59 protein-coding genes and 3 pseudogenes (1 of these 62 cut by a window edge) are annotated in these 53,884 nt (G+C 67.7%); 36 read left to right on the top strand and 26 right to left on the bottom strand.

The genetic code is table 11. The features are described 5' to 3' along the window. Positions 1 to 117, top strand: a pseudogene (locus OR37_RS22105) (zf-TFIIB domain-containing protein); the annotation flags it as partial. Between the two features lie 8 nt (positions 118 to 125). Then, positions 126 to 1,046, top strand: a complete 921-nt coding sequence (gene htpX / locus OR37_RS10470) for a zinc metalloprotease HtpX (protein WP_004619386.1) — start codon at positions 126 to 128, stop codon at positions 1,044 to 1,046. 4 nt (positions 1,047 to 1,050) lie between these two features. On the opposite strand, the gene OR37_RS10475 is transcribed toward htpX, so the two are convergent. Next, on the bottom strand, positions 1,051 to 2,190 hold the full coding sequence (locus tag OR37_RS10475; RefSeq protein WP_004619388.1) for a serine hydrolase domain-containing protein: 1,140 nt from the start codon (positions 2,188 to 2,190) through the stop codon (positions 1,051 to 1,053). Positions 2,191 to 2,317: 127 nt separating this feature from the next. Here OR37_RS10475 and OR37_RS10480 point away from each other — a divergent pair, with 127 nt between their 5' ends. After that, positions 2,318 to 2,650, top strand: a complete 333-nt coding sequence (locus tag OR37_RS10480) for a hypothetical protein (RefSeq protein WP_235046568.1) — start codon at positions 2,318 to 2,320, stop codon at positions 2,648 to 2,650. On the opposite strand, the gene OR37_RS10485 is transcribed toward OR37_RS10480, so the two are convergent. From OR37_RS10485 to OR37_RS10500, 4 genes are all read right to left on the bottom strand, one after another. Next, on the bottom strand, positions 2,634 to 3,050 hold the full coding sequence (locus OR37_RS10485; RefSeq protein WP_004619392.1) for an acyl-CoA thioesterase: 417 nt from the start codon (positions 3,048 to 3,050) through the stop codon (positions 2,634 to 2,636). The genes OR37_RS10480 and OR37_RS10485 overlap by 17 nt on opposite strands. Next, on the bottom strand, positions 3,047 to 3,388 hold the full coding sequence (gene grxD / locus OR37_RS10490; RefSeq protein WP_004619394.1) for a Grx4 family monothiol glutaredoxin: 342 nt from the start codon (positions 3,386 to 3,388) through the stop codon (positions 3,047 to 3,049). The genes OR37_RS10485 and grxD overlap by 4 nt, the downstream gene beginning before the upstream one ends. A 74-nt stretch (positions 3,389 to 3,462) precedes the next feature. Further along, the gene (locus OR37_RS10495) at positions 3,463 to 4,353 is read right to left on the bottom strand and encodes a hypothetical protein (RefSeq protein ID WP_004619396.1); all 891 of its coding nucleotides are present in this window, start codon (positions 4,351 to 4,353) and stop codon (positions 3,463 to 3,465) included. Between the two features lie 10 nt (positions 4,354 to 4,363). Continuing rightward, a complete protein-coding gene (locus OR37_RS10500) occupies positions 4,364 to 4,600 on the bottom strand; it encodes a BolA/IbaG family iron-sulfur metabolism protein (RefSeq protein ID WP_004619397.1) in 237 nt (78 codons plus the stop codon). Between the two features lie 143 nt (positions 4,601 to 4,743). Between OR37_RS10500 and OR37_RS10505 the strand changes: the two genes are divergently transcribed. Further along, positions 4,744 to 5,676, top strand: coding sequence for a M20/M25/M40 family metallo-hydrolase (locus OR37_RS10505; RefSeq protein WP_004619399.1), 933 nt, complete (start codon positions 4,744 to 4,746; stop codon positions 5,674 to 5,676). A gap of 45 nt (positions 5,677 to 5,721) precedes the next feature. On the opposite strand, the gene purL is transcribed toward OR37_RS10505, so the two are convergent. After that, positions 5,722 to 7,929 carry a phosphoribosylformylglycinamidine synthase subunit PurL gene (gene purL, locus OR37_RS10510; protein WP_004619401.1) on the bottom strand — a complete coding sequence of 736 codons (2,208 nt, stop codon included), beginning with the start codon at positions 7,927 to 7,929 and terminating at the stop codon, positions 5,722 to 5,724. A gap of 114 nt (positions 7,930 to 8,043) precedes the next feature. Then, positions 8,044 to 8,253, bottom strand: a pseudogene (locus OR37_RS20745) (hypothetical protein); the annotation flags it as partial. A gap of 198 nt (positions 8,254 to 8,451) precedes the next feature. Between OR37_RS20745 and OR37_RS10520 the strand changes: the two are divergent. Further along, the gene (locus tag OR37_RS10520) at positions 8,452 to 9,063 is read left to right on the top strand and encodes a peptidylprolyl isomerase (RefSeq protein WP_004619405.1); all 612 of its coding nucleotides are present in this window, start codon (positions 8,452 to 8,454) and stop codon (positions 9,061 to 9,063) included. An 86-nt stretch (positions 9,064 to 9,149) separates the two neighbouring features. Then, positions 9,150 to 9,314 carry a hypothetical protein gene (locus OR37_RS21805; RefSeq protein WP_004619407.1) on the top strand — a complete coding sequence of 55 codons (165 nt, stop codon included), beginning with the start codon at positions 9,150 to 9,152 and terminating at the stop codon, positions 9,312 to 9,314. Between the two features lie 66 nt (positions 9,315 to 9,380). On the opposite strand, the gene OR37_RS10525 is transcribed toward OR37_RS21805, so the two are convergent. Beyond that, positions 9,381 to 11,300, bottom strand: a complete 1,920-nt coding sequence (locus OR37_RS10525) for a CocE/NonD family hydrolase (protein WP_004619409.1) — start codon at positions 11,298 to 11,300, stop codon at positions 9,381 to 9,383. A 191-nt stretch (positions 11,301 to 11,491) separates the two neighbouring features. On the opposite strand from OR37_RS10525, the gene OR37_RS10530 reads away from it, so the two are divergent. Beyond that, on the top strand, positions 11,492 to 11,755 hold the full coding sequence (locus OR37_RS10530; protein ID WP_004619411.1) for a type II toxin-antitoxin system VapB family antitoxin: 264 nt from the start codon (positions 11,492 to 11,494) through the stop codon (positions 11,753 to 11,755). Next, positions 11,755 to 12,150: a type II toxin-antitoxin system VapC family toxin gene (locus OR37_RS10535; protein WP_035017233.1), complete on the top strand. Its 396-nt coding sequence runs from the start codon at positions 11,755 to 11,757 to the stop codon at positions 12,148 to 12,150. Before OR37_RS10530 ends, OR37_RS10535 begins: the two co-directional genes overlap by 1 nt. A 107-nt stretch (positions 12,151 to 12,257) precedes the next feature. On the opposite strand, the gene purQ is transcribed toward OR37_RS10535, so the two are convergent. From purQ to OR37_RS10550, 3 genes are all read right to left on the bottom strand, one after another. After that, positions 12,258 to 12,920 carry a phosphoribosylformylglycinamidine synthase subunit PurQ gene (gene purQ / locus OR37_RS10540; protein ID WP_004619416.1) on the bottom strand — a complete coding sequence of 221 codons (663 nt, stop codon included), beginning with the start codon at positions 12,918 to 12,920 and terminating at the stop codon, positions 12,258 to 12,260. 65 nt (positions 12,921 to 12,985) lie between these two features. After that, a complete protein-coding gene (locus OR37_RS10545; protein WP_004619421.1) occupies positions 12,986 to 13,165 on the bottom strand; it encodes a rubredoxin in 180 nt (59 codons plus the stop codon). A gap of 9 nt (positions 13,166 to 13,174) precedes the next feature. Beyond that, positions 13,175 to 14,449 carry a cytochrome P450 gene (locus OR37_RS10550; RefSeq protein ID WP_004619423.1) on the bottom strand — a complete coding sequence of 425 codons (1,275 nt, stop codon included), beginning with the start codon at positions 14,447 to 14,449 and terminating at the stop codon, positions 13,175 to 13,177. Between the two features lie 85 nt (positions 14,450 to 14,534). Between OR37_RS10550 and OR37_RS10555 the strand changes: the two genes are divergently transcribed. Together OR37_RS10555 and OR37_RS10560 are read left to right on the top strand one after the other, a co-directional pair. Further along, positions 14,535 to 15,158, top strand: a complete 624-nt coding sequence (locus OR37_RS10555) for a TetR/AcrR family transcriptional regulator (protein ID WP_004619426.1) — start codon at positions 14,535 to 14,537, stop codon at positions 15,156 to 15,158. Positions 15,159 to 15,239: 81 nt separating this feature from the next. Beyond that, positions 15,240 to 15,842 (top strand): hypothetical protein, encoded by a 603-nt coding sequence (locus OR37_RS10560; RefSeq protein ID WP_004619428.1) that lies wholly within the window; start codon positions 15,240 to 15,242, stop codon positions 15,840 to 15,842. A gap of 10 nt (positions 15,843 to 15,852) precedes the next feature. Here OR37_RS10560 and purS read toward each other — a convergent pair whose 3' ends face one another. Both purS and purC read right to left on the bottom strand, forming a co-directional pair. After that, positions 15,853 to 16,092, bottom strand: coding sequence for a phosphoribosylformylglycinamidine synthase subunit PurS (gene purS, locus OR37_RS10565; RefSeq protein ID WP_004619430.1), 240 nt, complete (start codon positions 16,090 to 16,092; stop codon positions 15,853 to 15,855). A 156-nt stretch (positions 16,093 to 16,248) separates the two neighbouring features. Continuing rightward, positions 16,249 to 17,007 carry a phosphoribosylaminoimidazolesuccinocarboxamide synthase gene (purC, locus tag OR37_RS10570; RefSeq protein ID WP_004619432.1) on the bottom strand — a complete coding sequence of 253 codons (759 nt, stop codon included), beginning with the start codon at positions 17,005 to 17,007 and terminating at the stop codon, positions 16,249 to 16,251. A 281-nt stretch (positions 17,008 to 17,288) separates the two neighbouring features. Between purC and OR37_RS10575 the strand changes: the two genes are divergently transcribed. Beyond that, positions 17,289 to 17,606, top strand: coding sequence for a DUF1476 domain-containing protein (locus OR37_RS10575; RefSeq protein ID WP_035017247.1), 318 nt, complete (start codon positions 17,289 to 17,291; stop codon positions 17,604 to 17,606). A gap of 172 nt (positions 17,607 to 17,778) precedes the next feature. Here OR37_RS10575 and OR37_RS10580 read toward each other — a convergent pair whose 3' ends face one another. Beyond that, a complete protein-coding gene (locus OR37_RS10580; protein ID WP_004619436.1) occupies positions 17,779 to 19,773 on the bottom strand; it encodes a M13 family metallopeptidase in 1,995 nt (664 codons plus the stop codon). 140 nt (positions 19,774 to 19,913) lie between these two features. On the opposite strand from OR37_RS10580, the gene OR37_RS10585 reads away from it, so the two are divergent. Together OR37_RS10585 and OR37_RS10590 are read left to right on the top strand one after the other, a co-directional pair. Then, positions 19,914 to 20,177 carry a type II toxin-antitoxin system Phd/YefM family antitoxin gene (locus tag OR37_RS10585; RefSeq protein WP_004619438.1) on the top strand — a complete coding sequence of 88 codons (264 nt, stop codon included), beginning with the start codon at positions 19,914 to 19,916 and terminating at the stop codon, positions 20,175 to 20,177. Beyond that, entirely contained in the window at positions 20,174 to 20,560 is a 387-nt protein-coding gene (locus OR37_RS10590; RefSeq protein ID WP_004619440.1) for a type II toxin-antitoxin system VapC family toxin, read from the top strand. Before OR37_RS10585 ends, OR37_RS10590 begins: the two co-directional genes overlap by 4 nt. On the opposite strand, the gene OR37_RS10595 is transcribed toward OR37_RS10590, so the two are convergent. The 3 genes from OR37_RS10595 to OR37_RS10605 form a co-directional block, all read right to left on the bottom strand. Next, positions 20,544 to 21,041, bottom strand: coding sequence for a DNA-deoxyinosine glycosylase (locus tag OR37_RS10595; protein WP_004619442.1), 498 nt, complete (start codon positions 21,039 to 21,041; stop codon positions 20,544 to 20,546). The two genes, OR37_RS10590 and OR37_RS10595, sit on opposite strands and share 17 nt — an antisense overlap. Positions 21,042 to 21,054: 13 nt before the next feature. Continuing rightward, complete coding sequence (gene purB, locus OR37_RS10600; protein WP_004619444.1) at positions 21,055 to 22,365, bottom strand: adenylosuccinate lyase; 1,311 nt, start codon at positions 22,363 to 22,365, stop codon at positions 21,055 to 21,057. Positions 22,366 to 22,555: 190 nt separating this feature from the next. Further along, a complete protein-coding gene (locus OR37_RS10605) occupies positions 22,556 to 24,055 on the bottom strand; it encodes a spinster family MFS transporter (RefSeq protein ID WP_004619446.1) in 1,500 nt (499 codons plus the stop codon). Positions 24,056 to 24,199: 144 nt separating this feature from the next. Here OR37_RS10605 and OR37_RS10610 point away from each other — a divergent pair, with 144 nt between their 5' ends. Beyond that, positions 24,200 to 24,841: a glutathione S-transferase family protein gene (locus tag OR37_RS10610; RefSeq protein ID WP_004619448.1), complete on the top strand. Its 642-nt coding sequence runs from the start codon at positions 24,200 to 24,202 to the stop codon at positions 24,839 to 24,841. Here OR37_RS10610 and OR37_RS10615 read toward each other — a convergent pair. Next, positions 24,838 to 25,158, bottom strand: a complete 321-nt coding sequence (locus tag OR37_RS10615; RefSeq protein ID WP_004619450.1) for a heavy metal-binding domain-containing protein — start codon at positions 25,156 to 25,158, stop codon at positions 24,838 to 24,840. The two genes, OR37_RS10610 and OR37_RS10615, sit on opposite strands and share 4 nt — an antisense overlap. A 192-nt stretch (positions 25,159 to 25,350) precedes the next feature. On the opposite strand from OR37_RS10615, the gene OR37_RS10620 reads away from it, so the two are divergent. The 5 genes from OR37_RS10620 to OR37_RS10640 all read left to right on the top strand — a co-directional run bounded on the left by OR37_RS10620 (position 25,351) and on the right by OR37_RS10640 (position 29,220). Continuing rightward, entirely contained in the window at positions 25,351 to 25,812 is a 462-nt protein-coding gene (locus OR37_RS10620) for a DUF4112 domain-containing protein (RefSeq protein ID WP_004619452.1), read from the top strand. A 40-nt stretch (positions 25,813 to 25,852) separates the two neighbouring features. Then, positions 25,853 to 26,308 (top strand): DUF4112 domain-containing protein, encoded by a 456-nt coding sequence (locus tag OR37_RS10625; RefSeq protein WP_004619453.1) that lies wholly within the window; start codon positions 25,853 to 25,855, stop codon positions 26,306 to 26,308. Positions 26,309 to 26,410: 102 nt separating this feature from the next. Continuing rightward, positions 26,411 to 27,583 (top strand): putative lipid II flippase FtsW, encoded by a 1,173-nt coding sequence (ftsW, locus tag OR37_RS10630; RefSeq protein WP_004619455.1) that lies wholly within the window; start codon positions 26,411 to 26,413, stop codon positions 27,581 to 27,583. 1 nt (position 27,584) lies between these two features. Beyond that, entirely contained in the window at positions 27,585 to 28,673 is a 1,089-nt protein-coding gene (murG, locus tag OR37_RS10635) for an undecaprenyldiphospho-muramoylpentapeptide beta-N-acetylglucosaminyltransferase (RefSeq protein WP_004619457.1), read from the top strand. Positions 28,674 to 28,776: 103 nt separating this feature from the next. Beyond that, complete coding sequence (locus tag OR37_RS10640) at positions 28,777 to 29,220, top strand: pseudoazurin (protein WP_004619459.1); 444 nt, start codon at positions 28,777 to 28,779, stop codon at positions 29,218 to 29,220. Here the strand turns inward: OR37_RS10640 and OR37_RS10645 are convergent, their stop codons facing one another. Beyond that, on the bottom strand, positions 29,221 to 29,733 hold the full coding sequence (locus tag OR37_RS10645; protein WP_035017235.1) for a hypothetical protein: 513 nt from the start codon (positions 29,731 to 29,733) through the stop codon (positions 29,221 to 29,223). It lies immediately after the preceding gene. Between OR37_RS10645 and murC the strand changes: the two genes are divergently transcribed. The 16 genes and pseudogenes from murC to OR37_RS10720 all read left to right on the top strand — a co-directional run bounded on the left by murC (position 29,732) and on the right by OR37_RS10720 (position 46,742). Then, the gene (gene murC / locus OR37_RS10650; RefSeq protein WP_004619464.1) at positions 29,732 to 31,150 is read left to right on the top strand and encodes a UDP-N-acetylmuramate--L-alanine ligase; all 1,419 of its coding nucleotides are present in this window, start codon (positions 29,732 to 29,734) and stop codon (positions 31,148 to 31,150) included. The genes OR37_RS10645 and murC overlap by 2 nt on opposite strands. Continuing rightward, on the top strand, positions 31,147 to 32,052 hold the full coding sequence (gene murB, locus OR37_RS10655; RefSeq protein WP_004619466.1) for a UDP-N-acetylmuramate dehydrogenase: 906 nt from the start codon (positions 31,147 to 31,149) through the stop codon (positions 32,050 to 32,052). Before murC ends, murB begins: the two co-directional genes overlap by 4 nt. Before the next feature lie 116 nt (positions 32,053 to 32,168). Continuing rightward, entirely contained in the window at positions 32,169 to 33,575 is a 1,407-nt protein-coding gene (locus OR37_RS10660; protein ID WP_004619469.1) for a M20/M25/M40 family metallo-hydrolase, read from the top strand. Positions 33,576 to 33,675: 100 nt separating this feature from the next. Continuing rightward, positions 33,676 to 34,632, top strand: a complete 957-nt coding sequence (locus OR37_RS10665) for a D-alanine--D-alanine ligase (RefSeq protein WP_004619470.1) — start codon at positions 33,676 to 33,678, stop codon at positions 34,630 to 34,632. Beyond that, positions 34,601 to 35,509, top strand: coding sequence for a cell division protein FtsQ (ftsQ, locus tag OR37_RS10670; protein WP_004619472.1), 909 nt, complete (start codon positions 34,601 to 34,603; stop codon positions 35,507 to 35,509). Before OR37_RS10665 ends, ftsQ begins: the two co-directional genes overlap by 32 nt. 30 nt (positions 35,510 to 35,539) lie before the next feature. Further along, positions 35,540 to 36,865 (top strand): cell division protein FtsA, encoded by a 1,326-nt coding sequence (ftsA, locus tag OR37_RS10675; RefSeq protein ID WP_004619475.1) that lies wholly within the window; start codon positions 35,540 to 35,542, stop codon positions 36,863 to 36,865. Positions 36,866 to 37,138: 273 nt separating this feature from the next. Next, positions 37,139 to 37,221 (top strand): annotated as a pseudogene (locus OR37_RS21980) (hypothetical protein). A gap of 15 nt (positions 37,222 to 37,236) precedes the next feature. Next, the gene (gene ftsZ / locus OR37_RS10680; RefSeq protein WP_004619477.1) at positions 37,237 to 38,781 is read left to right on the top strand and encodes a cell division protein FtsZ; all 1,545 of its coding nucleotides are present in this window, start codon (positions 37,237 to 37,239) and stop codon (positions 38,779 to 38,781) included. Between the two features lie 170 nt (positions 38,782 to 38,951). Continuing rightward, positions 38,952 to 39,557 carry a hypothetical protein gene (locus tag OR37_RS10685; protein ID WP_004619480.1) on the top strand — a complete coding sequence of 202 codons (606 nt, stop codon included), beginning with the start codon at positions 38,952 to 38,954 and terminating at the stop codon, positions 39,555 to 39,557. Between the two features lie 82 nt (positions 39,558 to 39,639). Further along, positions 39,640 to 40,107 (top strand): Lrp/AsnC family transcriptional regulator, encoded by a 468-nt coding sequence (locus tag OR37_RS10690; protein WP_004619481.1) that lies wholly within the window; start codon positions 39,640 to 39,642, stop codon positions 40,105 to 40,107. 132 nt (positions 40,108 to 40,239) lie between these two features. Then, on the top strand, positions 40,240 to 41,430 hold the full coding sequence (locus OR37_RS10695; protein ID WP_004619484.1) for an amino acid aminotransferase: 1,191 nt from the start codon (positions 40,240 to 40,242) through the stop codon (positions 41,428 to 41,430). Next, the gene (gene hppD, locus OR37_RS10700; RefSeq protein ID WP_004619485.1) at positions 41,427 to 42,500 is read left to right on the top strand and encodes a 4-hydroxyphenylpyruvate dioxygenase; all 1,074 of its coding nucleotides are present in this window, start codon (positions 41,427 to 41,429) and stop codon (positions 42,498 to 42,500) included. The genes OR37_RS10695 and hppD overlap by 4 nt, the downstream gene beginning before the upstream one ends. 155 nt (positions 42,501 to 42,655) lie before the next feature. Further along, on the top strand, positions 42,656 to 43,936 hold the full coding sequence (hmgA, locus tag OR37_RS10705; protein ID WP_035017248.1) for a homogentisate 1,2-dioxygenase: 1,281 nt from the start codon (positions 42,656 to 42,658) through the stop codon (positions 43,934 to 43,936). Between the two features lie 24 nt (positions 43,937 to 43,960). Next, positions 43,961 to 44,968 carry a fumarylacetoacetate hydrolase family protein gene (locus tag OR37_RS10710; protein WP_004619489.1) on the top strand — a complete coding sequence of 336 codons (1,008 nt, stop codon included), beginning with the start codon at positions 43,961 to 43,963 and terminating at the stop codon, positions 44,966 to 44,968. Next, positions 44,965 to 45,342, top strand: coding sequence for a Rieske (2Fe-2S) protein (locus tag OR37_RS10715; RefSeq protein WP_004619491.1), 378 nt, complete (start codon positions 44,965 to 44,967; stop codon positions 45,340 to 45,342). The genes OR37_RS10710 and OR37_RS10715 overlap by 4 nt, the downstream gene beginning before the upstream one ends. A gap of 209 nt (positions 45,343 to 45,551) precedes the next feature. Continuing rightward, entirely contained in the window at positions 45,552 to 46,742 is a 1,191-nt protein-coding gene (locus OR37_RS10720; protein ID WP_165570597.1) for an MFS transporter, read from the top strand. 176 nt (positions 46,743 to 46,918) lie between these two features. Here the strand turns inward: OR37_RS10720 and OR37_RS10725 are convergent, their stop codons facing one another. From OR37_RS10725 to OR37_RS10735, 3 genes are read right to left on the bottom strand one after another with little or no spacing between them, the layout of a single operon-like run. Continuing rightward, positions 46,919 to 47,407, bottom strand: a complete 489-nt coding sequence (locus tag OR37_RS10725; RefSeq protein WP_004619495.1) for a RidA family protein — start codon at positions 47,405 to 47,407, stop codon at positions 46,919 to 46,921. A gap of 23 nt (positions 47,408 to 47,430) precedes the next feature. Then, positions 47,431 to 47,832, bottom strand: coding sequence for a c-type cytochrome (locus OR37_RS10730; protein ID WP_004619496.1), 402 nt, complete (start codon positions 47,830 to 47,832; stop codon positions 47,431 to 47,433). Between the two features lie 11 nt (positions 47,833 to 47,843). Continuing rightward, positions 47,844 to 49,445, bottom strand: a complete 1,602-nt coding sequence (locus OR37_RS10735; RefSeq protein WP_004619499.1) for a flavin monoamine oxidase family protein — start codon at positions 49,443 to 49,445, stop codon at positions 47,844 to 47,846. 268 nt (positions 49,446 to 49,713) lie between these two features. Between OR37_RS10735 and OR37_RS10740 the strand changes: the two genes are divergently transcribed. Beyond that, positions 49,714 to 50,268: a GNAT family N-acetyltransferase gene (locus OR37_RS10740; protein ID WP_004619500.1), complete on the top strand. Its 555-nt coding sequence runs from the start codon at positions 49,714 to 49,716 to the stop codon at positions 50,266 to 50,268. 34 nt (positions 50,269 to 50,302) lie between these two features. Here the strand turns inward: OR37_RS10740 and arsC are convergent, their stop codons facing one another. From arsC to OR37_RS10760, 4 genes are all read right to left on the bottom strand, one after another. Further along, entirely contained in the window at positions 50,303 to 50,716 is a 414-nt protein-coding gene (gene arsC, locus OR37_RS10745) for an arsenate reductase (glutaredoxin) (RefSeq protein WP_004619502.1), read from the bottom strand. Continuing rightward, positions 50,713 to 51,387: an aquaporin gene (locus OR37_RS10750; protein ID WP_004619504.1), complete on the bottom strand. Its 675-nt coding sequence runs from the start codon at positions 51,385 to 51,387 to the stop codon at positions 50,713 to 50,715. Before OR37_RS10750 ends, arsC begins: the two co-directional genes overlap by 4 nt. Position 51,388: 1 nt before the next feature. Continuing rightward, on the bottom strand, positions 51,389 to 51,745 hold the full coding sequence (locus OR37_RS10755) for an ArsR/SmtB family transcription factor (RefSeq protein WP_004619506.1): 357 nt from the start codon (positions 51,743 to 51,745) through the stop codon (positions 51,389 to 51,391). Between the two features lie 104 nt (positions 51,746 to 51,849). Continuing rightward, positions 51,850 to 53,884, bottom strand: the 3' portion of a protein-coding gene (locus OR37_RS10760; RefSeq protein ID WP_004619508.1) for a TonB-dependent receptor plug domain-containing protein. Its footprint extends 494 nt past the window's final position; the window shows 2,035 of its 2,529 coding nt (coding positions 495-2,529); its start codon lies off the right edge, out of view; it ends in the stop codon at positions 51,850 to 51,852.

Consider the following 53,884-nt stretch of genomic DNA (forward strand, 5'->3'; position numbering starts at 1 on the left):
CACCACCTCGACCACCACAAGCGCCATGACGATGACGACGATGATCGCTATCGCCGCTACGGACGCTACGGCCACCAAAAGAAGAAGCGCTTCGACCTTTTCGACATCTTCGACTGATCACGATCATGAATCACTTCAAGACCTATATGTTGCTGGCGGGCCTGACGGCGCTCTTCATGGGCGCGGGCTATCTGATCGGCGGACCGACCGGGATGCTGATCGCCCTGGCCATCGCCGTGGCGCTGAACGCCTTCTCGTACTGGAACGCCGACAAGATCGTGCTGCGGACCTATGGCGCGGTCGAGGTCGACGAGCGCCATCCCGAGCCGCTGGTCCGCGCCTACGCCGCCGACGTGGTCGAGATGGCCGCCAAGGCCGGTCTGCCGCGTCCGCGCGTGATGATCATTGACAGCGACCAGCCCAACGCCTTCGCCACCGGCCGGGACCCCGACCACGCGGCGGTCGCGGCGACCACGGGCCTGCTCTCCCTGCTGACCCGCGACGAGATCCGCGGCGTGATGGCCCACGAGCTGGCCCACGTGAAGAACCGCGACACCTTGACCATGACGGTGACGGCCACCATCGCCGGCGCGATCTCGGCCTTGGCCAATTTCGCCTTCTTCCTGGGCGGCTCGCGCGACGAGGAGCGGCCGGGCGGCGTGGTGGGCGCGATCGCCGTCGCCCTGCTGGCCCCGATCGCCGCCATGCTGGTGCAGATGGCCATCAGCCGCGCCCGCGAGTACGAGGCCGACCGCGTCGGCGCGGGGATCGGCGGCGACCCCGCCGCCCTGGCCCGCGCCCTCGAGAAGATCGAGGCCTATGCCCGGGGAGGCTATGTGAACTACGAGGCCGAGCGCAATCCGGCCACGGCGCACATGTTCATCATCAACCCGCTGAACGGGAAGGGCGCCGACAGCCTGTTCTCCACCCACCCGGCCACTCACAACCGCGTCGAGGCCCTGATGCGCCTGGGCGTGGGGCAGGGAACGACGGCGCGGCGACCGACGCCGGTCACGACGTCCGCCGGCGCGGGCCCCTGGGGCTGACAATCTAGGGCGAGATCGGCAGGATCGGGTTGTATTCCCAACCCCAGGGCTGGCCGGTCTCGCCCAGCGCCGCCTTGACGATCGCCGGGATGATCCGCTGGCCGACGCCGCTGTTTGTCAGCACGACGACGCAACGCTTGCTCCGCTCGACGCAGACCATTTGGTTGTCGGTGATGTCGTTATGGCCGCCCTTGTAGAAGACGCGGCCCTGCGGACCGTCATGGACGACCACCCCGATCCCAGCGCCCAGGCCGATCTTGGCGTTTTCCGGGTTCGCCTTCAGGCCGAATGTCGGGAACTGATGGGCGCTGGCGATCGGCAGGCTGACCTTGATCCATTCCGACGCGCTCTTGGCCGAGAGCCCCCAGCCGGAGACCATCGCCGCCGACAGCTTGCCAAGATCGGTGATCGTGGTGTCCAGCGAGCCCGCCGCCTTGACCGACGAACGGTCGTCGTGCGGTTCCCACTGACCGTCCTCCTTGATCCCGTCGGCTAGGTCGCCGGCGAAGTCCGCGCGCCAGACCAGGCTCGAGCGGCTCATGCCCAAGGGCTGGAAAATCCGGCGATCGATCTCTTCGCCGACCTTCAGGCCGAGACCCTCTTCCAGCACGAACTGCATCAGGTTGATGCCTTCGCCGGAGTAGGCGTAGGCGGTTCCCGGGTCGAACTTGATGTCGAGCTTTTCGTCGCGGTTCAGCCAGCGGAAGTTCGGAAAGCCGGCCGAATGGGTCATCAGCATGCGCGGGGTGATCTTCCGCCAGCGCGGGTCGCCCGCCAGATCCGCGTACCTCGGATAGTCGGGCAGGGGCTTGGGCAGATAGTCGGCGATCGGCGTGTCGAGGTTCAGCTTGCCATCGTCGACCAGCATCATCAGGTAGTAGGCGAAGGTCGCCTTGGTGATCGAGGCGGCATACATGATCGTGTGGGGCGTCAGCGGATCGCCCTTGGCGTCGCGCGCGCCCTTCGTGACGACGTGAACGAGCTGGCCGTTCTCGACGACGGCGACAGCGACCCCCGGGATCTTGCCCGCCAGCCTCAGCCGCTCGATCTCGGCGTCCAGTTGCCGATAGTCGGGCGACGCTATCGCGGGCGCGGCGATGGCGCTAACGACGGCCGCGGCGAGGAACACGGAACGAAGACACATAACAAACCCCCCAGAGGCTGGTCAGCGCGCCAGCGCTGGGCGATCTTCATCCGAACTTGAGCGGTTCGTACAGAGGTCGATGAGCGTCGGTGTCTCCCGCAGAGGTTTTGTGTTGTCTGGGGCGGCGATGTCCTTGGCCGGCTGCGCGGCCGCGCCTGTCCGCCTCGCCGGCGCGCCGGCCGAGCACTGGCCGGGGCTTGAACCCTTGCTGGCGGTCGACGCCGGGGCCAGCGGGCTGACGCTGCGTGTGAGGTCGAACGGCTGCGCGGCGAAGGCCGACTTCGTCTTCCGCGTCGATCGTCAGGCCGGCCAAGCGGTGGTCGCCTTCGCCCGACGGCGGCTGGAGACCTGCAAGGGGACGCCAAGCGCGGCGGATCTGGCTTTCAGCTACGAAGAGCTTGGGCTCACGCGCGCCGACCGGATCGTCATCGCCAATCCGGTGCTCAGGCCTTCGGCGTGAACCGTTCGACCATCCAGGGCAGCACCCGCGCGGGCCGCTTGGCGGCGATGTCGATCAGCACCCAGTCGGTGCGGCTCTGGGCGCACATCTCGCCGTCGGGGCCGTCGATCCGGGCGTAGCGCTCGAAGCGCGGGCCCTTCAGTTCGCCGACCCAGGTGTAGCCGGTGGCGGTCTCGCCCGGCAGCAGCTCGCGGCGGTAATCGACCTCGTGGCGGCGGCAGACCCAGGTCCAGGGCGCGCGCTGTTCGTCGCTGGTCCAGGCTTCCCAATGGGCGATGGCCAGGTCCTGGATCCAGGATAGATAGACGACGTTGTTGACGTGCCCGTTGGCGTCGATGTCCGACGCCTTGGGCTGGAAGGTCAGGGAGAAGGCGTCGCGTGGCGGCTCGAAGAGCTTCACGCGGCCAGGACGCCCTGTTCGATCAGGAACGTCTTCAGCTCGCCGGACTGGAACATCTCGCGGACGATGTCGCTGCCGCCGACGAATTCGCCCTTCACATAGAGCTGCGGAATGGTCGGCCAGTCGGTGAAGGTCTTGATCCCCTGGCGCAGCTCGTCGTCCTGCAGCACGTCGACGCCGATGAACTCGACGCCCAGGTGGTCGAGGATCTGGACGACGACCGACGAGAAGCCGCAGCGCGGCTGGTCCGGCACGCCCTTCATGAACACCACGACCGGATGTTCGGCCACGGTCTTGGCGATGAAGTCGAGGGCGGGGGAGGAGGCGACGTCGGTCATGGAAATACGGATCCCTGGCGGAAGCCTTCAGCTAGGCGCCAGAAACCCCGGGGTCAAGTGCGGCGCGGAGACGCTCAGTCGCGGCCGGCGGCCTTCTCGCGTTCCTGGGCGGAAAAGCGGGCCATCTCGATCTGGGCGCAGACGCCATTGGGCAGGTCGCGCTCGACCACGGCCGCCAGGCGTTCGACCTCGGCCGGCCGGTCGGCGGTGATCCGCACGGTGGCCAGCGACGGCTCGGTCAGGGCGTAGCCGAGGCAGATTTCCTCGCCGCTCCAGCCGGGCGTGCCGTGCAGGAACTCGTAGCCGCCGACATCGGCCAGCGGGTCGGTGCGGCGTCGCCACAGCGAGGGCTTGCGCGGGGCGCTCTCGCCGCCCTCGCGCAGGGCCTGTGGCCAGAAGTCCTCGCCGATGACGGCGTAGTCGGCCTGGGCGGCGCTGCGGATGCGGTGGCGTTCGGCCCAGCCGGACGACAGGTTGAACGGCGAGGAGATCGCCGTGACCATGCCGTTCCGCATCAGGCTGGGGTCGATGTCGCCTCGGCTGGCTATGCCCAGGCCTCTGACGGCGCGGCTCTGGTGCAGCGAGCGCAAGCCCGCCTCGAACGCGGGGGCGAGGCGCGGGGCTCGCGGGTCGTTGATCAGCACCAAGTCGAGATAGTCCAACCCTAGGCCTTCGAACGCCCCGCCGACCAGGCGCTCGATGGTCTGGTGGTCCATGGCGGTCCCGTCGTCGCGCACGCGCCAGGTCAAAAACAGCAGTCGGCGCTCGACCGAGGCGAAGGCCTCGCCCAGGCCGGCGAGCATCGCGGGCGACTCACCCTCGACCTGGAAACTGTTGATGCCGCATTCCAGCGCGGTGAAGACGAGGTCGCGCCAGTCGCTGGCGCGCGGGGATTCGCTATCGACCAGGCGCAGGGTCAGCGCCGAGACCGCCATGTCCGTGGTTCCGAAGGGACGATAGCGCACCCGTCGGCTCCTATTCGGCGGGGGCGGCGGTTTCGAGCGCCAGGGCGTGCAGCGTCCCCCCCAGCACGTCGGCCAGCGCCTTGTTGACTAGTTGATGCTGGCGCACGCGCGGCAGGCCCTTGAAGGCCGGCGAGACGATGCGCGCCTTCCAGTGGTCGTTGTCGCCGGCCAGATCGGTCAGCACGATCTCGGAGTCGGGAAAGGCCGCGGCGAGGCGGGCCTCGAGTTCGGCGTGTGACATGGGCACGGGGGACGCTCCGATCCTTCGACGGCCAATTTGGCCTGGATTTCTTAAGAACAGACATATGCACGCTGTGCGCGAGCGACGTTCGTCGCGCGACGCCTCGGATTTAATTGAAATGTCCGTCCAACGCACGGCATGTAGGCGCCATGACCCATAAATCTCGCGCCATCTTCCTGGCGGCCGCCCTCGTCGTGCTGGCGAGCGCCGCGTCCGCCTTCGCAGCGCCGGGCGACAAGGCTCTCGACGACGTCCGCGTCCTGTCGGCCGACGACATGCAAGGCCGGGCGCCCGGCACGCCGGGGTCGGAGAAGGCCCGGGCCTACATCCTGTCGCGCTTCGCCGAGATCGGCGTCGCGCCGATCGGCGCGAGCTTCGAGCAGCCGTTCGAGTTCGCCAAGCGCGACGGGACTAATATCAGGGGCGTCAACCTGGTGGCGCGGATCAAGGGGACCGTCGGCGGCAAGGCGATGGTCGTCTCGGCCCATTACGACCATCTGGGCGTCCGCAACGGCGAGATCTACAACGGCGCCGACGACAACGCCTCGGGCGTGGCGGGCCTGCTGGCCGTGGCCGAGGCGTTCAAGGCCCATCCGCCCAAGCACGACGTGATCCTGGCGGTGGTCGACGCCGAGGAAAGCGGCTTGCGCGGCGCGCGCGCCTTCGTCGCCGCGCCGCCGATCCCGCTGAGCGGCGTGGCGCTGGACGTAAATTTCGACATGCTGAGCAAGAATCCGAAGAACGAGCTCTATGTCGCCGGGGCGACGCCGTTCCCGTTCCTCAAGCCGGTGCTGGACGCGGTCGCCGCCAAGGCCCCGGTCTCGCTGAAGCAGGGGCACGACACCGACGCGGCCGGCAAGCAGAACAACTGGACCAACCAGTCCGACCACTATGCCTTCGGTGAGAAGGGCGTGCCCTGGGTCTATTTCGGGGTCGAGGACCACCCCGAATACCACAAGCCCACCGACGATTTCGCCACCGTGCCGAAGGACTTCTTCAAACGCTCCGTGGCGACGGTGGTCGAGGCCAGCCTGGCGTTCGATCGCGACCTGGACCAGATCGCCAAGGCGTCAGGTCGCTAGAGCCCGGCGAAGGGGCCCGGCGACGCCGCCGGGCCAGCGCCGGGATCAAGCCTTCGGCGCGTTCATGTAGCCCGGCAGCCAGGCTTCGTGGGCCGTGCGCAGGGCCGCCAGCGGGATGCTGAACAGGCCGGCGGAAGCGAAGGCCTCGCCGCCCGCCACGCCGGCCAGGCTGGCGTGAACGCCGGCGGCCTGGGCTGCTTCCAGCACCGCGTCGGGATCGGGCGTGGCGATCAGGTAGCGGGCCTGGTCCTCGCCGAACAGGTACGGGTGGGCGTGGTCCGCGCTGGTGGCGTTCAGGCTGACGCCGACCTGGCTGGCCAGGGCGATATCGGCCGCGGCGACAAGAAGACCGCCGTCCGACAGGTCATGGACGCCGGCGACGAGGCCCGAGCTGATCAGGCCGCGCACGAAATCGCCGTTCTTGCGCTCGAGCGCTAGGTCGACCGGCGGCGGGGCGCCGTCCTCGCGGCCGAGCATCTCGCGCAGATAGATCGAGGCGCCCAGCTCGCCGCGCGTCTCGCCGATCAGCACCAGCGCATCGCCCTCGGCCACGTTGCCGAAGCCCGTGCGCAGGTCGTAGTCCTCCAGCAAGCCCACGGCGCCGACGGTCGGGGTCGGCGGAATGGCGACGCCGTTGGTCTCGTTGTAGAGCGACACGTTCCCGGACACGACCGGGAAGTCCAGCGCGCGGCAGGCCTCGGCCATGCCGTCGGTGGCGCGGACGATCTGGCCCATGGTCTCGGGCTTTTCGGGGCTGCCGAAGTTCAGGTTGTCGGTGATGGCGATGGGCAGGGCGCCGGCGGCCGTCAGGTTGCGCCAGGCTTCCGCCACCGCCTGCTTGCCGCCCTCGTAGGGGTCGGCCTGGACGTAGCGCGGCGTGCAGTCGCTGGTGACGGCGATGGCCTTGCCCGTGCCGTGGATGCGGACGATGCCGGCGTCGCAGCCGGTGGCGCTGTCTTCCAGCGTGTCGGCCATCACGTGGCGGTCGTACTGCTCCCACAGCCAGCGCTTGGAGGCCATGTCAGGGCAGCCGACAACCTTCAGCACCGCCTGGGTCCAGTCGGTCGGGGCGGGGATGGTGGCCGGGTCGAGGCGCGGCTGCAGGGCCGGCTGGACCCAGGGGCGGTCATACAGCGGCGCGTCATCGAACAGCGGGGCCAGCGGCACGTCGCAGACCGTCTCGCCGTGGTGCTTGAGCACCAGGCGGCCGGTGTCGGTGGTGTGGCCGATGACGGCGGCATCCAGGCCCCACTTCTCGAAGATGGCGTGGCCGTCCTGCTCGCGGCCCGGCTTCAGGACCGCCAGCATCCGCTCCTGGCTTTCCGACAGCATCATCTCATAGGCGGTCATGCCCTCTTCGCGCTGCGGGACCATGTCCATGTTCAGCTCGATGCCGACGCCGCCCTTGCCGGCCATCTCGACCGACGAGGAGGTCAGGCCGGCCGCGCCCATGTCCTGGATGGCGGCGACCGCGCCGGTGGCCATCAGCTCAAGGGTCGCCTCGATCAGCAGCTTCTCGGCGAAGGGGTCGCCGACCTGGACAGTGGGACGCTTCTCTTCCGAGTCCTCGGTGAACTCGGTCGAGGACATGGTCGCGCCGTGGATGCCGTCGCGGCCGGTCTTGGAGCCGAAATAGACGACCGCCAGGCCCGGACCCGGAGCGGCCGAGTAGAAGATGCTGTCGGCCTTGGCCAGGCCCACGCACATGGCGTTGACCAGGATGTTGCCGTTGTAGCCCTTGTGGAAGTTGGTCTCGCCGGCGACCGTGGGCACGCCCACGCAGTTGCCATAGCCAGCGATGCCGGCGACCACGCCATCCACCAGGCGTTTGGTCTTGGGATGGTCCGGCTCGCCGAAGCGCAGGGCGTTCAGCAGGGCGATCGGCCTCGCGCCCATCGTGAAGACGTCCCGCATGATGCCGCCCACGCCCGTCGCCGCGCCCTGATAGGGCTCGATGTACGAGGGGTGGTTGTGGCTCTCCATCTTGAAGATGATGGCGTCCCCGTCGCCGATGTCGATGACGCCGGCGTTCTCGCCGGGACCGCAGATCACGCGCGGACCGCTGATCGGGAACTTCTTCAGCTGGTTCTTGGACGACTTGTACGAGCAGTGCTCGGACCACATGACCGAGAATACACCCAGCTCCACCAGGTTGGGCTCGCGGCCCAGGCGCTTGAGGACGACGTCATATTCGGCGGGTTTCAGGCCGAACTCGGCGGCCAATTCGGCCATGGGCTTTTGGGGCGTGCTCATGGGCGCGCCTTCTAACCCGGTCGGTCAGATTCCGCTACAGCCAGTCGGCGCCGGTCAGGACTTCTGGCTGGCGCGCGCCTGCTCCAGCGCTTTTGTGTACTCGACCTGGCCCTTGGCGATCCAGCGGTCGATGACGGCGCCGCCCTTGGTGACCGAGCCCACCCGCAGCGAAACGCCCAGCACCATGCCGCCAAACAGGGCCAGCAGGGCGATGACCACGCGCGACAGGGCGCTGGCCAGACCGCTCTGGCGCTTGCGGCGCCTGGCCCAGACGGGCACGCCGCTGACATAGGTCTCTGGAAACCGAATTTCGGCGTCGGCCATGACGTCGCAATTACGCGGCCTCGATGACCTCGACGGCCGCGCCCCCCACCTTTTGCTTTGCAAGCACGTTAGAGCCGTGAAAGCCGCCTTCCAGCGCACTCCCCTGGGCCGCGATACGTCTTGCCGTTTCTCCCCTGCGCGGCGAAAGCTTTTTGCGCGCGGCGGCGCCATGCTGGCTGAATGTTTCGGGAGGATTCGATGATCCAACGCCTTGATCGCCGCGCCCTGGTCGCCGGCCTGGCCGCCGTCCCGCTGGGCGCCGCCGGCCGAAAGCCGCGCGAGGTTCGCGTTCGGCTGGTCACCGAGAAGGGGACGATCGTCCTGGCGCTCTATCCCGACCAGGCCCCGATTACCGTCGCCAATTTCCTGGCCTATGCCGACCAGGGACTGATGAAGGGCGGGACCTTCTATCGGACGGTCTCGCCCAGGAACGACAACAACCCGGCCACCATCAGCGTCATCCAGGGCGGACTCGGCGACGCCGGCGCGCATCTGCCGCCGATCGCCCACGAGACGACAAAAGCCACGGGCCTGCGCCATGTCGACGGAACGATCTCGATGGCGCGCGACAAGCCGGGCTCGGCCACCTCGGAGTTCTTCATCTGCCTGGGCGACAATCCCGCCCTCGACTACGGCGGCGCGCGCAACAAGGACGGCCAGGGCTTCGCGGCCTTCGGGCGGGTGGTCGAGGGCATGGACGTGGTCCGCGCCATTCACGACGCGCCGACGATCAGCCAGGCCGACGATCCCTACATGAAGGGGCAGATCATCGAGAAACCCGTGAAAATCCTTGAGCTTAGCCGGAAATAAGGCGGCTTGGCCGGAGGAACGGCGCGAGTCCGGGGCCGTTTTATCCCCGTGCGTCTCGAGCGCGCTGTGCAAAAGGAGTAGGCCCGATGGCTGAGCAGAACCGTAATCCGCAACAGCAACCGCAAGACCAGCAGCGTCAAGCGCCCGGCCAGCAGCAACAGCAAGGCCAGCCCAAGCCGAACGAGCAAGGCCGCAACCCAGGCGGCCAGGCCAACCAGCAGGACGAAAACGTCAGGCGCGGCGACCGCTGACCGTCAGACATTCTCTCCGTAGTGGAAGGGCCGGCGATCACCCGCCGGCCCTTTTGTCGTTTGATCCTATTTCTCCACCACCGGCAGCTCGATGAAGCTGGCGTCGGCGCCGGCATGGAACACCCGCTGCGTCGCCTTCACATAGTCGCTCGGCTTGGCGAAGAAGATGTTCGGCACGAAGGTCTGCGGGTTGCGGTCGTACAGCGGGAACCAGCTGGACTGCACTTGCACCATGATCCGGTGGCCCGGCTGGAAGGTGTAGTTCGCGGTCGGCAGGATGAACTGGTACTTCAGCGGCGCGTTCGGCTTGATCGCCTTGGGATCGCTGAAGCTCTCGCGGTAGCGGCCGCGGAAGATGTCCATGCCCACGGCCAGCTGATAGCCGCCGAGCTCCGGCTGGCTGGGAACCTCGTCGGGATAGACGTCGATCAGCTTGACCACCCAGTCGCTGTCGGTCCCGCTGGTCGAGGCGACCAGATTGACCTTCGGCACGCCGGCGATCTTCAGCGGCTCCTTCAGCGGCTCGGTCATGTAGGTCACGACGTCGGGACGATCGACCACGCCGCGCTGGTCGCTGACCAGCCAGGTCGTCCAGCGGCCGCGATCGCTGAACTGCAGCGGGCGCGGGATGTACGGCACGGGCTTGGCCGGGTCGGAGACGTACTCGTCATAGGCCGCCGCGCCCTTGGCCGCCGCCGGCGGCGTGAAGCCGAGGCCGCCATTGGCTTCCAGATAGAGGTTCTTGGTCTTGCCCTGCGGCCAGGTCGCGTAGCGGTTCCACTTGTTCTGGCCCGGGTCGTAGATCAGCACCGGCGGGGTGTCGGCCTTGGGGCCGTCCTTCAGATACTGGTCGAAGAACGGGCGCAGCACGTCGCGGCGGAACTGGGTGGCGGTGTCGCCGTCCCACTTGAAGACCCCGAGGTTATAGGCGTCGTAATTGACCTGGCTGTGCCGCCAGGGGCCCAGCACGAGGTAATTCTTGTCGTTGTTGACGTCCTTGGGCTCGACGGCGGCGTAGCTGTGCACCGCGCCCCACATGTCCTCCTGATCCCACAGGCCCTGGATCCACATGGTCGGCACCTTCAGGGGCTGGGCGGCCATGGTCTTGTCGAGAGCCTGCTCGCTCCAGAACTTGTCGTAGGCCGGGTGCTCGCTGACCTTCTTCCAGAACGGCAGCTGATCGAGGCCGTGGTTCTTGGCGTAGTCGCCAGCCGAGCCTTCCTTCAGGAAGTTGCTGTAGTCGTCATAGCCCTGGCGCTGAACGCCCTCGCCGGGACCGTGCTGGCCCGTCTGGCCGGTGATGTAGTCGAAGTTCGGCTGACGGAACGCGCCGTGGTGGAACCAGTCGTCGCCCATCCAGCCGTCGACCATCGGGCTCATCGGCGCGGCGACCTTCAGGGCCGGGTGCGGGTTGACCAGGGCCATCACCACGGTGAAGCCCTCGTAAGAGCTGCCCAGCATCCCGACCTTGCCGTTGGTCTCCGGCACGTTCTTCACCAGCCAGTCGATGGTGTCGTAGGCGTCGGTGGAGTGGTCGACCTCGGACGAATTCAGCGGGCCCTTCAGCGGCCGCGTCATCACATAGTCGCCTTCCGAACCGTACTTGCCGCGGATGTCCTGGAACACGCGGATATAGCCGCCGTCGGCCACGAACACCTCGTCGCCCTGGGGCAGGGCGCCGATCATGCGCGGGCTGTCGGCGCGCGCGGCGCGCTTGGCGGCGTTATAGGGCGTGCGGGTCAGCAGGATCGGCAGGTTCTTGCCGCCCTTGGGGATGACTATGACGGTGTAGAGCTTGGTCCCATCGCGCATCGGGATCATCACGACGCGCTTTTCGTAGTCGTAATTGACCTGGGTCTGGACGAACTTGCTGGCGGTGACGTCCGGCGTCATGGGCGCGGTCTGGGCGTTGGCCAGCGTCGCGCCGAAGGCGGCGACGGCCACGGCGGTCAGCAGGCCCGCGCGCAGGGTGGAAACAAGACTCATGAAAGGCCCTCCTGGAAGGCGGGCACCTTAGGCCTGTGTTTTTCAGGCTGCTACACTGTAACAAGCCGGGTTCAGCCCACTTTTTCGTCCGTGGGCGGCGGACGCCGTCTCCATCATTCCGGATGTGTCCCGCAGCGCGGTGGCGACGGGGCGTGGCGTGTGATAATGTCTAGAAATCAGGAGTTTTCTAGATGGCCTTCAGTATCAAGGATCCTGAAACCGACCGGATCGTGCGAGACTTGGCCAAGCGCGCGGGGCTGGGCCTGACCGATGCCGTGCGCATGGCGGCCGAGAACGAATTGAAGCGTCGTGGCGCCTCGCCGACGGCCTCGCCGGAGGTCCAGGCGGCGGAATTTCTGGCCTGGATGAGGGCGCAAGACTATGGCCCCGACACGGGCCTCACGCGCGAAGAGATCGAGGCCGAGATGTATGACGAGTACGGCTTGCCGCGCTGATGGTCATTGATACGTCGGCGATGATCGCCATCCAATTCGCCGAACCAGAAAGCAGCGCCTTGACCGTAGCGATACTGGCTTCGGAAACACGTTTGATGTCCGCCGCCACCTATGTGGAGTATGTCGCGGTGCTGGCGCGCAGGTTTCCCCGCTTCGCCGCGGCCGATTGGGCGGAACGCGTGGTCGCGGGGCTCGGGATCAAGGTTGTCGATGTCACGGCCGCCCACGCCTTGCTCGCCGCCGACGCGCTGGAAACCTACGGCCGCGCGCGCCATCAGGCTGGCCTAAACTATGGCGACAGCTTCGCCTACGCCTTGGCCAAGGCCACGGGCGAACCGCTGCTGTTCAAGGGCGACGACTTCGCGAAGACCGACGTGGTCGCCGCAGCCTACTAGAGCGTGAGGCTGAAAGTGGGAACCGGTTTCAGCTTATCTCACGCTCTAAACATTTGATTTAGAGCCTTTTTGACGCCTGAAATCGATTCCGATTTCAGGCTAAAGGCTCAAGCGCTCTGGAAGATGCTGCGGAACAGCACCGCGCCGTCCTCGGAGCCCAGGTCCGGATCGAAGGCGCGGTCGGGGTGGGGCATCAGGCCCAGGACATTGCCGCCCTTGTTGACGATGCCGGCGATGGCGCGGGCCGAGCCGTTCGGATTTTCCTGATAGCGGAACACCACCTGGCCCTCGCCCTCCAGGCGGTCCAGCGTCTCCTCGTCGGCGAAGTAGTTGCCCTCGCCGTTGCCGACGGTCATCACCGCCTCGCGCTGCTCGCCATAGCCGGCGGTGAAGCGCGTCTGGCCGTTGACGATATCCAGGCCGACGGGCTTGCAGACGTACTTGAGGCCGGCGTTGCGCAGCAGGGCGCCGGGCAGCAGGCCGACCTCGGTCAGCACCTGGAAGCCGTTGCAGATGCCGACGACCGCCACGCCCTTGTCGGCGGCGGCGACGACCTCCTTCATGACCGGGCTCTGGGCCGCCATGGCGCCGCAGCGCAGGTAGTCGCCGTAGGAGAAGCCGCCGGGCAGGACGATCAGGTCCAGGTCGTCCGGCAAGGCCGTTTCCTGGTGCCAGACCATCTCGACGCGGGCGCCCGCGGAGCGCTCGATGGCGACCTTGCAGTCGCGGTCACAGTTCGAACCGGGGAATACGACGACGGCGGCTTTCATGGCGCGGGCCTGTAGCACCGTTCGCACGGAATGTCAGTCCCGCCCGCCTTGAAACTCGTTCCCGGCTACAGCTCGATCATGTCGAAGTCCGACTTCGGCGTGCCGCAGAGCGGGCAGACCCAGCCGGCCGGGATGTCGGCCCAGCGCGTTCCGGGCGCCAGGCCCTCGCCCGGGTCGCCCTGTTCCTCGTCATAGATGTAGCCGCAGGTGCGGCACTGCCAGACCTTGAAGGGTTCCGCGCTCATCGCCGCGCCTCAGTGCATCTTGAAGCGGATCGGCACCGACTTCGGGCCGCAGACGAAGTTGGCGGTCATGCGGGTGGGCGTTCCGTCCAGCTCGACGCTGTCCAGGCGGGCGAACAGCTCCTCCCACAGCACTCGCATCTCCATCCGCGCCAGGTGCTGGCCCAGGCAGATGTGCGCGCCATAGCCGAAGGCCACGTGCTTGTTGGGCGTCCGGTCGACCTTGAAGCTGAACGGGTCGTCGAACACCGCCTCGTCGCGATTGCCCGAGGGATAGGAGAGCATCATCCAGTCGCCCTTGGCGATCTTCTTGCCGGCCAGCTCGGCGTCGGCGGTGGCGGTGCGCATGAAGTGCTTCACCGGCGTGACCCAGCGGATCGACTCCTCGATCAGGCCGGGGATCAGCGACGGGTCGGCCTTGACCCGAGCGAACTGGTCGGGGTTCTCGGCCAGGGCCCACAACGCGCCGGCGGTGGTCGAGGAGGTGGTGTCGTGGCCCGCCGTGGCGGCGATGATGTAGTAGCTCATCGCCTCCAGGTGCCCCATCGGCTCGCCGTTGATCTTGCCGTTGGCGATCAGGCTGGCCAGGTCGTCGCGCGGCTTGGCGCGGCGGTCCTCGGTGATGGCGTTGAAGTACATCATGAAGTCCATGACCACGGACTGGATGCTGTCGACGCCCTCGCCGGCGTCGGTGATCGACTTGCCGGTGCGGTTCAGATCGGGATCGGCGTTGCCGAACAGCTCCTGGGTCAGTTTCAGCATCCGGGGCTCGTCGCTTTCGGGAACGCCCAGCACCTCCATGATCACGTGCAGCGGATAGAGAAAGGCGACGTCGCGGGCGAAGTCGCAGCGGTCGCCGTGCTCGGCCATGCGGTCGATGAAGCCGCGCGCGATCTCGCGGATGCGGGCCTCCAGCGCCTTCAGGTTCTGCGGCAGCAGCGAGCCCTGCGTGATCTTGCGGTAGGCGAAGTGGTCGGGGTTATCCATCTGCACCAGGGAGCGGACCAAGTGGGGCGACCCGCCCATCATCTCGCGCACCTTCTTGTCGGCCTCGATCGTCGTGATGACGGTGGCGCGGTCGCCGTTGTGGAACAGCTCGTTCTGGCGCTCGACCTCCAGGATGTCGGCGTGGCGCGTGACCACCCAGAACGGATCGAAGCCGTCCGGCTGGGCCACCTCCAGCGGCGCTTCGCGGCGCAGCTGGGCGAAGGCTTGGTCGACGCGGTCGCCATCGGCATAGGCGGTCGGGTCGACGATGGTGTTGGCGATTTCGGTCGAGATCGTCATGGCGCGTCCTGGCTCCTCCCGGGGATGGCTTCGCGGCCACCTCAATTATTTGCTTGTTGTCCAACAAATAACTAAGTTCGGCAAGATGACATCGTCCCTTAAGGTCCCCGAACGGCGCACCCAGTCTGATCGCCGCCAGCAATCCGAGGCCGAGCTGCTGCGCGCGGCCGCCGAACTGATCGCCGAGCAGGGGGTGGCCGCGGCCACGTTCGAGAATATCGGTTTGAGGGCGGGTTACAGCCGAGGGCTCGTCACGCAGCGCTTCGGTTCGAAGCAGGGCTTGATCGAGGCGCTGATCGCGAGGCTTCAGGCGCGGCTGGAAGCGCTGATGGACGACCGGCGGCTGGACCAGCTGGACGGCCTGGAGTCGGTGCTTGGCTTCATCGACACGTTCCTGACGAACCTGTCGCGCGACGGCGAGATGCGCGCCTATTTCGTGCTGCTGGCCGGCGCGGTCGCCGACGTGTCCGAGCTGCGCGCGCCCTTCGCCCAGGCCCACAAGGGCGCCGAGGAGCGGCTGGAGGCCATGGTCCTGCGCGGCCAAGCCGAAGGCGTCGTCCGCGCCGAGCTCAACGCCGACGCGGCCGCGCTGATGGTGGGGTCTTTGCTGCTGGGGCTATCCACCCAGTTGCTGATCGATCCCGGCATGGACCTCGAGCCGATCCGGGAGACCAGTTTGACGTTGTTGCGAACCAGCTTGGCGGCCTGAGCCCCAATCCTGTCCTGGATTTCATTTGAATAGCACTGGTCGCGGCTGTCAGGTCCACGCTCCGAAAAAGAGGGTGTGACCATGACTCGTCTGCTGCTGGCCTCCGTCCTGTGCCTGACCTTCGCGGTCGCCGAGCCGGCGTTTGCGCGGGACGCCGCGCCGGACAACGCGACCATGGCGGAGATCTTCAACGCCGACCAAGCCGTCCGCAAAGGCATTTCCCTGGGGCAAAAGCCCGACCGCGCTTTCGTCGAACGGATGAACGCCGATGACGCCGCGCGCCGCGTCCAAACGAGGGCCCTGTTGGAGTCGGGCGCGCTGAAGACCGGCGAGGACTTCCGCAAGGCGGCCTTCGTGTTCCAGCACGGGCAGCGGCCCGAAGATTTTCTCCTAGCCCACAGCCTGGCGGTGGCGGCCGCGGCGCGCGGATCGACCGAGGCGACCTGGATCGCCGCCGCCAGCCTGGATCGCTATCTGCAAATGACCGGCGGGTCTCAGATCTACGGTACCCAGACCATAGCCCGTAAGGGCGAGGCGCCCACGCTGGACCCTTATAATCGCGACCTTGTTCCGGACGTCCTGCGCACGGCCTTGGGCGTCCCCACCCTGGCGGAGCAGCAGGCAAAGCTGGAAGCGGTGCAAAAGGCCGTCAAGGCCGCGCAGCCGACCCCGCCAAAGCCCTGAGGCGGCAGGCTCAGGCCACGTCGATGCGGTAGCTTTCGATGACCGTATTGGCCAGCAGCTTCTCGCACATGGCCTTGACCTCGGCCTTGGCGGCTTCGGCGTCGGCGGCGTCGAGATCGAACTCGATGACTCGGCCCACGCGGGCGTCCTTCACCGACGGCCAACCCAGGCCGTGCAGGGCGTTCTCGACGGCCTTGCCCTGAACGTCGAGCACGCCGGGCTTCAGGAACACGTGGACGGTGGCTTTCACTCTAAATCTCCTCACCCGTGGAACGGGGGAGGGGGACCGCGAAGCGGTGGAGGGGGCGTCGGCCGGCCATCCATCGCATCGGGCTTCAGCGCCCCCTCCGTCGCGGCGCCGCGCGCCGCGCCACCTCCCCCGCGGGCGGGGGAGGAGAACCCAAGCTTAATGCATCCCGCCTTGGATGACGGTCGGCATTTCCTTCATGATCCCCAGGCGGCGGGCCACCTCGGTATAGCTCTCGATGACGTTGCCGAGGTCGCGGCGGAAGCGGTCCTTGTCCAGCTTCTCGTTGGTGGCGGCGTCCCACAGACGGCAGCTGTCGGGGCTGATCTCGTCGGCCAGGATGATGCGCGAGAAGTCGCCCTCGTAGACGCGGCCGAACTCGATCTTGAAATCGACCAGCGTGATGCCGACGCCGCTGAACAGGCCCGACAGATAGTCGTTCACCCGCAGGGCCATGGCCATCATGTCGTCGATCTCCTGGGTCGCGGCCCAGTTGAACGCGGTGATGTGCTCCTCGGAGACCATCGGGTCGCCGAGCTTGTCGTCCTTGTAGTAGAACTCGATGATCGAGCGGGGCAGGGGCTGGCCCTCGGTCAGACCCAGGCGCGTGGCGATCGAGCCGGCGGCGATGTTGCGCACCACGACTTCGAGCGGAACGATCTCGACTTCCTTGATGAGCTGCTCGCGCAGGTTCAGGCGGCGAATGAAGTGGTTCTGGACGCCGATCGAATTCAGGCGAGTCATGATGTACTCGCTGATCCGGTTGTTGATGACGCCCTTGCCTTCCAGCACGGCCTTCTTCTGGGCGTTGAAGGCGGTGGCGTCGTCCTTGAAGTACTGGATAAGCGTGCCGGGCTCGGGGCCCTCGTACAGAATCTTGGCCTTGCCTTCGTAGATTTTCTTGCGACGGGTCGTCATGGCTCTCGTCGAGGCCCTTCTGAAAACGCGCGCGTCGCCTTGGTCCGGAGGCTTCCGGAGAAACGAAAAGCGCGCGCGGCGGATAGCTGCGCGCGGCGTTCGACTCAAGGCCGCTCACTGAAAAAATCCCGTGGAACCTACCTGAATGAGCGGTTCGGCGCAAACACGCGACGGTGGTTTGGTCTATGCTATGGTGGGAAACGTGGCCTGCGGCTTATCCACCGATTGCGGCGGCGACCGGCACGGGATATGCAGCCGGCTTGGACGACTTTGGGGCCTTCATGACCACTTTCGACGAACGCGAGCAGGGTTTCGAACGTAAGTTCGCGCTGGACCAGGAACTGGAATTCAAGGCGACCGCGCGCCGCAACCGCCTGCTGGGCGAGTGGGCGGCCGGTCTGATGGGCCTCGCCACGGTCGAGGAATACGCGCGCGCGGTGGTCAAGTCCGACTTCGAACAGCCGGGCGACGAGGACGTTTTCCGCAAGGTCTTCGAGGACCTGAAGGGTTCGGGCGTTTCGGCGACCGAAGGCGAGGTCCGCATGAAGATGGCTGAGCTGCTGGCCCAGGCCCGCGAGCAGATCAAGGCTGGCGAGTAAGTCCAGTCGCGGCGCCGATTCGATTTATTCCAGACACGCCCTTCAAGCCCGGCGCGGAAAGCCCTCCGCGTCGGGCTTTGTCGTTCAGGGCGTCTGGCGCTGGCAGGGCGTCCGGCGCTGGAAAGCGCCCGCGCCATCCTGGATGGCGCGGGGCATTTTCATCGGCGGTCGCTTACCAGATGCGCGAGCGCTTCTCCGGCGGCAGGTAGAACTTGTCGCCCGGCTTGACGCCGAAGGCCGCGTACCAGGCGTCGACATTGCGCGTCGGGCCGATGACCCGGAAGTTGGACGGCGAGTGTGGGTCGGACGCCATCTGCTGCTTCAGCGAATCGTCGCGCGACTTGTCCTGCCAAGCCTGGGCGAAGGCCAGGAAGAAGCGCTGGTCGCCGGTCATGCCGTCGATCACGGGGGCGGGCTTGCCCTTCAGCGCCGCGTGATAGGCGTCGTAGGCGACTTGCAGGCCGGCCAGGTCGGCGATGTTCTCGCCCATGGTCAGTTGCCCGTTGATGTGCATCCCGGGCACGGCTTCGTAGGAGTCGTACTGCGCGCCCAGCACGCTGGACTGGGCCTCGAAGCGCTTGGCGTCCTCGGCCGTCCACCAGTCGCGCAGCTTGCCGGTGTCGTCGATCTTGCGGCCCTGGTCGTCGAAGCCGTGGCTGATCTCGTGGCCGATCACCGCGCCGATCGCGCCGTAGTTCACCGCCGGGTCGGCGGCCGGATCGAAGAACGGCGCTTGCAGGATCCCCGCCGGGAACACGATCTTGTTCTCCAGGCCGCCGTTATAGGCGTTCACCGTCTGCGGGGTCATGCCCCACTTGCCGTGGTCGACCGGCTTGCCCAGGTCGGACAGCTGATAGGCCCATTCGAAAGCGCCGCTGCGGCGGACGTTGCCATAGAGGTCGCCGGCGTCGATCTTGAGGCCCGAATAGTCGCGCCACTTGTCGGGATAGCCGACCATGACCCGCATCTTCGACAGCTTGGTCAGCGCCGCCTGCTTGGTGGCCGGGGCCATCCACGGCGCCTTTTCGATGCGGGCGGCCATGGCGACCTTCAGATTGCCGATCAGCTCGACCATCTGGGCCTTGGACGAGGGCGGGAAATACTTGGCGACATAGGCCTGGCCGACCAGTTCGCCCAGGCTGCCGTCCACCAGGGTGACGCCGCGTTTCCAACGGGGGCGCAGCTGGGTCTGGCCCGACAGCACCTTCACGAACTCGAAGCGACTGTCGACGAAGCGCTTGGAGAGGTAGGGGGACATTTCCTGCACGCCCTGCACGGTCTGCCAGGCCTTCAGGGTTTCCAGCGGCGTGGCGGCGAACAGCTTGGCGATGTCGCGCACGGCGGTCTTCTCGCCCAGCACCACCGACTTGAGACTCGGCGCGCCGGCGGCGGCCAGGTAATCCGACCACGGAATTTCCGGCGCGGAGGCCTGAAGCTCCGCGATCGTCATCGGGTTGTAGGTCTTCTCGACGTCGCGACGCTCGGCGACCGGCCAGCTGACCTTGGCGATGGCGGTCTCGAAGGCGATCACATCGGCCGCCGACTTGGCGGGATCCGGGGCGCCGGCCATCTTCAAGGCCCGCTCGGCGAAGGCGCGATAGGCCTCCAGCTGGGGCTTGAAGCCGTCGGTCAGGTAGTAGTCGCGGTCGGGCAGTCCCAGGCCCGATTGGCCAATATAGAGGACGTTCAGCTCGGGGGTCTTGGCGTCCGGATAGATGTCCAGCGAGAAGAGATCGGAGCCGAAACCGCCGTGGGCCGCGCCCAGGGCCTTGGCCATGTCGGCCTTGGTCGCGATGGCGGCGATCCTGGCCAGATCGGCCTTCAGCGGCGCGTCGTCGACCTGCTCGACCTTGGCCTCGTCGGTGAAGCTCTTGTAGAGCCCGCCGATCTGGGTGTTGGCCGGCGCGGTCTCGATCAGGGTCCGCAACTGGTCCTGCGAGCGGTTGAAGACGTCGTATCCGACGCCGGCCGAGGGCTGGTCGGCGGGGATGGTCGTCCGCTTCTCCCACGACCCGTTGGCGAACTTGTTGAAGTCGTCGCCGGGCTTCACGGCGGTGTCGCGAGCCGTCAGATCGACGCCCCAGGCCCCGTACATCGGCTTGTCGGCGGCCAGGGCCGCGCCGGAGATCGCGACCGCCGAAACGGCGGCCAGCAGGAAGATGCGCATGTGTGTCAGGATCCCAATGCCCCTAGGAAGGGCGGATGCTGCCCTATGCGCGGCCCGGATGCAGATAAAATTCGCGTAATGTTGGCTGCGCCGGGAAGGCGTGCTTAGCTAAGGCGTCCCGACAACCCTGGGAGACGGCCATGACCGTCGTCACCGTCCACTACGCCAAGACCAACCTCTCGCGCCTGCTGGCCGAGGTCGAGGCTGGCGGCGAGGTGATTATCGCCCGCGGCGACAAGCCGGTGGCGCGCCTGGTGGCCGAACCGCCCACGCACCCGGAAACGCCGCGACCCAAACGGGTGTTCGGATCGATGAAAGGGCGGATTGCCATGGACGACAGTTTCTTCGATCCCTTGCCCGAGGAAGAGCTGACCCTCTGGGAGGGCGGCCCGGACGATCAGTGAGGCTGTTGCTCGACACCCACGCGTTGCTTTGGTTCCTGGAGGGCTCGGACAAGCTGCGTCGCGCCGCCCGTCAGGTGATCGAGGATGAGGCCAACACCGTCTTCGTCAGCGCGGTCTCGGCGATGGAAGTCACGACCAAGGTGCGGCTTGGCAAGCTAGCCTCGGCCGAGGCCCTGGCGTTGAATTTCGAGGTCGAGATCCTGGTGAGGGGCTTCCTGCCTTTGCCGATAACCCTGGCGCATGCGGAACGGGCGGGCGGCATGCCGGGAGAACATCGGGACCCCTTCGACCGGCTGCTCATCGCCCAGGCTCTGGTCGAGGACCTGACACTGGTCTCCAACGAGGCGATCTTCGACGGCTTCGGCGTCAAGCGTCTCTGGTAGCCAGCGCCGCGCGCAGGGCGCTCCAGGCGATCGCCTTCTGCTCGAAGCTCTTGGCCGCGTGGGCCGGGCTGGAGGAGGGCAGGGCCAGGGTCGGGACGCGGTCGCCGATCAGCTTGCCGCCCAGCTTCGCCGCCGTCCCGCCATTGAAGGCCACAAGCCGCAGGGCGGGCAGGGCGTCGATCAGCGCGAGCAGATCATTGGCGGCCGGGTCGCGGATCGCCGCGTCCAGACTGCCGGGGCGCTCGGCCTCGGCGATGACGTCCCACAGGCCGACGCGGCGGGCCAGCAGGGCCGCGAGGCGGTCCTCGTAGGCCAACGCGACCAGGGCCGTGTCCAGCACGCCCTCCATCAGTCGCCAGAACGCGTTGCGCGGGTGGCCATAGTACTGGCGCGCGGCCAGCGAGGCCTCGCCCGGCAGGCTGCCCAGGATCAGGACGCGGGTGGCCGCGTCGACGACCGGGGGGAAGCCCGCCTTGCGCACGCCGGGCGCGGCCTTAACCCTGCTCGCCGAACACCCGGTTGAAAATCACGTCGACGTTCTTGGTGTGGTAGCCAAGGTCGAACAGACTCTCGAGCGCCTCGTCCGACAGGGCCTTGGACACCACCGGATCGGCCTTCAGGAAATCGAGGAACCGGCCTTCGCCGCGCCAGACCTTCATGGCGTTGCCTTGCACCGCCGCGTAGGCGTCCTCGCGCGAAACGCCTTCCTGGGTCAGGGCCAGCATGACCCGCTGCGAGAAGACGAGGCCGCCCAGCTTGTCCAGGTTCTTGGCCATGTTGTCGGGGTAGATGTTGAAGCGCTCGATGACGCCGGCCAGGCGGCGCAGGGCGAAGTCGAGGTGGATGGTGGCGTCGGGACCGATGCCGCGCTCGACCGACGAGTGGCTGATGTCGCGCTCGTGCCAGAGGGCGACGTTCTCCATGGCCGGGACCACGGCCGAGCGGACCAGGCGGGCCAGGCCCGTCAGGTTCTCGGTCAGGATCGGGTTGCGCTTGTGCGGCATGGCCGACGAACCCTTCTGACCCGGATCGAAAGGCTCCTCGGCTTCCAGGACCTCGGTGCGTTGCAGGTGACGGATCTCGGTGGCCAGGCGCTCGACCGACGAGGCCACGACGCCGAGGGCGGCGAAATAGGCCGCGTGGCGGTCGCGCGGGATGACCTGGGTCGAGACCGGCTCGACGGCCAGGCCCATCTTGTCGGCCACGTGCTGTTCGACGCGGGGATCGACATTAGCGAAGGTGCCGACAGCGCCCGAGATCGCGCAGGTGGCGATCTCGAACTTGGCCATCGCCAGGCGCTCCTTGGCGCGCTGGAACTCGGCGTAGTAGCCGGCCAGCTTCAAGCCGAAGGTGATCGGCTCGGCGTGGATGCCGTGGCTGCGGCCGACGCAGACGGTCATCTTGTGCTCCATCGCCCGGCGCTTCAGGGCGGCCAGAACGAGGTCGACATCCTCGAGCAGGAGGTCGGTGGCGCGCGACAGCTGCACGGCGAAGCAGGTGTCCAGCACGTCGCTGCTGGTCATGCCCTGGTGCAGGAAGCGGGCCTCGGGACCGACGATCTCCGATACGTGGGTCAGGAAGGCGATGACGTCGTGCTTGGTGACGCGCTCGATCTCGTCGATGCGGTCGCTGTCCCAGACCGCGTCGCGGCCCTTTTCCCAGATCGTCTCGGCGGCAAGCTTCGGGATGGTCCCGATCTCGGCCATGGCGTCGGCGGCGTGGGCCTCGATCTCGAACCAGATCTTGTACTTGGTCTGGCTGGACCAGATGGCGGCGGCTTCGGGGCGGGCGTAGCGGCTGATCATGGGCGCGCGTTTCGGCCCGCCCGCCCCGCGAGTCAAGGGAAGAGGCTTATTACTTGGTCGGCGAAGATCCTCCCCCGCGACGTGGGGGAGGTGGCTAGGAGGGCCGGAGGGGGCGAGCTGGGCCTATGCCGTGACGGCCCCTCAGCCGCGCCGCGGCAGCTCCCCCGCATCACGGAGGAGCATCTTAAACTCAAGCCCCCGCGCGTTCCTTCATGTGCTTCACCAACCCGATGGCGGCCAGGGCGTAGTGCAGCCCAGCCCAGGCGTAGAAGCACAGCGAGACGATGATGCCCTGCTGGGTCGCGCGGGCCATGGCGCCGGCGCAGGCCTTGGCCAGCTCGGGCGCGGACCCCTTGGGCGCGAGGCCGCCCGGGCAGGTCGTGGCGAAGCTCTGGGCGCCGGGGTCGTGGAAGGCGCTGGAGACCGACTGGATCACGCCGACAGGGCCCGGATGGTTCAGGTGGAACTGGGCCAGATGGTCGATCAGCCAGCCGGTGAAGACCGGTCCGCCGCCCAGGGCGATCAGGTTCAGCACGAAGAACAGCAGGGCCGTGGCCGTGGCCCGCCGACGCGGCTCGACCGAGTTCTGGACGACGCCGAAGGTCGGCGCCAGGTAGGTGTAGTGGAAGATGCCCGGGACCAGCAGGATCAGGGCCGTCATCTTCCAGTCGGTCTGCAGATAGGCGGCGATATAGATCGGCGTGGCGATCACCAGGCCGATCGCGGGCGTGAGGGCGTACCACCGGGGGCTCTTCTTTCCGGCCCAATCGGTCAGGAAGCCGCCCACCAGCGTGCCGACGCCGGCCGAGAAGCCGCCGATCAGGCCGGTGATCAGGCCCACCTGCGCCAGGCCCAGGTGGAAGGCGCGGACGAAGTAGGGCGGCACGAACGCGCCCGAGCCATAGGAGCCGAACGAGGCGATGGTCACGCCCAGCATCATGTGCAGCACGGGCCACTTGCCGAACAGCACCTTGGTCACGGCCCAGATCTCGGCGAACTCGGTGGCCAGCGAGAACGGCGGCTTGGCCGGCTCGACCACGACGTCCTCGGCCTCCAGGGGGCGCTCGACGATTTCGGAGTGGCCGCGCGGGGGCTCCTTGACCACCAGCTTGACGATCAGGGCCAGCAGCAGGCCGGGCAGGCCGACGATGACGAAGGCCACGCGCCAGCTGAACTCCTGGGCCAGCCAGCCGCCGGCCACCGCGCCGAACATGGTGCCCAGCGGGATGCCGAACGAGTAGATCGACAGGGCCGAGGCGCGCTTCTTGGGCTCGTAATAGTCGCTGATCAGCGAGTGGCTGGGCGGCGAGCAGCCGGCCTCGCCGACCCCGACGCCGAAGCGGAACAGGGCCAGCTGGGTGAAGCTGGTCGCGGCCCCGCATAGGGCCGTGAACCCTGACCAGACCACCAGCGACAGCGAGATGATCGTCACGCGGTTCTTGCGCTCGGCCAGGCGGGCGATCGGGATGCCCAGCACCGTGTAGAGCAGGGCGAAATAGAGCCCGCCCAGCAGGCCCAGCTGGGTGTCGGTCAGCTTCAGGTCGACCTTGATGGCTTGGCCGATGGTGGCGATGATCGTCCGGTCAATGAAGTTGAAGGTGTAGGCGGCGAGCAGAAGCCCCAGCACCGCGGCCTTGTAGCCATTCGAGTAAAGCGGCCGAACGCCGCCGGACGCACGCGCGTCGGCCATCCTGACTCTCTCCCTTCAAACATTTGTTCTATTTATTCTGGGGACTGTAGACGTAGCGGAAGCCAAAGCGCCAGAGGCTAATTTCCAGGCGGCGATCGGAACGCTAAAGCGTTGCTTCGAACGGTGTTTAGCGAGAGGCGCGTCATGCGGATCGTGATCGGCGACAAACAGTGGTCCAGCTGGTCGCTGCGGCCTTGGCTGGCGCTTCGGCGCACCGGCGCGGCGTTCGAGGAAATTCCCGTGGCGCTGCGTCAGGGCGAGGCGACGACCGCGGCGATCGGCCGGTATTCGCCCAGTAAGCTGGCCCCGGCCCTGATCGACGGCGATCTGGTGATCTGGGACTCCCTGGCCATCTGCGAGTATCTGGCCGAGACGTTCCCCGCCGCGAAACTATGGCCGGACGACGCGGCGCTTCGCGCGATCGGCCGCTCGGCGGCTTGCGAGATGCACTCGGGCTTCCAGTCCCTGCGCGGCGAATGTCCGATGGCGCTGGAGGTCGAGCCTCGGTCGGTCGACATCTCCGAAGCCACCCAGAAGGACGTGCGCAAGATCGTCGAGCGCTGGAGCCAATTGCTGGCGCGCTCGGGCGGGCCCTTCCTGCTGGGCGAATGGTCGATCGCCGACGCCTTCTACACGCCGGTGGCGACCCGTTTTCGCACCTACGGGATCAAGCTGTCCGACCATGGCGACGCCGGCCCGGCCGGAGCCTACGGCGAGCGCCTGCTGGAGACGCCCGAGTTCCTGGAGTGGGAGCGCGCCGCGAAGACTCGGTCAAACGAGCTTTAGGACAGCACCACGGCGGTGCCGGCGACCGAGACCATCATCATCTGGCCGTTGGGGCCGACGGTGTTGTAGTCGAGGTCGACGGCCAGGATGGCGTTGGCGCCAAGCTTCTCGGCTTCCTTGATCAGGTTCTTCATGGCGTCCTCGCGGGCGCGGGCCAGCACGCGCTCGTAGGACTTGGAGTGACCGCCGATGAAGTCGCGGATCGCGGCCAGCAGGTCCAGCACGACATTGGCGCCCAGGATCGACTGGGCATAGATCGCGCCCTTGTACTCGCGAACCGGCCGGCCCTCGATGAATGGCGTGGTCGTGATCAGCATCCCGGAATCCTGAGCCTTCGATAGGGTTAACTTAGGCGCAAACCACGCCGTTCGCGAGGGGCTCCCCCGACGCGGGACGCATTCGACGACGATGTTCTCCCAACGCGGGAATCTGGACGGGCGGGCCTTTCGGCATGGCGAGGCTTCGGGCAGATTGCCCGCCGTTTACCATATCCGACCCGGAGCCGGCCGGTGATCTTCGCCAAGTCGCATATCGACCTGCACAACATCCGCAACAACGTCGAGCGGGTGAAGAAGCTGTCGGACAACATCGTCGGCGTGGGTCCGCTCGGCATCGGCCTGGACGGGCTGCTGACCTGGATTCCGGGGGCGGGCGAGCTCTACAGCCTGGGCGCCGGCGGCCTGATCGTCTGGGACGCGGTGCGGGCGCGCGCCGCGCCGATGATCGTCGTCCAGATCATCGCCATCATCGTCATCGACACCGTCTCGGGCGCGCTGCCGGGCGCGGGCAAGATCGTCGACGTGCTGTTCACCGGCCACAAATGGTCGGCCGACATGCTGACGAAGCACATGGACGACACCATCTATTTCGAAGGGGCCCGCAAGGACATGCAGGGTTCTCAGGAATATCGCGAGCTCCTGTCGCGCATCCAGGCGGGCAAGGAGAAGCGGCGGGTCGTCTTTTTGGGTTAGGTCGCGACAACCTTCGGCGGAGCGAGGCGTTCAGATCAGCATGACCGACGACATCTCGCTGTCCGGCGACTATGCCAGCGATCGCCGCGCCAAGGCCCACCGGGCCTGGAAGTCGGCGGAGACGATCAAGCGCCTGTCGGATCGCCTGATCGGCATCGGCCCCTTCGGGCTCGGCGTCGACGGCGTTCTGGCCTGGGTGCCGGGCGCGGGTCTGGTCTATGGGATCGGGGCGGGCGCGCTGCTGGTCGCGCACGGCTTTCTGGCCGGCGCCTCGGCCGCGACCCTGGCGCGAATGACCGCCTATCTGGTCGTCGACAACCTGTCGGACACGATCCCGGTGGCCGGCTGGGCTTTCGACACCCTGTTCCCCGCCCACCTGATGGCGGCCAAGGCCCTCCAGAAGGACATCGAGGCCCGCCACGGCCTTCCCGAAGACGTGGCGGCCGAGCGGGCGCGCAAGAAGCGCGGTCTGTTCGGGCGGGGGAAGGGGCGTTAGCCACGCGGCTCGTCCCTGTCTGTCCGCGCTTTTCGTCGCGCGTCCACGAGCTTGGGCGGGTCTGGCAAGACTTGATTAACCCTGGGCCCCGAGTCTGAGGTCATGGCTTCCAACGCGACACATGCCTTCGCCCGCACGGACCGCACGCGTCTGGGCCTTTGGTGGTGGACGACCGATCGCTGGCTGCTGGGCGCGACGGCCCTGCTGGTGACGCTGGGCATGTTGCTGTCCTTCGCCTCCAGCCCCGCGGCGGCCCAGCGGATCGGCATCGACGACCAGTTCCACTTCGCCGTCCGCATGTGCCTGTTCGCTACCGGCGCGGCGATCATCCTGCTGTCGGTGTCGATGCTGTCGCCCAGGGGAATCCGGCGGGCGGCGTTCTTCATCTATCTGGCGGCGATCGCCGTCATGGTCGCCCTGCCGTTCATCGGCCACAATGCCAAGGGCGCGACGCGCTGGCTTCAGTTCGGCGGCTTCACCCTGCAGCCGTCCGAGTTCATGAAGCCGGCCCTGATCGTGCTGGTCTCGTGGATGTTCGCCGAGGGCCAGAAGGGCGAGGGCGTGCCGGGCGTGTCCATCGCCTTCCTGCTCTATTTCATCGCCGTGGGCCTTCTGCTGGTGCAGCCCGACGTCGGCCAGACCGTGCTGATCACCATCGCCTTCGGGGCGGCCTTCTGGATGGCCGGCGTGCCGATCTCGTGGATCATGGGCCTGGGCGGCGTGGCCCTGGCCGGCCTGGGGTCGACCTACTTCCTGTTCGACCACGTGCACGCCCGGGTGCAGAAGTTCCTCAGCCCCGACCAGGCCGACACCCACCAGGTGACCCGCGCCGCCGAGGCCATCCGCGCCGGCGGCCTGTTCGGCCGGGGGCCGGGCGAGGGCGTCATGAAGCGCCACGTGCCCGACCTGCACACCGACTTCATCTATTCTGTCGCCGCCGAGGAGTACGGCCTGGTCTTTTCCCTGGCCCTGATCGCGCTGTTCACCTTCGTGGTGGTGCGCGGGCTGTACAAGGCCATGAAGCTGAACGACCCCTTCGAGCAGGTCGCCGCCGCCGGTTTGTTCGTCCTGGTGGGCCAACAAGCGATCATCAATATCGCCGTGAACTTGAACATGATCCCGACCAAGGGCATGACGCTTCCGTTCATCAGTTACGGGGGCTCCTCGATGCTCGCGATGGGATTGACGCTGGGCATGGCCCTGGCCTTGGTGCGCAAGCGCCCCGGCGCCTATGGCGCGCCGGGCGAGTTCGGCCTCGGCGAAGCTTTCGCCTGACATGAGCAAGCTGGCCGTCGTCGCCGCCGGGGGAACCGGCGGACATCTGTTCCCCGCCCAGGCCCTGGCCGAGGCCCTGGCCGCGCGCGGCTGGCGCATCGTGCTGGCCACCGACGAGCGCGGCGCGCTCTATGCCGACAAGTTCCCGGCCGAGGAGCGCCTGGCCCTGTCGGCCGCCACCGCCAAGGCCGGCGATCCGATCGGCATGGTCCGGGCCGGCGTCGTGGTCATGCAGGGCGTGCTCCAGGCCCGCAAGGCGTTCAAGCGTCTGGACCCGGCCGTCGTGGTCGGCTTCGGCGGCTATCCGGCCCTGCCGGCCCTGTTGGCCGCCCTGGCCCAGAAGCGCCCCACGGTGATCCACGAGCAGAACGCGGTGCTGGGCCGCGTGAACCGCTTCCTGGCCCCCAAGGTCGACGAGGTCGCCTGCGCCTTCCCGACCTTGCAGATGGCCAAGCCGGCCGTGAAGGCCCGCGCCCATGTGGTCGGCAATCCGGTGCGCCCGCCGGTGCGCGCGCTCTATGATGTACCCTATCTGCCGCCGGAGGTGCAGCTGCGGGTGCTGGTCACGGGCGGCAGCCAAGGCGCGCGCCTGCTGTCTGAGCTGATCCCCGAGGCGATCGCCAAGCTGCCCGAGGAGATGCGCTCGCGCCTGAAGGTGTTCCAGCAGGCCCGCGCCGAGAGCATGGAAGGCGCGCGCAAGATCTACCGCAACGCCATGGTCGACTGCGAGGTCGCGCCGTTCTTCCGCGACATGGCCGGCTATCTGCGCCAGTCGCACCTGGTGATTGGCCGTTCTGGCGCCTCGACCTGCACCGAGCTGGCGGTGGCCGGCCGCCCCTCGATCCTGGTGCCGCTGAAGATCGCCGCCGACGACCACCAGCGCTTCAACGCCAAGCTCCTGGAAGAGGCGGGCGGCGCGGCCGTGTGCCTGGAGGACGAGCTGACCGTCGACGCGATGGCCGGCGCCCTGAACGCCCTGCTCAAGAACCCCGAACGCCTGGCTCGCATGGCCGCCGGCGCGCGCTCGGTCGCCAAGCCGAACGCGGCGGAAGAGCTGGCGGACCTAGTGGAGAGGACGGCGGGGGCCTGAGCCGACGCGCGAACTTGCGCTCGCGCAATGCCGAGGCCCTTTCGAGCGCCTACCCGCGCCCAGGGCGCTCGGCGTGGACCGCGCGCGAAACCAGGGTGATCGTATGTTCAAATCGGTTTTCATCGCCGGTCTCGTCGGCCTGACCATGATCGGCGGGGCCGCCTCGGCCACCGAGCTTCAGGTCAAGATGCGCAACCAAGGCGCGGAGGGGCCGATGGTGTTCGAGCCGTCGACGGCCAAGCTGAAGGTCGGCGACACCATCCGCTTCACGCCGGCCGATCCGGGCCACAATGTCGAGAGCATTCCAGGACTGGCGCCGGCGGGCGTCGCCCCGGTCAAGGGCGTTATCGGCAAGGAAGTGGTCGTCAAGGTCGCCAAGCCGGGCGTCTATGGCTTCAAGTGCTTCCCGCACTGGAGCATGGGCATGGTCTTCGTCGCCAAGGTCGGCGACGCCAAGCTGGACCCGGCCGTCGCCAACGCCACGCTGGCCTCGGCGCCGCCGCTGACCAAGCGCCGCCTGACCGCGGCCTTCAACGCGATCAAATAGTCAGGGCTCGGCGCCCGTCTCGATCAACGGGCGTCCGAGTGTTACCGCCTCGGCGAGGCTCCCGGCCACGGGGACCTTCGCGAACGGCGTCCAGCCGTCGCAGACGACCCTGGCCACCGCCGCATCCGCGCCGCCCGGCGCGATCGGCGCGGCGGGGCGCTGGTCGCCCGTCACCGGACCTTCGCGGCCGCCGGCGCGGATGCTGGAAAAGCCCGCGTGGGCGATCGTCCGCGCCTCGCAGTCGATGACCTCGTGGCGCCAGCCGCCCCAGAATTCCTCGGCGCCGGCCTTGAAGCCGCCCTCGGTGACCTGCAGCGCGCGCAGCCTGGCGACGCGGCCGGTCCACTGGACGCCGCCCATGTCGACGAAGGTCGCGAAACGGCCGACGTCGGCGAGGCGCAGGGTCAGCGGCGCGGCGGGAGAGGGCGCCTGGGCCAGCGCCGGGGTCGTCCACAAAGCGAAGGCGATGAGGGCGTTTCGCGCCGCGCGGAATTGGTCTAATCGGCTCATCATGATCCAGCGTAGACGCCCCGTCCCCTTCGAACTCGGCCCCGTGCACTTCATCGGCATCGGCGGCATTGGCATGTCCGGCATCGCCGAGATCATGATCCGCATCGGCTACACCGTTCAGGGCAGCGACGCCAAGGCCAGCGCCAATACCGAGCGGCTGGAAAAACTGGGCGCGCGGATCTTCATCGGTCACGACGCGGCCCATGTCGAGGGCGCCTCGGCCATCGTCTATTCGACGGCGGTGAAGGCCGATAATCCGGAAATGGTCGCCGGCCGCGACAAGCGCCTGCCGCTGGTCCGCCGCGCCGAGATGCTGGCCGAGCTGATGCGGCTGCAGTTCTCCGTGGCCGTGGGCGGCACGCACGGCAAGACCACCACGACCTCGATGGTCGCCACCCTGCTGGACGCGGGCGGCATGGATCCGACCGTGGTCAATGGCGGCATCATCAACGCCTACGGCACCAACGCCAAGGTCGGCGAGGGCGACTGGATCGTCGTCGAGGCCGACGAGAGCGATGGCTCGTTCCTGAAGCTGAAATCGACCGTGGCGATCGTCACCAATATCGACGCCGAGCACCTGGACCACTGGGGCGACTTCGAGGCGGTCAAGAAGGGCTTCCGCGACTTCATCGAGAACATCCCGTTCTACGGCTTCGCGGCCGTCTGCACCGACCATCCGGAAGTCCAGGCCCTGACCGCCCGGATCGAGAACCGCCGGCTCGTCACCTACGGGACCAACCCGCAGGCCGAGGTGCGGGTGCGCAACATCGAGATGGGCCCGGACGGCGCCAGCTTCGACATCGTGGTCTCGCCCCGCGACGGCGAGCCGGTCCGCTATGACGGCCTGAAGATGCCGATGGCCGGCCACCACAACGTGCTGAACGCCACCGCCGCCGTCGCCGTCGCCCGCGAGCTGGGCGTCGACGCCGAGGCGATCCGCAAGGGCCTGGCGGGCTTTGGCGGGGTCAAGCGCCGCTTCACCACCACCGGCGTGGCGAACGGCATCCGCGTGGTCGACGACTACGGCCACCACCCGGTCGAGATCGCCGCCGTGCTGAAGGCCGCCCGCGCGGTGACGCAGGGCAAGGTCATCGCCGTGGTCCAGCCGCACCGCTTCACGCGCCTGCGCGACCTGATGACCGAGTTCTCCAGCTGCTTCAACGACGCCGACACGGTGATCGTCGCCGACGTCTATACGGCCGGCGAGCAGCCGATCGAGGGCGTCAATCGCGACGCCCTGGTCGAGGGTCTCAAGAAGTTCGGCCACCGCCGGGCGCTGGCCCTGGAAAGCCCGACCGCCCTGCCGCGCCTGATCGCCGCCGAGGCCCAGAGCGGCGACCTCGTGGTGCTGCTGGGCGCCGGCGACATCACCACCTGGGCCTATGCGCTGCCGGGCCAGCTGGAAGCGCTGGCGAAGTGAGCTGGAAGACCCAACTCCCGACCGTCCGCGGCAAGCTGCTGATCGACGAGCCGCTGGCGCCGTTCACCTGGTTCCGGGTCGGGGGACCGGCCGACGTGGTGTTCCTGCCGGCCGACGAGCAGGACCTGGCGGACTTCTTGAAGGCGCTGGATCCGAGCGTGCCGGTCATGGCGATCGGCGTAGGCAGCAACCTGCTGGTCCGCGACGGCGGCGTCGACGGGGTGATCATCCGCCTGGGCAAGGGCTTCAACACGGTCGAGGCCCTGGGCGACAACCGTATCAAGGCCGGCAGCGCCGTTCCCGACGCCATCCTGGCCCGCAAGGCGGCCGAGGCGGGGGTCGCGGGGTTGGAATTCTATGCCGGCATCCCCGGCACGATCGGCGGCGCGGTGATCATGAACGCCGGCTGCTACGGCTCGGAGACCGTCAATGTGGTCAAGTCGGTGCGGGTGATGGATCGCGCCGGCGTGGTGCGCGAGCTGTCGGTCGAGGAGCTGCACTACACCTACCGTCACAGCGCCCTGCAGGACGGCGAGACCGTCATCGTACTGGACGCGATCTTCGAGGGGGCCGCCGACGAGCCCGAGGCGATCAAGGCCCGCATGGCCGAGATCACCGCGCGGCGCGAGACCACCCAGCCGATCCGCGAAAAGACCGGCGGCTCGACCTTCAAGAACCCGCCGGGCCACTCTTCGTGGAAGCTGGTCGACGAGGCCGGCTGGCGGGGCAAGCCCTATGGCGGGGCGATGTTCAGTCCTCTGCACAGCAACTTCCTGATCAACACCGGCGAAGCCACGGCCGCCGACCTGGAAGGCCTGGGCGAGGCGGTCCGCGCGGACGTTCTCGAGAAGAGCGGCGTCCAGCTGGACTGGGAGATCAAGCGGATCGGGCGGTCGGCTTAGAGTAGATCCTCCCCCGCAACGCGGGGGAGGATCTCGCCACACTTCACGCGGATGCTGACTCCCCCTGGCCAAGCGCGGTGCTATGACTCCCGCGCCATTGGGGAGAATCCTTGCTCATGTACCGTCGCTTACTGGCCGCCTCGGCCGTTTTCGCCCTCCTGTCGGGCGTCGCCCACGCCCAGGACGTCAAGACCGCCGAAACCCTGCGCGACAAGGCGCTGCTGGATCGCACGGCCTGGGACGTCGCCGAGGATCTGACCACCACGATCGGCCCGCGCATCGTCGGCTCGCCCGCCATGGCCCGCGCCAAGGACTGGGGCGCGGCCAAGCTGAAGGCGCTCGGTTTCACCAACGTCAAGGTCGAGCAGTACGCCAAGTCGTCGTGGACGCGCGGCGAGGAGAGCGCCGAGCTGACGGCGCCCTATCCGATGAAGCTGACGATCGTCGGCCTGGGCCGCACGCCGGCCACGCCGCCCGAGGGGATCGAGGCCGAGGTGGCGCTGTTTCACACCTACGCCGAGCTGGTCGCCGCGCCGGAAGGCTCGCTTAAGGGCAAGATCGCCGTCATCACCCAGCCGATGGTCAAGGCCCAGGACGGCTATGGCTACGGCGTGGCCGGGATCTCGCGCCGCGCCGGCCCGGTCGAGGCCGCCAAGCGCGGCGCCGTGGCCTTGCTGATCCGCTCGGTCTCGACCTCGGACTCGACCGTGCCGCACACCGGCGTCACCGCCTTCGGCGACGGCGTGACCACGATCCCCTCGGCCGCCCTGGGCGTGCCGGAGGCCGAGCAGCTGGAGCGCCTGGCCAAGAAGGGCCCGCTGCGCATCCGCCTGAAGCTGGCCTCGACCGTCAATCCCAACAACGTCGCCTGGAACATCTCGGGCGAGATCAAGGGCTCGGAGAAGCCGGACGAGGTGATCGTCATCGGCGGCCACCTGGACAGCTGGGACGTCGGCACCGGCGCCCTGGACGACGCCACCGGCGTGGCCATCACCACGGCCGCCGCCAAGCTGATCGGCGAGTTGCCCAAGCATCCCAAGCGCACGATCCGCGTGGTGATGTGGGGCTCGGAGGAGAGCGGCGGCGCCTCGGAAGCCTATCTGGCCGCGCACAAGGACGAGGTCCCCAAGATCGTCCTGGCCGGCGAGAGCGACGAGGGCGCGGACCGGATCTACGGCCTGAAGCTGCCGGCGGGAACGCAGAAGACTCCGTTCGCCACGACCGTCGCCAACGTGCTGGCCCCGCTGAAGATCTATGTCGCGCGCGACGCCGCCGAGAACGGCGGTTCGGACATCGAGGGGCTGGAGGAAGCGGGCGTGCCGTCGATCGAGCTGCGCCAGGACGTCACCCGCTATTTCGACTACCACCACACGATGGACGACACGCTGAACAAGGTCGATCCGGCCCAGCTGGCCCAGAACGTCGCCGCCTGGACCAGCCTGATCTACCTCGTCGCCGACAGCGACATCGACTTCCGGGCGCTGAGGCCGGCGGGCGCGGAAGCCGGCAAGCGTCGGTACTAAGGACGGCCGAGCGTCCCCCTTCGCGACGAGACGGAGGGGGCGCTTTCTCGTCTAGCCTGCTAGGAAGGGTTGAGCCCAACCCTCAACGCCCGAGACCCGCATGACCCTCCCGCTCGCCGGCCGCCACGTCGCCGTTCTGTCCGGGGGGCCGTCGGCGGAGCGCGAGGTCAGCCTCGTGACGGGCGACTTCTACGCCGGCGCCCTGGAGCGCCTGGGCGCCCGGGTGAGCCGCGTCGATCCGGGCCGGGACGTCGCCGAGGTGCTGGCGCGGCTGGAGCCCGACCTGGTGGTCAATGGCCTGCACGGCGTCTGGGGCGAGGACGGCCGGGTCCAGGGCGTGCTGGACACGCTGAAGCTGCCCTACACCCACTCCGGCGTCCTGGCCTCGGCCCTGGCGATGGACAAGGCCAAGGCCAAGGCCGTGTTGGCGGCGGCGGGCGTCACCGTGCCCGGCGGCGGCCTTTTCAATCGCCATCTCGCCGCGCGCGACCACGTGATGCAGCGACCTTATGTCGTCAAACCCAACGCCGAGGGCTCCTCGGTCGGGGTGTTCATCGTCCGCGAAGGGGCCAACCAGCCGCCGGCCGAACTGGCCTCGGACGCCTGGACCTTCGGGGAAGAGGTGTTGATCGAGCCTTACATTCCCGGCCTGGAACTGGCCGTCGCGGTCATGGGTGAGTCAAATGGTCCCAAGGCCCTGGCGGTCACCGAAATCCGTGCATCCACAGGTTTCTATGACTACGACGCCAAGTACGCCGAAGGGGGTTCGACGCATGTCATTCCGGCGAAAATCCCCGACGGCGTAAGGGATCGGGCCATGCGCATGGCCGAGGTCGCCCATGCCGCTCTTGGTTGCCGGGGTGTAACCCGATCCGACCTTCGTTATGACGACATTAACGACCTTCTGGTCCTTCTAGAGGTCAACACGCAGCCCGGCATGACCCCGACCTCGCTCGTCCCCGAGCAGGCCGCCCATATCGGGCTCTCCGTTGACCGTTTAGTTTTATGGATCGTGGAGGACGCTTATGCCCGCTGTAGTGCGGGGGGGACCGCCTAAGCCTAGGCGACCCCGGGCCGAAGCGCCCGCAAGTCCGAGCAAAGGCAAGCCGGCGCCCCGGGGGGCGCAGCCGGCCGCGAAGCTGCACGCCGCCAAGGGCGTGGGTCTGTCGCCCACGGTCGCCCTCGGCGTCGCGGGCGCGGCGCTGGGCCTCGGACTGGTGGTGATGCTGCTGACCGGCCACCGGGCCGAGCGCATCGGCGCGTCCATGGTCCATGGCGTCGACAACAGCTTCGCTGCGGCCGGCTTCAAGCTGAAGACCGTCCATATCCGCGGCGCCTCGGCGACCGCTCAGGCCGACATCCTGAAGGCCTCGGGCCTCTATCTGAACCAGCCGACCCTGGGCATGGATCTGGCCGACGTGCGCGACAAGGTGCAGGGCGTCGGCTGGGTGAAGGACGCCAAGGTGGTGCGGATGCTGCCCGACACGGTGATGATCTCGGTCGAGGAGCGTCCGGCCCTGGCGGTCTGGCAGAACCAGGGTCGAATGAAGGTGATCGACGGCGAAGGTCGCGTGATCAGCGAGGCCGATCCGGCCCGCTTCCCGCAGCTGCCGCTGGTGGTGGGGCAGGGCGCCGACCAGGCCGCCGGCCTGATCCTGCCGGCCGTGGCCTCGCGGCCTCGCCTGCGCGATCGGCTCGAGGCGCTGGTGCGCGTCGACGATCGCCGCTGGGACCTGCGACTGAAGGACGGCTCGCTGATCCAGCTTCCGGCCATTGACGAAGAATCCGCGCTGATTCAATTGGATCAGCTCGACCAACGACAGCGAATCCTCGACATGGGTTTCGCGCGGATCGATCTGCGCGACCCCGAAATGGTGGCTGTCAGACCTCGCGACGCCGGACTGCCTGGGCAGCCCGCGGCCGGCGGGGCGTAGACGAAGAGTGACGGTGAGGTGGCAATAGCGATGTCGCGATTGGAGGAACGGAAACAGGCCCGCGAGGGTCTGAAGGCCACGCTCGTGCGCCAGCCCGCCATCGCGGCCGTCGACCTTGGCGCGTCCAAGGTGACGTGCTTCATCATGAAGGCCGACGGCGTCCATCGCGACAACCGCACCCTGACGACGGCCGGCGTGGGCTATGTCCAGTCGCGCGGCGTGCGCGGCGGCGCGATCGTCAATCTGGACGAGGCCGCCCAGGCGATCGCCCAGGCCGTGGAGCGCGCCGAGACCGTCGCCGGCGTCAATGTCCAGGGCGTGAGCGTCTGCACGGCCGGCGGCCAGCTGGCCTCCAACCGCGTCCACACCCAGGTCTCGCTGGGCGCCCGTCCGATCAGCGACGGCGACCTGTCGCGCGCCATCGCCTCGGCCCTGGCCCAGGTCCGCATTCCCGGCCGCAAGCCGATCCACCTGCTGCCGATCGCTTGGTCGGTCGACGGCCAGCGCGGCATCCGCGATCCGCGCGCCATGTTCGGCCGCTCGCTGGGGCTGGAGCTGCTGGTCGTCTCGGTCAACGAGAACATCTTCCACACCCTGGCCCACTGCGTCGAACGCGCCCATCTCAGCTTCGAGGGCGTTGTCGCCGCGCCGTTCGCCTCGGCCCTGGCGGCCCTGGAGGAGGACGAGATGGACCTGGGCGCGGTCTGCATCGACATGGGCGGCGGCTCGACCTCCGTGGCCGTGTTCAACAACGGCGCGCTCTGCCACGTCGACAGCCTGGCCGTCGGCGGCGGTCACGTGACCCAGGACATCGCGCGGGGCCTGCAGACCTCGGTGGTGGGCGCCGAGCGCATCAAGACCCTGCACGGCAGCGCCATCGCCTCTGCCAACGAGGACCGCGAGATGATCGAGGCGCCGCCGCGCGGCGACGATCCGGGCGCCGGTCCGGTGATCGCGCCTCGCTCCCTGCTAAAGGGCATCATCCAGCCGCGCGTCGAAGAGACTCTGGAACTGCTGCGCGAGCGTCTGAAGGCCTCGGGCGCGCCGGTCGAGCCGGGCGCGGGCATCGTCCTGACGGGCGGCGCCAGCCAGCTGGCCGGCGTTCGCGAAGTGGCCGTCCGCGTGTTCGACCGTCCCGTGCGCCTGGGCCGTCCGCGCCGGGTGCCGCACCTGGCCGACGCCGCCTCGGGTCCCGCCTTCTGCGCCGCCGCCGGCACCCTGCACCGCACCGCCTTCGGCCCGCGAGAGGCGGTGTCCAGCAAGGCGCTGGCCGGCAACGTGTCGCGCAAGCGTCCGCTCGATCCGAACGCCAGTCCGATGGCCAAGGCGGCCGCCTGGCTGCGGGACAATCTTTAACGGCGCCAATGTCCCGGCGCTGGAATGTTCAAGCGTGAGTAACTCTACAGTTTAACCTTTGGGCCCGGTCGAGTATCTCGACCGGGCCTTTTGCTGTCTCGCGCAACGCTCGATCAGCGGAATTGTGCTCAGCGGCGTTCGGTCGCACGCGCCTGTGAATCCCCGCTGGAACCGTTGGTTCGCCGGGAGATTCTGTTGATAGACCACAATTTATCCCACGGTCGCGCTCGACCCGGCCACGACTCAGATTATGCAGTTAACTGCCGATTAACGATGGTGGTTGTTCTGTTAACACGATCGTCGAGGCATCACGGCGATTGGGTGTCGCCGAGGTTTATCTGACGATTTCGGCGTAAGGACGCGAGGGTCCCATGGCTATTTCACTTTCCGCGCCGCGTACCACCGAGCTGAAGCCGCGCATCGTGGTGTTCGGGGTTGGCGGCGCCGGCGGCAACGCCGTGAACAACATGATCGAGGCGGGTCTCGAAGGTGTTGAGTTCGTGGTCGCCAACACAGACGCGCAGCAGCTTCAGTTCGCCAAGACGGACCGTCGCATCCAGCTCGGCGTCCAGATCACCCAAGGCCTGGGCGCCGGCGCGCATCCGGAAGTGGGCATGAGCGCCGCCGAGGAGAGCTTCCCCGAGATCGGCGAGCACCTGGACGGCGCGCACATGGTGTTCATCACCGCCGGCATGGGCGGCGGCACCGGCACCGGCGCCGCGCCGATCATCGCCAAGTGCGCGCGCGAGCGCGGCATCCTGACCGTCGGCGTCGTGACCAAGCCATTCCACTTCGAAGGCCGTCACCGGATGCGCCTGGCCGACAGCGGCATCCAGGAGCTGCAGCGTTACGTCGACACCCTGATCGTCATCCCGAACCAGAACCTGTTCCGCGTCGCCAACGAACGCACGACCTTCGCCGAGGCCTTCGGCATGGCCGACCAGGTGCTGCACTCGGGCGTCCGCTCGATCACCGACCTGATGGTGCTGCCCGGCCTGATCAACCTCGACTTCGCCGACGTCCGCACGGTCATGACCGAGATGGGCAAGGCGATGATGGGCACCGGTGAGGGCACCGGCGAGGATCGCGCCCTGATGGCCGCTCAGAACGCCATCGCCAACCCGCTGCTGGACGAAGTCTCTCTGAAGGGCGCCAAGGCCGTGCTGGTCAACGTGACCGGCGGCATGGACATGACCCTGCTGGAAGTCGACGAGGCCGCCAACGCGATCTCGGACCAGGTCGATCCGGAAGCCAACATCATCTTCGGCGCGGCCTTCGATCCGTCGCTGGAAGGCGTGATCCGCGTGTCGGTGGTCGCCACCGGCATGGACGGTGCCTCGATCGCCCAGATCGAGCCCAAGCCCGTTTCGCGCAACACCTCGGCCGCGCCGCTGATCGCCGAGACGACCCGTCCGGCGCCGCAGCCGGAACCGGCTCGCCCGACCTCGCGCTACGAAGCCGCTCGCCCGGTCGAACGTCCGTCGGCCTACGCTCCCGCCCCGCAGCCCGAGCCGGCCCCGGCGCCCGAGCCCGAGATCGTCATGGCCGCGCCCCAGCCGCAGCCCGAGGCCGAGCTCTATTACGACGAGCCGCCCGTAGCTGAAGAACCGCGTATTTCCCAGCCGGCGTCCCGGCAGGTGACGCGGATCGTCGACCCCATGGTCGACGAAGCCGGCGACGAGCCGCTGTTCGGCGAGAACCACTATTACGAAGAGCGTCGTCCGCAGAAGCAAGGCGGCTGGCTCTCAATGTTCGGCGGCGGTCGCCAGCGTTACGACCAGCAGGCCTCGGCGCCGCAACCGCAGGCCCGCTCGACCCAGAGCGCTCGCCCGCAGCTCGCGCCGATCGAGACGCCGAAAACCGACGACGGCGAGGACCTGGAAATCCCCTCGTTCCTGCGCCGCCTGGCCAACTGAAAGGCGGACCCCGACGGGGGAAGCCGCAAGTGATCCGAAGCGCCCTGGAGGAAACTCCAGGGCGTTTTGCTTTGCGGGGAAGCTTGCGGCCCTAGCGACGTCCAGCCAAGTTGTGATGCGCGCGTTCCCGGGCGCCCTGAACTCGCCATGCCGCTAAAGAGAGATTTCGCGTGTTCGCCACCCTCGCCTTGGTCGCCGTTCTCGCCCAAGCCGCGCCGACCGCCGCCCCATCGTCTCCGGATCCCTGCGCCTATGACCGCGCGGCGATGCTGACCTTGACGCCGGACGCCTTCGATCAGGACGTTGAAGGCGGCTGGCGCGCACTGTCTTCCAGGCCTGGATGCCGGGCGGCGGCGGCCGACCTGCTCGAAACCTATCGGAAGGCGCACTGGGGGACGCTGACGCCAGCCGAGCTTCATTTGAACTACTGGCACGAGGGGCAAGAGCGGGCCTCGCTGGATCAGCGCGCTCGCGCCAAGCCGCTTCTGCTGGCCGGCGTCAATCCGAGCGCCCCCGACGCGTATGCGAATGCCTTCGCGGAATACGCGATTGGCTCGGTGGCGTTCCTGGACAACGACCGGGCCGCGCTCCAGGCCGCGCGGGATCGTCTGGCGGCCGTCCCGGCGCCGAAAGATTGGCCCCAGCTGGCGGCTGACTTTCGCAAGAAGTTCGGCGCCGAGATGAAGTGGCCGATGAACCTCAATGTCCTGGACCACATGCTCGCGTGCTTCGGTCGGAGCTACGACGAGGCCTATGAGGGCTGCAAAAAGAAATAGCCGCGTTCTGACTTAATGGCCGCGCGTTTGGGCCACCCATGCTAGATCCGCGACGGCCCCGGTCACGTCTGAAGCAACGCCAATGAAACTCACCCGCGCCGATCGGAAGATCCTCCAGATCCTGCAGGAGGACGGGAAGATCTCGAACGTCGATCTGGCCGAGCGGGTGGGGCTATCGCCCAGCCCGTGCCTGCGGCGCGTCAAGCAGCTGGAGGCCTCGGGCCTGATCAGCGGCTATGTCGCCTTGCTGGATCGGCGCAAGGCCAAGCTGGACGTCCTGGCCTATGTCGAGGTGCAGGTGAACCACGTCGAGGGCGCGGCCGAGGCCTTTCAGCAGGCGGTGATGCGTCAGCCCGAGGTGGTCAGCTGCCACGTGATGACGGGCAGCTTCGACTATCTGCTGAAGGTGGCCGTGCCCAATCTCGACGCCTATGCCGACTTCACGATGAAGCGGCTGTTGAAGATGCCGTCGGTCAAGGACATCCGTTCGTCCTTCGTGCTGGACACGATCAAGGATTCCACAGCCCTGCCGCTCGACTATCTGAGCTGATCACAATTGGCCAGGTTTGATCCATATCATTGGCACGATGTGACCAAAATGGCTTGATCATCGGTCATCATCGCAAAGTTCTGACCCTCGGGGCGCGATAAGCTGCTTTCCGCTCGCACTCGGAAAGTCGCCATGACCCATGCCTCCGTCTTCGCCGGCCTGACGCCCAAGGCGCCGGACTCGCTGCTGTCGCTGATCGGCGCCTATCGCCGCGACCCGCGCGCCGAGAAGATCGATCTGGGCGTGGGCGTGTTTCGCGACGACGCGGGCGCGACCCCGGTTCTGGATTGCGTGAAGGCCGCCGAACAGCTCCTGCTGAACAGCCAGTCGACCAAGGCCTATCTGGGTCCCGAGGGCGACTTCGGCTTTCTGGACCTGCTGAAGCCGATCATCTTCGGCGACCTGGTCAGCCACGAGGTCTTCGCCGTGCAGACGCCGGGCGGGACCGGCGCGGTGCGCCTGGCCTGCGAGCTGCTGCAGGCCGCCAAGCCCGACCTCCGCGTCTTCATCGGCGCGCCGACTTGGCCCAACCACACCCAGATCCTGGACCAGCTGGGCCTGGAGACCGTGACCTTCCGTCACTACGACCAGCGCGCCCAGCGCCTGTGCTTCGACGAGATGATGGCGACGCTCGAGACCGCCGGGGCGGGCGACGTCGTTCTGCTGCACGGCTGCTGTCACAACCCGTCGGGCGCCGACTACAGCCTCGAGCAATGGGCGGCGATCGCCGAGCTGGTCGGCCGCAAGGGCCTCGTGCCCCTGATCGACCTGGCCTATCAGGGCCTGGGGCTGGGCCTCGACGAGGACGCCGCCGGGGCGCGCCTTGTCCTGGCGGCGGCCCAGGACGGCCTGCTGGCCTATTCCTGCGACAAGAATTTCGGCCTTTATCGCGAACGGGTCGGCGCGCTCTACACCCTGACGCGCGACGCGGCGGCCCTGGACGTCGCCGCCAGCAATATCCGCGCCCTGGCGCGCACCAACTGGTCGATGCCGCCGGACCACGGCGCGGCCGTGGTTCGCGTCGTCCTGGAGTCCGAGGCCCTGACCGCGCTGTGGCGGTCCGAGCTGGAGGCCATGCGCGCGCGGGTCGCCGACTTGCGCCAGCGGCTGGCCGCCGCCGTTCCGCTGCTGGCCCCGCTGGGCGGGCAGCACGGGCTGTTTGGCCTGCTGCCGCTGTCGCCGGCCCAGGTCGCCCAGCTGCGCGAAGACCATGGGATCTACATGGCGGGCTCTGGCCGCATCAATCTGGCCGGCCTGACCGCTAGCAACATCGACACGTTCGCGCGGGCGCTGAACGCCTGCCTGCAGGGAGAACCGGCATGAGCCTCGTCACGGAACAGAACCCCTTGGGTCTCGACGGCTTCGAGTTCGTCGAGTTCACCAGCCCCGATCCGGCGGCCATGAAGGCCCTGATCGAGCAGATGGGCTTCGTCGCGGCCAGCAGGCACCCGACCAAGCCGGCGACCCGCTACAAGCAGGGCCGCATCAATCTGATCGTCAACGAGGATACGAGCGGCCAGGTCGCCGATTTCCGCGCCGCGCACGGCCCGTCGGCCAACGGCATGGCCTTCCGCGTCGAGAACGCCGAGACCGCCTTCGCCGAGGCCCTGAAGCGCGGCGCCAAGGCGGCGGACGCCTCCGGTTCGCTGCTGGGCCCGGACGCCAAGGTGCTGGAGGGCATCGGCGGGTCCTTGCTCTATCTGGTGGACCGCTATGGCGACGCCGGCGCGATCTATGACGGCTGGGAGCAGGTTTCCGGCGCGGCCCTTGAAGAGGCCAAGAACAATGTCGGTCTCGACCTTCTGGACCACCTGACCCACAACGTCCGCCGGGGCCAGATGCGCACCTGGTCGACCTTCTACAATCAGGTCTTCGGCTTCGAGGAGCAGAAGTACTTCGACATCAAGGGCCAGGCGACGGGCCTGTTCAGCCAGGCGATGATCGCGCCCGACAAGGCCATCCGCATCCCGCTGAACGAGAGCCAGGACGACAAGAGCCAGATCGAGGAGTTCATCCGCGAATACAAGGGCGAGGGCATCCAGCACCTGGCCCTGACGACGGACAATATCTACGACACCGTCGAGAAGCTGCGCGCCCGGGGCGTCAAGCTGCAGGACACCATCGAGACCTATTACGAGCTGGTCGACAAGCGCGTGCCCGGCCACGGCGAGGATCTGGAGCGCCTGCGTAAGAACCGCATCCTGATCGACGGCGCCGTCGGCGAGGAAGGCTTGCTGCTGCAGATCTTCACCGAGAACCTGTTTGGCCCGATCTTCTTCGAGATCATCCAGCGCAAGGGCAATCAGGGCTTCGGCAACGGCAACTTCCAGGCCCTGTTCGAGAGCATCGAGCTCGATCAGATCCGCCGCGGGGTGATCACGGTAGACGCCTAGATACGGGCCAATGGACGGGGCTCGCGCCCCGTCCCACAATCTCCGTCTCCCGGCGAAGGCCGGGGCCCAGATGAAGCCCACGAACCGCCCCGGATGAATCTGGGTCCCGGCGTTCGCCGGGAAAGTCGGGGTGGGGGAGGACGCACGTGACCAGCATCGACGCGCTCAAGTACCAAACCGGCTTCGGCTCGTATTTCGAGACCGAAGCCCATCCCGGCGCCCTGCCAGTGGGGCAGAACTCGCCGCAGAAGGTTCCGTTCGGCCTCTATGCCGAACAGCTGTCGGGCGCGGCCTTCACCGCGCCGCGTCACGAGAACCGTCGCAGCTGGCTCTACCGCCTGCGGCCCAGCCCCGAGCACGGCCCTTACGCGCCCTACGCCCAGGACAAGCTCGTCTCGGCGTTCGGCGGTCCGGTGACGCCCAACCGCCTGCGCTGGAGCCCGCTGGACATCCCGGCCGCCCCGACCGACTTCGTCGACGGCCTTGTCACCCTGGCCGGCAACGCCGACGCCGCCACGCTGAGCGGAATCGGCGTCCACGTCTATCTGGCCAACGCCTCGATGAAGAACCGCGTCTTCTACGACGCCGACGGCGAGCTGCTGATCGTCCCGCAGCAGGGCGTGCTGACCCTGGTGACCGAGTTCGGGGTTCTGACCGCCGGTCCCGGCCATATCGCGGTGATCCCGCGCGGCGTGCGGTTCCGGGTCGAGGTCGACGGCCCCTCGCGCGGCTATGTCTGCGAGAACCACGGCGCGCCCTTCCGCCTGCCGGAGCTCGGGCCGATCGGCGCCAACGGCCTGGCCAATCCCCGCGACTTCGAGACCCCCGTCGCCGCCTTCGAGGACGTCGATGAACCGACCTTGGTGATCCAGAAATTCCAAGGCGCTCTCTGGGCCGCCGAATGGGATCACAGCCCGCTGGACGTCGTGGCCTGGCACGGCAATCTCGCGCCGTACCGCTATGACCTATCGCGGTTCAACACGATCAACACCGTCAGCTACGACCATCCGGATCCGTCGATCTTCACGGTCCTGACCTCGCCTAGCGACACGCCGGGGACGGCCAACTGCGACTTCGTGATCTTCCCGCCGCGCTGGATGGTGGCCGAGCACACGTTCCGCCCGCCGTGGTTCCACCGCAACGTGATGAGCGAGTTCATGGGCCTGATCCACGGCGCCTATGACGCCAAGGCGGGCGGCTTCGTCCCCGGCGGCGCCAGCTTGCACAACTGCATGAGCGACCACGGCCCCGACGTCGCCAGCCACAAGAAGGCCACCGAGGCCGCGCTGGCGCCGCACAAGATCGACGGGACCATGGCCTTCATGTTCGAGAGCCGCTGGGTCATTCGGCCGACGAAGTTCGCGCTGGAGACTCCGGCGCTTCAGGACGACTATGACGCCTGCTGGACGGGCTTTCCCAAGGCGCGTCTCAGCTAACCAAGAACAGAAAAGGAAGCGCTGATGAAGCTCGCGTCTCTCAAGGGCGGCCGCGACGGCCGGCTGGTGGTGGTCTCCAACGACCTGGCCTGGTTCACCGACGCCGGGACCATCGCGCCGACGCTGCAGGCCGCGCTGGACGATTGGGAGCGTTGCGGACCGATGCTGGCGGGCCTCGCGGAGAGTCTCGAGCACGGCGCGGCGCCCAAGGCGCGCTTCCACGAGCACGACGCGCTCAGCCCGCTGCCGCGCGCGTTCCAGTGGGTCGACGGCTCGGCCTATGTCAATCACGTGCAACTGGTCCGCCAGGCGCGCGGCGCCGAGATGCCCGAAAGCTTCTGGACCGACCCGCTGATGTACCAGGGGGCGTCGGACGGCTTCCTGGCCCCGCGCGATCCGATTCCGCTGGCCGACGCCGGCTGGGGCTGCGACCTGGAGGGCGAGGTCGCGGTGATCACCGGCGACGTGCCGCTGGGCGCGAGCCGCGAGGAGGCCCTGGCCGCCATCCGCCTGGTCATGCTGTGCAACGACGTCAGCTTGCGCAACCTGATCCCGGCCGAACTGGCCAAGGGCTTCGGCTTCGTGCAGTCCAAGCCGGCCAGCGCCTTCTCGCCGGTGGCGGTGTCGCCGGACGCCCTGGGCGAGGCCTGGAAGGACGGCAAGCTGCACGGCGCCCTGCTGGTCGAGCTGGACGGTAAGGACTTCGGCCGCGCCGACGCCGGCGTCGACATGACCTTCGACTTCGGGACCTTGGTGGCCCACGCGGCCAAGACCCGTCCGCTTTGCGCCGGCACCATCGTCGGCTCGGGCACGGTCAGCAATCGCGGCGCCGACGGCGGTCCCGGCAAGCCGATCTCGGAAGGGGGCGTGGGCTATTCGTGCCTGGCCGAGCTGCGCACGGTCGAGACCATCCTGACCGGCGCGCCCAAGACGCCGTTCCTGCTGGGCGGCGACACCGTCCGCATCGAGATGAAGGACGCCAAGGGCCACTCGATCTTCGGGGCCATCGAACAGACGGTCGAGCGGATTTGACGGACGGCGGCGCCGCGTCGGTTGGGCGTGTCTGGTCGACGCCCGCCGGGGTGAACCTCGGCCCGCTGGACCTGATTCAGGACGGCGGCGCGCGGAACTACGTCCTCCAGATCGGCGACAAGCGGTTCCACGGCTTCGTGGTCCGGAAGGGCGAGGCGGTGTTCGGTTATGTCGACCGCTGCCCGCACGCCGGCCTGCCGCTGGCCCAGACCTTGGACCAGTACCTGACGCCGGACGGCGCCCTGATCGCCTGCTCTTGGCACGGCGCGGTGTTCACGGTGGAGGAGGGCGCCTGCGTCGGCGGTCCGTGCGTCGGGGCGCGGCTGACGCCTTGGGCGGTCGAGGCGCGCGAGGGGCGGGTGTTCACCGCCTGAGCCCTTTGCCAGATACCGAAGCACTAGGACCAGCAGCCCTTGATGTCGCCACTGGCGTCGGTTGCCGCTGTCACGCCAAGCTGTAGCTTAGACGCGATCACCGTACACGGACGCGAGCGATGACAGCAAGAATGGAAGCGGCGGCAACCGAACTCGGCGCTCCGGCGCCGGGAGCGGCGACGGTCCATCCATGGATCTTCCTCCCGCTGATGACGCCCTTCGGGGTTTCCAACGGCTATGCGACGGTGACGCTGGCCTTTCTTCTGGGACGCGCGGGCGTCAGCACGGTCCAAGTCACGGCGATCATGGCCGTGTGGTTTTGGGTTCAAACCTGGAAGGTCGCCTGGGCCCCGCTCATCGACACGGTGGGCGACCCCCGACGCTGGTACGGACTGGGCGCGCTGCTGGTGGGCCTGTCGATCATCGCCATGAGCCTTGTCCGGCCGACGCCGGGGGCCGCCACGCTGCTGACCGGCCTCGTTGCGCTGTCCAGCGCCGCCGCGACCCTGGTGGCCATGTCGAGCGACGTCTTCCTGACCCATTTCGCGCCGCCGACCATGCGCGGCCGCGCCAGCGGCTGGGCTCAGGCGGGGAATGTCGGTGGTTCGGGCGCGGGTGGCGGACTGGCTCTCCTGCTCGTCCAGCATGCCGGGCCGCCGCCCGTCGCCGCGCTGGCGCTCGCCGCGATCTGCGCGGCCTGCGCCCTCGTCGCCTGGCGCCTGCCGGCCTTGGCTATCGCGCGCGAAGCGCTGCACTATCTGCGCCGATTGCACGCCGTTGTGGTCGATGTCTGGACCGTCGCGCGCTCCCGCACGGGCTATCTCGCCTTGGTCACCATGTTGCTGCCGATCGCGTCGGGCGCCGCGCCCTGGCCGGCCATCGCCGGCGAATGGCGTGCCGACGCCGACCTCGTCGCGCTGAGTAATGGGGTGATCGGCGGTCTTTGCGCCGCCGTGGGGTCGCTGCTCGGCGGACGTATTTGCGATCGGCTCACGCCCAAAAGCGCCTATGCGACCTTCGGACTCGCCAGCGGCGTCGTGGCCGTGGTCATGGCCTTTTCCCCGCGCACACAGACCGCTTTCCTGGTTTTTACGCTTGCCTATAGCACGATGATCGGCGCGGGTTTCGCGGCCTACTCAGCCACCGTTCTCGAGGCGATCGGGAGGCGCTCGGCGGCGACCAACTTCAACCTTATGGGGGCGATCTCGAACGTGCCAATCGCGATGATGACCACCTTCGACGGGTGGATGCATGATCGCTTCGGAACCCGCGCCATGCTGTTCGGCGAGCTTTGGGTTCAGGTCCTGGCGGTTCTGTTCATCGCGGGTCTGTCGTTCGCGACCGCCTCGCGAGCGTCGTTCAAGCGCGGTATCGACTTGGCGGACACGACGTCGCCCTAGCGCTCACCGGCGTCACGCGCACAAAAGAACGGCCGCCCTCCAGGAGAAGAAGGCGGCCGAGTCATTGGGAGGAAACGCCCGAAAGGGCTGAATTCCATATAGCTGTTTGAATTTCGCTTGACAACGTTGTCACGAAAATAATTTCGCGAAACGGTGAAATCCGAAGCTGGGTCCGGCTATTTGACCTTCTTGGCGGCCTGGACCTCGATCTCGACCAACATGCCCGGCTGGACCAGTGAGGCGACCTGGCTGGTGATGCGCGCCGGCTTGTTGGGCTGTTCGGCCGTGCCGAAGAAGGTCTTGTAGGCCTCCATCATGCCGGCGAAGTCCATCTTGCCGTCCTTGGCCGGGTCGCCGACCAGGAGGACGCGCATCATCACGACGTCGGCCATGGTCGCGCCTTGGCTCTTCAGCGTGTCCTGGATGCGGGTCAGGACGCTCATCGTCTGGGTCTTGGTGTCGCCGCCGAACATGGCCGGACCCGTCGCGTCCTTGTTGACGACCGCCGGGGTGAGGCCGCTGACATAGATGGTCTCGTAGCCGGGCGGCACGGTGACGACGCTGGCGATCGGCGACTTGGGATCGCCGCCGCGGACGATCTCCTGAGAATGGGCGGCGCCCGCGAGCGCGCAGAGGCCGACGGCGAGGGCGGCGAGGCGTTTCATGATGGTCTCCCCTTTGGAATGGATCAGTGGGCTTGCAGGCCGCGGGCCTTGGCGGCCGCGTTGGCGGCGGCGCGGGCGGCAGCGACGTCGGCGGGCTTGATGGGCGAGGCCTTGTTGCCCCAGGCCGAGCGGACATAGGTCAGGATGGCCGCCAGGTCGGGATCGGTCAGGTCATCCTTGAACGACGGCATCCCGGCGCGACCGTTCAGCACCGTCGTCATGACGATCTTGGGATCGCCCTGCACGAAGGGCGAGCCGGCCAGGGCCGGGAAGGCGCCCTTGACGCCCTTGCCGGTCGGCTGGTGACAGGCCGAGCAGTTGTCCATGAACAGCTGTTCCCCGCTGGCGGCGAAGGCCAGGGCGGGGGCGGCGATCCCGACGGCGAGGGGAAGCGCCAGGGCGGCGAGACGACGAGCGGTGATCACGTATTTCCCCCTCAGGCCTGTTGAACGCGGGCGTGGATCTTGCCGATCTGCTGCCAGGCCGACTCGATGGCGCCGGCCTGCCAGCCGCCAAGGTAGCTGAGATGTTCGCCGGCCAGATAGAGGCGCCCGTCGGGTTGGCAAAGGATCGGATAGGCGTTCTTGCGGCCGGCCTCGCTCCATTCGGCCCAACCGCCCAGATTGTACTCAGCCAGGTGCCAGCTGAACGAAAAGGCGCTTTCGAAGTTGTCGGCGTATTCGGGGAAGATCTTCTGGCCCGCCGCCACGGCGAAGGCCGCGCGGTCGGCCGGGCTCTTGGCGCTGATCTTGGCCGCCTCGCCGCCGAAGGCGTAGTAGCCCAGCAGCACGCCCTTTTGCCCTTGCCAGCCGGTGGAGGGCAGGGAGATCGAGTTGATCCCCGGCAGGTCGGTATAGATGTGGCCGCCGTAGATGTGGTGCTTCTCTTCCCAGAAGCGGGTTTTCATCTGCAGGCCGATCTTGTTGACCGGCGCGTAGGAGACCCCCTCCATCGCCGCCTTGAACGGGGCCGAGGCGTCGAGGTCGATCTGCTTGAGCACGCTGAGCGGGATGGTGCAGAGGCAGTAGTCGGCCGTGACCTCGCCGGGCTTGCCGTCGGCGCCCTTGTACGAGACCGTCACACCGGTCGGCGACTGCTTGATCTTCTCGACGACGGCGCCGTAGCGGATCATCGGTCCGACCCGCTTTTCGAAGGCCTTGGCGATCTGGTCCATGCCGCCGACGGGCTGCAGCATGGTGCGCTGCTGCTCGAAGCCGGTGACCGAGCTCAGGACCCGCCAGGCGTTGCTGTCCAGCACGTCCTTGAAGGCGAACGGCGGCAGCTCCTTGCCGGGACCAGGATCGACGCCGGCGCCAGGGCTGATCGAAAAGCCGCGACCTTCCGTGCCCTTGTAGGCCAGGTCCTTGGTCAGGCGGCCCTCGTTGACCAGGTAGGCGATGAACTTCTCGCGATCCAGGCCGGTCAGCGGGGCGTCCAGCGCGCCCTGGCTAGCGGCCTTGGCGACCAGCTCGGCAGTGTAGCCGCGGATGTCGGCGGCGATCTCGCCCTTGCGCACCGGCTTGCCGGCCAGCGGACCCGAGCCCTTCTCGAAATAGACGTAGGAGGCGTCGTTGTCGTTGACGAAGCTTTCCAGCGGTACGCCGAAAGCCTTGGTGTAGTGCAAGGTCGAGCGGTGGTGGTACGGGATCCGCCAGGGGCCGACATTGATGTAAAGGCCGTCGTCGAACTCGCAGGTCTGTTCGTGGCCGATCAGGTCGGTGTGCTTGAAGCCCTTGCGCGCGGTCTGGCAGCGGCCGCCGGCGAAGGACCGCGCCTCCAGGATCTGCACCTGATAGCCGGCCTTGCTCAGCTCGTAGGCGGCGGTCATGCCAGCCAGGCCCGCGCCCAGGATGATGACCTTGGTCCCCTTGGCTCCGCCCGTCAGCTCCGGCGGCAGTTCGGTCGCCGAGGCCATCGAATAGCCCAGGGCCTCCATGCCCGACAGCACCAGCGACATGCCGCCCACCGCGGCCAGGCTTTCGAAGAACCGGCGGCGCGTGAGCACGCCTCCCGCCACGCCGGCATCCAATCCGCTCATGATACCCCCGACCCTTGCTTGCCCGCCGGACTCGTCGTCCAGCGCGGGTCCAGCGACTTGACTCCGCGCTGGACGGTGACATCTCGAAAGTCCGCACACGGCGATGCAATCCGTTTTCGGTCGAGGTCCGGGCCGACCGGCCGGACGCCTCGCCATTGGGCGCCCGGAGCGGCCGATGTGCGATCGATGGGCGCGGGCGGGTCATCGCGCTTTGTCGGACGGAATCCCTATTTCGCGCGGGCGCGCCGCCTCGCGATGGAGTGAAATGATGTCAAATCCGCCCGCCTCGAGCCCAGCGCCGCGCCTTCGCTTGGCGCGCCCCGAGGACATGCCGACGCTATCGGCCTTGATGGGCCGCGCCATCGCCGAGCTGCTGCCGGCCTTTCTGCCGCCCGAGGGCGTGCGGGCCTCGTTCGAGGTCATGGGGCTGGACACCCAGCTGATCGCCGACGGCACCTATTTCGTCGTCGAGGCGGGCGAGGCGATCGCCGGCTGCGGCGGCTGGAGCCGGCGCGCCACGCTGTTCGGCGGCGACCATTCGGCGGGGCGCGACGCGGCTCTGCTCGATCCCAAGGTTGACGCCGCGCGGGTGCGGGCGATGTACACCCACCCCGATCACACGCGAAAGGGCGTCGGGCGGTTGATCCTCGACGCCTGCGAGGCGGCCGCGCGGGCCGAGGGCTTCACCCGCGTGGAGATGGCCGCCACGATGGGCGGCGTTCCGCTGTACCGGGCGTGCGGCTACCACGAGATCGAGCCGTTCGAGGCCGAGACCTCCACCGGCTATCGCGTGCCGCTGATCCGGATGGGCAAGGGGTTGTAGGGCCGGCGCGACCAAGCGCCCGGGCGGGAGGTCGTCAGAGCTTGACGACCTCGCCATCCTCCTTGGTGAAGCGCTCGGGCCTCCGCTCCAGAAGGTCGAGCACGACTTCAGACGGCCTACAGAGCTTCACGCCCTTTGGCGTGACGACGATGGGGCGGTTCACGAGGATCGGATGCTCGACCATGGCGTCCAGGATGCGGTCCTCGCTGACATCGTCGGCCAGAAGGCCCAGCGCTTCGGCGGGCGTTCCCTTTTCGCGCATCAGCGCGCGGAAGGTCAGGCCGGCTTCGCGCGCCAGGTCTCGCAACTGGTCGTGGGTCCAACCGGCCCGCAGATACTCGACGATCTTGGGCTCATAGCCGGCCGCCTCGATCATGGCGACGGCGTTGCGCGACGTGCCGCAGGCCGGATTGTGGAACACGGTGATTGGAAAGTCGTCGTCGCTCATGAAGTCTTTTCCGCTTTGAGCAGCCAGCCCAGAACGCTCGCCGCGAGCAGCGCGCCGATGAGCTGGGCCGCGATGAACGCCGGCGCGCTGGACGGGGCTATGCCGGCGAAGGTGTTGGAAAAGCAGCGCGCGATCGTCACCGCGGGATTGGCGAACGCGGTCGAGGCGGTGAACCAATAGGCGGCGACGATGTAGAGGCCGACGGCCTTCGCCGTAGTCTCCGGCCGGAAACGCGCCGTTCCCAGGATCGTCACGATCAGACCGAAGGTCGCGACGACCTCCGACAAGGCGAGCGCGCCGCCGGCCCTTGAGTGGGTCGAGATCTGGAGGATCGGCGCGCCGAACATGGCGTGCGCGACCCAGACGCCGACAATGGCGCCGACGATCTGGGCGACGGGATAAGCCAGGGCCAGCCGCCAGGGGATCTCGCGTCGCAGCGCCGTGATCAGGGTCACGACCGGGTTGAAGTGGGCGCCGGAGATCGGTCCGAACACTCCGATCAGCACGACCAGGGCCGCGCCGGTCGCCAGCGCGTTGGCGAGCAGGGCGATAGCGGTGTTTCCACCCGCCAGACGCTCGCCCATGATTCCAGAGCCGATCACCACGGCCAGCAAAAGGGCCGCGCCCAGGCTTTCGGCCGTCAGGCGTCGGAGGGCGTCGAAGCCTCCCATGTCAGCAGGCCGAGCCGGGCGCGCAGGCCTTCGCGCGGGCGAGGATCGCGTCCAGGGGCGTGCAAATTTCCGGCGCGCCGCCGCAGCAGTCTTCCATCAGGAAGGCCAGCAATCGGCTCATCGCGCCATAGTCCGCCGAGTAGATGATCGACCGTCCTTCTCGTCGCGAAGCGATCAAGCCGGCGTGGGACAGAATGTTGAGATTGGCCGAGAGGCTGTTTGGCGGCACGGCGAGCCCGCGCGCGATCTCGCCCGCCGCGATCCCCTGCGGGCCGGCCTTCACCAGCAGACGAAAGACCGCCAGACGGCCCTCGTGACCAAGGGCGGAGAGCATGTTGACCGCGGGCTTTGATTCCATATTTCCAATATTATGGAAATGAAGGCCCCTGGCAACGTCGTCCTCGAAGCAAAAGGGGCGGACCTCTCGGCCCGCCCCTTCGCGTTTCAGTCCGTCGCTCCGCCTCAGAAGGCGAAGGTCAGGCGCCCGTAGTAGTAGCCGCCGTTGATGCCGTAGGGCGAGAACGAGGGATACTGGGTTACGCAGCCCGAGCCGGAGGCGACGCAGGCGGCCTGGAAGGCGGCCGAGAACTTGTCCGGATACTTGTTGAACAGGTTGTTGGCCCCGATCGCGGCGGTGACGCCCATCGGGAACTTGTAGGACAGCTCGGCGTCGGTGATCGCCGTGGCGCTGGCCACGGTGTTCAGCAGCGGGCCGGTGCCGGGGTCGGACAGGGCCTCGGCCTTGCCGTAGAAGGTCTCGGTCACGGTCAGCGACACCTTGTGGAAGGTGTAGAGGCCGTTCAGCCCGACCTTGTACTTCGGCGCGGCCTTTTCCAGCAGGTCGGCGGCGTTGCCGGCGAACAGGATCTGGCCGGTCGGGAAGGCGGCGCTGGTCGTGCCCAGGGCGGTCGGCGCGGCCTTCACCTTGGTGATCTTGGTCTGGTTGTAGTTGCCGCTCAGCGTCCAGTCGATGTGACCATAGTCGCCAAGGTCCGTCGGGTACGACATCACCACGTCGATGCCGCGAGTGCGGGTGTCCAGGCCGTTGGAGAAGATGTTGATGCCGGTGCTGGTCACGGTGCTGTCCAGCACGTTGCCGTTGGCGGCGATGGCGGCGTTGACGTTCGAGTTGACGATCACGCCGTTGCGCATCCCGTAGATCGAGCTGGAGCCGAAGATCCGGTTGGACAGCTTGATCTGGTAGGCGTCGACCGTCGCCGTCAGCTTGGGCAGCGGGTGGGCCACGAAGCCAATGCTGAAGTTCTTGGACTTTTCGGGCTTGAGCTTGTCGATGCCCAAGAGGCGCGCGGCGTTGGAGTTCGGCGCCAACTGCACGAAGGCGCTGGTCGGCGAGACGTTGGTGGCCGAGTAGAACGACTCCGCCAGGGTCGGGGCGCGGAAGCCGGTCGACACCGTGCCGCGCAGGGCGAACTTGTCGCTGAAGTCATAGCGGCTGGTCAGCTTGGCGACGGTGGTGTCGCCAAAGTCGCTGAAGTGCTCGAAGCGCAGGGCCGCGTCGATCTTCCATTCGGTGATCGGATTGGCCGCGAGGTCGGTATAGGCCGCCCAGCTGGTGCGAGCGTGGCCGCCGGCGTCGGTCTTGGAGAAGCCCGGATAGGACTGCGAGCCTTCCTTGTAGGTCGAAGCGGTGTCGCCGGCGCCGATCTTGTAGGTGTCGCGACGCTGTTCGACGCCGAAGGCGACGTCCAGCGGCGCGGCCAGGCCCACGTCGAAGCCGCGCCGCAGGTCCAGGTTGTTGGTCCATTGGGTGGTCATCCACCGCCCGGCGTGGAACGACGTCGGGGTGAAGCCCTTGGTCGTCAGCGTCGAGGTGTCGGCGTAGAGGCTGGCGTTGGCCGAGTTCTCGACGCGCACCTCGATGTCGTCCTTGCCGTAGGTGGCCGAGAGGTCCGCGTCCCAGCCCGCGACCTTGCCGGACAGGCCCCAGGTCATGGCGTAGTCGTCCTCGATGATCCGCTCGCGGGGGCTGAAGCCCAGCGGGAAGGGACGGTCGGCCGCGCCCTGCTTGCCCGAGATGCGGTTGAAACGACGATAGTTTTCGTAGGCCGAGGCGTCCTTGTGGCCATAGGTGCCGAACGAATAGAGCTCGAAGTCGCCCGGTAGGTCGACGCCGCCGTTATAGGCGAAGTTGCTGAGGCGGTATTCGGCGTCGCCCGAGATCAGGTTCAGGTTCGGATAGCCCGGGATCTGGCTCTCGATGGCGTTGTTGGTCGCCGAATAGCTGGGGCTGGCGGGGTTGGAAATCCGCTGGTCCGGCAGGCCGCGGTTCGAGAAGCCGTGGTACTTGGTCTCGACCGTGAGGTTCAGGTAGCTCTTTTCGGTCGGGGCCATGCCGATATTGACCGAGGCGCCGGCCGTCTTGCCGCCGCCATCGAAATATTCGCCGCCGGTGGCCGAGATGGTCCCGCCCGAGGCGTTCTTCTTCAGGATGATGTTGACGACGCCGGCGATGGCGTCGGTGCCGTATTGGGCGGCG

Origin of the sequence: Caulobacter vibrioides OR37 (genome assembly GCF_000372645.1) — a bacterium.
Taxonomy (GTDB): domain Bacteria; phylum Pseudomonadota; class Alphaproteobacteria; order Caulobacterales; family Caulobacteraceae; genus Caulobacter; species Caulobacter vibrioides_E.

What these genes read in the sequence shown, in the direction of transcription:
- OR37_RS10695 (WP_004619484.1), top strand. Translation starts at nt 40,240, where the DNA reads ATGACCCATGCCTCCGTCTTCGCCGGCCTGACGCCCAAGGCGCCGGAC.
- ftsA (WP_004619475.1), top strand. Translation starts at nt 35,540, where the DNA reads ATGTCGCGATTGGAGGAACGGAAACAGGCCCGCGAGGGTCTGAAGGCC.
- arsC (WP_004619502.1), bottom strand. Translation starts at nt 50,716, where the DNA reads ATGAGCGACGACGACTTTCCAATCACCGTGTTCCACAATCCGGCCTGC.
- purL (WP_004619401.1), bottom strand. Translation starts at nt 7,929, where the DNA reads ATGAGCACGCCCCAAAAGCCCATGGCCGAATTGGCCGCCGAGTTCGGC.
- htpX (WP_004619386.1), top strand. Translation starts at nt 126, where the DNA reads ATGAATCACTTCAAGACCTATATGTTGCTGGCGGGCCTGACGGCGCTC.
- OR37_RS10555 (WP_004619426.1), top strand. Translation starts at nt 14,535, where the DNA reads ATGACATCGTCCCTTAAGGTCCCCGAACGGCGCACCCAGTCTGATCGC.
- purB (WP_004619444.1), bottom strand. Translation starts at nt 22,365, where the DNA reads ATGATCAGCCGCTACGCCCGCCCCGAAGCCGCCGCCATCTGGTCCAGC.
- purQ (WP_004619416.1), bottom strand. Translation starts at nt 12,920, where the DNA reads ATGAAAGCCGCCGTCGTCGTATTCCCCGGTTCGAACTGTGACCGCGAC.
- OR37_RS10665 (WP_004619470.1), top strand. Translation starts at nt 33,676, where the DNA reads ATGACCCTCCCGCTCGCCGGCCGCCACGTCGCCGTTCTGTCCGGGGGG.
- ftsZ (WP_004619477.1), top strand. Translation starts at nt 37,237, where the DNA reads ATGGCTATTTCACTTTCCGCGCCGCGTACCACCGAGCTGAAGCCGCGC.
- OR37_RS10475 (WP_004619388.1), bottom strand. Translation starts at nt 2,190, where the DNA reads ATGTGTCTTCGTTCCGTGTTCCTCGCCGCGGCCGTCGTTAGCGCCATC.
- OR37_RS10530 (WP_004619411.1), top strand. Translation starts at nt 11,492, where the DNA reads ATGGCCTTCAGTATCAAGGATCCTGAAACCGACCGGATCGTGCGAGAC.
- OR37_RS10660 (WP_004619469.1), top strand. Translation starts at nt 32,169, where the DNA reads ATGTACCGTCGCTTACTGGCCGCCTCGGCCGTTTTCGCCCTCCTGTCG.
- OR37_RS10535 (WP_035017233.1), top strand. Translation starts at nt 11,755, where the DNA reads ATGGTCATTGATACGTCGGCGATGATCGCCATCCAATTCGCCGAACCA.
- OR37_RS10605 (WP_004619446.1), bottom strand. Translation starts at nt 24,055, where the DNA reads ATGGCCGACGCGCGTGCGTCCGGCGGCGTTCGGCCGCTTTACTCGAAT.
- OR37_RS10625 (WP_004619453.1), top strand. Translation starts at nt 25,853, where the DNA reads ATGACCGACGACATCTCGCTGTCCGGCGACTATGCCAGCGATCGCCGC.
- OR37_RS10740 (WP_004619500.1), top strand. Translation starts at nt 49,714, where the DNA reads ATGTCAAATCCGCCCGCCTCGAGCCCAGCGCCGCGCCTTCGCTTGGCG.
- OR37_RS10645 (WP_035017235.1), bottom strand. Translation starts at nt 29,733, where the DNA reads ATGATGAGCCGATTAGACCAATTCCGCGCGGCGCGAAACGCCCTCATC.
- OR37_RS10580 (WP_004619436.1), bottom strand. Translation starts at nt 19,773, where the DNA reads ATGCGCATCTTCCTGCTGGCCGCCGTTTCGGCGGTCGCGATCTCCGGC.
- OR37_RS10710 (WP_004619489.1), top strand. Translation starts at nt 43,961, where the DNA reads ATGAAGCTCGCGTCTCTCAAGGGCGGCCGCGACGGCCGGCTGGTGGTG.
- ftsW (WP_004619455.1), top strand. Translation starts at nt 26,411, where the DNA reads ATGGCTTCCAACGCGACACATGCCTTCGCCCGCACGGACCGCACGCGT.
- OR37_RS10550 (WP_004619423.1), bottom strand. Translation starts at nt 14,449, where the DNA reads ATGACGATCTCGACCGAAATCGCCAACACCATCGTCGACCCGACCGCC.
- OR37_RS10525 (WP_004619409.1), bottom strand. Translation starts at nt 11,300, where the DNA reads ATGAGTCTTGTTTCCACCCTGCGCGCGGGCCTGCTGACCGCCGTGGCC.
- OR37_RS10480 (WP_235046568.1), top strand. Translation starts at nt 2,318, where the DNA reads ATGTCCTTGGCCGGCTGCGCGGCCGCGCCTGTCCGCCTCGCCGGCGCG.
- OR37_RS10755 (WP_004619506.1), bottom strand. Translation starts at nt 51,745, where the DNA reads ATGGAATCAAAGCCCGCGGTCAACATGCTCTCCGCCCTTGGTCACGAG.
- OR37_RS10545 (WP_004619421.1), bottom strand. Translation starts at nt 13,165, where the DNA reads ATGAGCGCGGAACCCTTCAAGGTCTGGCAGTGCCGCACCTGCGGCTAC.
- OR37_RS10520 (WP_004619405.1), top strand. Translation starts at nt 8,452, where the DNA reads ATGATCCAACGCCTTGATCGCCGCGCCCTGGTCGCCGGCCTGGCCGCC.
- OR37_RS10690 (WP_004619481.1), top strand. Translation starts at nt 39,640, where the DNA reads ATGAAACTCACCCGCGCCGATCGGAAGATCCTCCAGATCCTGCAGGAG.
- ftsQ (WP_004619472.1), top strand. Translation starts at nt 34,601, where the DNA reads ATGCCCGCTGTAGTGCGGGGGGGACCGCCTAAGCCTAGGCGACCCCGG.
- OR37_RS10735 (WP_004619499.1), bottom strand. Translation starts at nt 49,445, where the DNA reads ATGAGCGGATTGGATGCCGGCGTGGCGGGAGGCGTGCTCACGCGCCGC.
- OR37_RS10585 (WP_004619438.1), top strand. Translation starts at nt 19,914, where the DNA reads ATGACCGTCGTCACCGTCCACTACGCCAAGACCAACCTCTCGCGCCTG.
- OR37_RS10560 (WP_004619428.1), top strand. Translation starts at nt 15,240, where the DNA reads ATGACTCGTCTGCTGCTGGCCTCCGTCCTGTGCCTGACCTTCGCGGTC.
- OR37_RS10750 (WP_004619504.1), bottom strand. Translation starts at nt 51,387, where the DNA reads ATGGGAGGCTTCGACGCCCTCCGACGCCTGACGGCCGAAAGCCTGGGC.
- OR37_RS10610 (WP_004619448.1), top strand. Translation starts at nt 24,200, where the DNA reads ATGCGGATCGTGATCGGCGACAAACAGTGGTCCAGCTGGTCGCTGCGG.
- grxD (WP_004619394.1), bottom strand. Translation starts at nt 3,388, where the DNA reads ATGACCGACGTCGCCTCCTCCCCCGCCCTCGACTTCATCGCCAAGACC.
- murG (WP_004619457.1), top strand. Translation starts at nt 27,585, where the DNA reads ATGAGCAAGCTGGCCGTCGTCGCCGCCGGGGGAACCGGCGGACATCTG.
- OR37_RS21805 (WP_004619407.1), top strand. Translation starts at nt 9,150, where the DNA reads ATGGCTGAGCAGAACCGTAATCCGCAACAGCAACCGCAAGACCAGCAG.
- OR37_RS10575 (WP_035017247.1), top strand. Translation starts at nt 17,289, where the DNA reads ATGACCACTTTCGACGAACGCGAGCAGGGTTTCGAACGTAAGTTCGCG.
- hppD (WP_004619485.1), top strand. Translation starts at nt 41,427, where the DNA reads ATGAGCCTCGTCACGGAACAGAACCCCTTGGGTCTCGACGGCTTCGAG.
- OR37_RS10640 (WP_004619459.1), top strand. Translation starts at nt 28,777, where the DNA reads ATGTTCAAATCGGTTTTCATCGCCGGTCTCGTCGGCCTGACCATGATC.
- murC (WP_004619464.1), top strand. Translation starts at nt 29,732, where the DNA reads ATGATCCAGCGTAGACGCCCCGTCCCCTTCGAACTCGGCCCCGTGCAC.
- OR37_RS10505 (WP_004619399.1), top strand. Translation starts at nt 4,744, where the DNA reads ATGACCCATAAATCTCGCGCCATCTTCCTGGCGGCCGCCCTCGTCGTG.
- OR37_RS10720 (WP_165570597.1), top strand. Translation starts at nt 45,552, where the DNA reads ATGACGCCCTTCGGGGTTTCCAACGGCTATGCGACGGTGACGCTGGCC.
- OR37_RS10725 (WP_004619495.1), bottom strand. Translation starts at nt 47,407, where the DNA reads ATGAAACGCCTCGCCGCCCTCGCCGTCGGCCTCTGCGCGCTCGCGGGC.
- purC (WP_004619432.1), bottom strand. Translation starts at nt 17,007, where the DNA reads ATGACGACCCGTCGCAAGAAAATCTACGAAGGCAAGGCCAAGATTCTG.
- OR37_RS10615 (WP_004619450.1), bottom strand. Translation starts at nt 25,158, where the DNA reads ATGCTGATCACGACCACGCCATTCATCGAGGGCCGGCCGGTTCGCGAG.